This window comes from Rhodoferax sp. GW822-FHT04A08 (genome assembly GCF_058801025.1).
Map to the genome: position 1 here is coordinate 455,207 of NZ_JBXAMW010000001.1, position 57,671 is coordinate 512,877.

The 57,671-nt window shown below is 58.9% G+C and carries 48 protein-coding genes, 1 tRNA gene and 1 pseudogene (2 of these 50 running past the window's edge); 40 read left to right on the plus strand and 10 right to left on the minus strand.

Annotated features, from left to right (window positions below):
* The 5 genes in view from AC1RMF_RS02135 to moaD are tightly spaced (at most 31 nt apart) and all read left to right on the plus strand, a layout consistent with a single transcriptional unit that may run on beyond the window.
* Positions 1-811, plus strand: partial view of a pyridoxal phosphate-dependent aminotransferase gene (locus AC1RMF_RS02135; protein WP_493139171.1) — the 3' portion only. The gene continues 458 nt to the left of window position 1, outside the view; only the last 811 of its 1,269 coding nucleotides appear in the window; its start codon lies off the left edge, out of view; it ends in the stop codon at positions 809-811.
* 31 nt (positions 812-842) lie between these two features.
* A complete protein-coding gene (locus tag AC1RMF_RS02140) occupies positions 843-2,165 on the plus strand; it encodes a homoserine dehydrogenase (protein WP_342617808.1) in 1,323 nt (440 codons plus the stop codon).
* Positions 2,162-3,601 carry a threonine synthase gene (gene thrC / locus AC1RMF_RS02145; protein WP_493139174.1) on the plus strand — a complete coding sequence of 480 codons (1,440 nt, stop codon included), beginning with the start codon at positions 2,162-2,164 and terminating at the stop codon, positions 3,599-3,601. Before AC1RMF_RS02140 ends, thrC begins: the two co-directional genes overlap by 4 nt.
* A 13-nt stretch (positions 3,602-3,614) precedes the next feature.
* Positions 3,615-4,862, plus strand: coding sequence for a molybdopterin molybdotransferase MoeA (locus tag AC1RMF_RS02150; protein WP_493139917.1), 1,248 nt, complete (start codon positions 3,615-3,617; stop codon positions 4,860-4,862).
* Positions 4,859-5,110 carry a molybdopterin converting factor subunit 1 gene (gene moaD / locus AC1RMF_RS02155; RefSeq protein WP_342617806.1) on the plus strand — a complete coding sequence of 84 codons (252 nt, stop codon included), beginning with the start codon at positions 4,859-4,861 and terminating at the stop codon, positions 5,108-5,110. Before AC1RMF_RS02150 ends, moaD begins: the two co-directional genes overlap by 4 nt.
* Here moaD and dapA read toward each other — a convergent pair.
* The gene (gene dapA, locus AC1RMF_RS02160; RefSeq protein WP_493139176.1) at positions 5,107-6,006 is read right to left on the minus strand and encodes a 4-hydroxy-tetrahydrodipicolinate synthase; all 900 of its coding nucleotides are present in this window, start codon (positions 6,004-6,006) and stop codon (positions 5,107-5,109) included. The two genes, moaD and dapA, sit on opposite strands and share 4 nt — an antisense overlap.
* Positions 6,007-6,280: 274 nt before the next feature.
* Here dapA and AC1RMF_RS02165 point away from each other — a divergent pair, with 274 nt between their 5' ends.
* From AC1RMF_RS02165 to AC1RMF_RS02175, 3 genes are all read left to right on the plus strand, one after another.
* Entirely contained in the window at positions 6,281-6,766 is a 486-nt protein-coding gene (locus AC1RMF_RS02165) for a molybdenum cofactor biosynthesis protein MoaE (RefSeq protein ID WP_342617804.1), read from the plus strand.
* 259 nt (positions 6,767-7,025) lie between these two features.
* A complete protein-coding gene (gene clpB / locus AC1RMF_RS02170; protein ID WP_493139179.1) occupies positions 7,026-9,629 on the plus strand; it encodes an ATP-dependent chaperone ClpB in 2,604 nt (867 codons plus the stop codon).
* A gap of 83 nt (positions 9,630-9,712) precedes the next feature.
* Positions 9,713-10,939 (plus strand): MFS transporter, encoded by a 1,227-nt coding sequence (locus AC1RMF_RS02175; protein WP_493139181.1) that lies wholly within the window; start codon positions 9,713-9,715, stop codon positions 10,937-10,939.
* Between the two features lie 13 nt (positions 10,940-10,952).
* On the opposite strand, the gene AC1RMF_RS02180 is transcribed toward AC1RMF_RS02175, so the two are convergent.
* Positions 10,953-11,846 carry a DMT family transporter gene (locus AC1RMF_RS02180; protein ID WP_342617801.1) on the minus strand — a complete coding sequence of 298 codons (894 nt, stop codon included), beginning with the start codon at positions 11,844-11,846 and terminating at the stop codon, positions 10,953-10,955.
* A gap of 115 nt (positions 11,847-11,961) precedes the next feature.
* Between AC1RMF_RS02180 and AC1RMF_RS02185 the strand changes: the two genes are divergently transcribed.
* From AC1RMF_RS02185 to AC1RMF_RS02210, 6 genes are all read left to right on the plus strand, one after another.
* The gene (locus AC1RMF_RS02185; RefSeq protein ID WP_493139183.1) at positions 11,962-15,249 is read left to right on the plus strand and encodes a hybrid sensor histidine kinase/response regulator; all 3,288 of its coding nucleotides are present in this window, start codon (positions 11,962-11,964) and stop codon (positions 15,247-15,249) included.
* Between the two features lie 86 nt (positions 15,250-15,335).
* Entirely contained in the window at positions 15,336-17,138 is a 1,803-nt protein-coding gene (gene frdA / locus AC1RMF_RS02190; protein WP_493139184.1) for a fumarate reductase (quinol) flavoprotein subunit, read from the plus strand.
* Positions 17,131-17,886 carry a succinate dehydrogenase/fumarate reductase iron-sulfur subunit gene (locus AC1RMF_RS02195; RefSeq protein WP_493139185.1) on the plus strand — a complete coding sequence of 252 codons (756 nt, stop codon included), beginning with the start codon at positions 17,131-17,133 and terminating at the stop codon, positions 17,884-17,886. Before frdA ends, AC1RMF_RS02195 begins: the two co-directional genes overlap by 8 nt.
* Positions 17,883-18,308 (plus strand): fumarate reductase subunit C, encoded by a 426-nt coding sequence (locus tag AC1RMF_RS02200; RefSeq protein WP_493139187.1) that lies wholly within the window; start codon positions 17,883-17,885, stop codon positions 18,306-18,308. Before AC1RMF_RS02195 ends, AC1RMF_RS02200 begins: the two co-directional genes overlap by 4 nt.
* Complete coding sequence (gene frdD, locus AC1RMF_RS02205) at positions 18,305-18,661, plus strand: fumarate reductase subunit FrdD (protein WP_342617796.1); 357 nt, start codon at positions 18,305-18,307, stop codon at positions 18,659-18,661. Before AC1RMF_RS02200 ends, frdD begins: the two co-directional genes overlap by 4 nt.
* A gap of 106 nt (positions 18,662-18,767) precedes the next feature.
* Positions 18,768-20,444, plus strand: a complete 1,677-nt coding sequence (locus tag AC1RMF_RS02210) for a formate--tetrahydrofolate ligase (protein ID WP_493139190.1) — start codon at positions 18,768-18,770, stop codon at positions 20,442-20,444.
* 316 nt (positions 20,445-20,760) lie between these two features.
* On the opposite strand, the gene AC1RMF_RS02215 is transcribed toward AC1RMF_RS02210, so the two are convergent.
* The 6 genes from AC1RMF_RS02215 to AC1RMF_RS02240 all read right to left on the minus strand — a co-directional run bounded on the left by AC1RMF_RS02215 (position 20,761) and on the right by AC1RMF_RS02240 (position 26,938).
* The gene (locus tag AC1RMF_RS02215; protein ID WP_342617794.1) at positions 20,761-22,383 is read right to left on the minus strand and encodes an ABC transporter substrate-binding protein; all 1,623 of its coding nucleotides are present in this window, start codon (positions 22,381-22,383) and stop codon (positions 20,761-20,763) included.
* A 63-nt stretch (positions 22,384-22,446) separates the two neighbouring features.
* Positions 22,447-23,430: a peptide ABC transporter ATP-binding protein gene (locus tag AC1RMF_RS02220; protein WP_493139193.1), complete on the minus strand. Its 984-nt coding sequence runs from the start codon at positions 23,428-23,430 to the stop codon at positions 22,447-22,449.
* Positions 23,427-24,422, minus strand: coding sequence for an ABC transporter ATP-binding protein (locus AC1RMF_RS02225; protein ID WP_342617792.1), 996 nt, complete (start codon positions 24,420-24,422; stop codon positions 23,427-23,429). Before AC1RMF_RS02225 ends, AC1RMF_RS02220 begins: the two co-directional genes overlap by 4 nt.
* A gap of 44 nt (positions 24,423-24,466) precedes the next feature.
* Positions 24,467-25,360, minus strand: a complete 894-nt coding sequence (locus tag AC1RMF_RS02230; RefSeq protein WP_446737937.1) for an ABC transporter permease subunit — start codon at positions 25,358-25,360, stop codon at positions 24,467-24,469.
* A gap of 5 nt (positions 25,361-25,365) precedes the next feature.
* Positions 25,366-26,376, minus strand: coding sequence for an ABC transporter permease subunit (locus AC1RMF_RS02235; RefSeq protein WP_493139196.1), 1,011 nt, complete (start codon positions 26,374-26,376; stop codon positions 25,366-25,368).
* 106 nt (positions 26,377-26,482) lie between these two features.
* Positions 26,483-26,938, minus strand: a complete 456-nt coding sequence (locus AC1RMF_RS02240) for an SWIB/MDM2 domain-containing protein (RefSeq protein ID WP_342617789.1) — start codon at positions 26,936-26,938, stop codon at positions 26,483-26,485.
* Between the two features lie 176 nt (positions 26,939-27,114).
* On the opposite strand from AC1RMF_RS02240, the gene rraA reads away from it, so the two are divergent.
* The gene (gene rraA / locus AC1RMF_RS02245; RefSeq protein WP_342617788.1) at positions 27,115-27,633 is read left to right on the plus strand and encodes a ribonuclease E activity regulator RraA; all 519 of its coding nucleotides are present in this window, start codon (positions 27,115-27,117) and stop codon (positions 27,631-27,633) included.
* A gap of 7 nt (positions 27,634-27,640) precedes the next feature.
* Here rraA and AC1RMF_RS02250 read toward each other — a convergent pair whose 3' ends face one another.
* A complete protein-coding gene (locus AC1RMF_RS02250) occupies positions 27,641-28,591 on the minus strand; it encodes a DMT family transporter (protein WP_493139199.1) in 951 nt (316 codons plus the stop codon).
* A 125-nt stretch (positions 28,592-28,716) separates the two neighbouring features.
* Between AC1RMF_RS02250 and speB the strand changes: the two genes are divergently transcribed.
* Together speB and AC1RMF_RS02260 are read left to right on the plus strand one after the other, a co-directional pair.
* A complete protein-coding gene (speB, locus tag AC1RMF_RS02255; RefSeq protein WP_493139919.1) occupies positions 28,717-29,640 on the plus strand; it encodes an agmatinase in 924 nt (307 codons plus the stop codon).
* A 40-nt stretch (positions 29,641-29,680) separates the two neighbouring features.
* A complete protein-coding gene (locus AC1RMF_RS02260) occupies positions 29,681-30,982 on the plus strand; it encodes an NAD(P)/FAD-dependent oxidoreductase (RefSeq protein ID WP_493139201.1) in 1,302 nt (433 codons plus the stop codon).
* A gap of 15 nt (positions 30,983-30,997) precedes the next feature.
* On the opposite strand, the gene pdxR is transcribed toward AC1RMF_RS02260, so the two are convergent.
* Positions 30,998-32,470 (minus strand): MocR-like pyridoxine biosynthesis transcription factor PdxR, encoded by a 1,473-nt coding sequence (pdxR, locus tag AC1RMF_RS02265; protein WP_493139202.1) that lies wholly within the window; start codon positions 32,468-32,470, stop codon positions 30,998-31,000.
* Positions 32,471-32,582: 112 nt separating this feature from the next.
* Between pdxR and AC1RMF_RS02270 the strand changes: the two genes are divergently transcribed.
* The 23 genes and pseudogenes from AC1RMF_RS02270 to AC1RMF_RS02380 form a co-directional block, all read left to right on the plus strand.
* Complete coding sequence (locus AC1RMF_RS02270; RefSeq protein WP_493139204.1) at positions 32,583-33,356, plus strand: gamma-glutamyl-gamma-aminobutyrate hydrolase family protein; 774 nt, start codon at positions 32,583-32,585, stop codon at positions 33,354-33,356.
* Positions 33,357-33,395: 39 nt separating this feature from the next.
* A complete protein-coding gene (locus AC1RMF_RS02275) occupies positions 33,396-34,763 on the plus strand; it encodes a glutamine synthetase family protein (protein WP_342617784.1) in 1,368 nt (455 codons plus the stop codon).
* A 66-nt stretch (positions 34,764-34,829) separates the two neighbouring features.
* Positions 34,830-36,278, plus strand: a complete 1,449-nt coding sequence (locus AC1RMF_RS02280) for an aspartate aminotransferase family protein (RefSeq protein ID WP_493139205.1) — start codon at positions 34,830-34,832, stop codon at positions 36,276-36,278.
* 148 nt (positions 36,279-36,426) lie between these two features.
* A complete protein-coding gene (locus tag AC1RMF_RS02285) occupies positions 36,427-37,491 on the plus strand; it encodes a polyamine ABC transporter substrate-binding protein (RefSeq protein ID WP_342617782.1) in 1,065 nt (354 codons plus the stop codon).
* A gap of 41 nt (positions 37,492-37,532) precedes the next feature.
* Positions 37,533-38,687: an ABC transporter ATP-binding protein gene (locus AC1RMF_RS02290; protein ID WP_493139208.1), complete on the plus strand. Its 1,155-nt coding sequence runs from the start codon at positions 37,533-37,535 to the stop codon at positions 38,685-38,687.
* Between the two features lie 5 nt (positions 38,688-38,692).
* Entirely contained in the window at positions 38,693-39,619 is a 927-nt protein-coding gene (locus AC1RMF_RS02295; RefSeq protein WP_342617780.1) for an ABC transporter permease, read from the plus strand.
* Positions 39,616-40,458 (plus strand): ABC transporter permease, encoded by an 843-nt coding sequence (locus AC1RMF_RS02300; protein WP_342617779.1) that lies wholly within the window; start codon positions 39,616-39,618, stop codon positions 40,456-40,458. The genes AC1RMF_RS02295 and AC1RMF_RS02300 overlap by 4 nt, the downstream gene beginning before the upstream one ends.
* A 61-nt stretch (positions 40,459-40,519) precedes the next feature.
* Positions 40,520-41,845: a DUF3138 family protein gene (locus AC1RMF_RS02305; protein ID WP_342617778.1), complete on the plus strand. Its 1,326-nt coding sequence runs from the start codon at positions 40,520-40,522 to the stop codon at positions 41,843-41,845.
* A gap of 146 nt (positions 41,846-41,991) precedes the next feature.
* A complete protein-coding gene (locus tag AC1RMF_RS02310) occupies positions 41,992-43,479 on the plus strand; it encodes an aldehyde dehydrogenase (protein WP_342617777.1) in 1,488 nt (495 codons plus the stop codon).
* Positions 43,480-43,538: 59 nt separating this feature from the next.
* A complete protein-coding gene (gene gabT, locus AC1RMF_RS02315) occupies positions 43,539-44,843 on the plus strand; it encodes a 4-aminobutyrate--2-oxoglutarate transaminase (protein ID WP_342617776.1) in 1,305 nt (434 codons plus the stop codon).
* An 11-nt stretch (positions 44,844-44,854) separates the two neighbouring features.
* Positions 44,855-46,186, plus strand: a complete 1,332-nt coding sequence (gene glnT / locus AC1RMF_RS02320; RefSeq protein WP_493139212.1) for a type III glutamate--ammonia ligase — start codon at positions 44,855-44,857, stop codon at positions 46,184-46,186.
* A gap of 282 nt (positions 46,187-46,468) precedes the next feature.
* On the plus strand, positions 46,469-47,788 hold the full coding sequence (aceA, locus tag AC1RMF_RS02325) for an isocitrate lyase (RefSeq protein WP_342617773.1): 1,320 nt from the start codon (positions 46,469-46,471) through the stop codon (positions 47,786-47,788).
* Between the two features lie 104 nt (positions 47,789-47,892).
* Positions 47,893-48,513, plus strand: coding sequence for a 2'-5' RNA ligase family protein (locus AC1RMF_RS02330; protein ID WP_493139215.1), 621 nt, complete (start codon positions 47,893-47,895; stop codon positions 48,511-48,513).
* A gap of 279 nt (positions 48,514-48,792) precedes the next feature.
* Positions 48,793-50,706, plus strand: a complete 1,914-nt coding sequence (gene thrS, locus AC1RMF_RS02335; protein ID WP_493139920.1) for a threonine--tRNA ligase — start codon at positions 48,793-48,795, stop codon at positions 50,704-50,706.
* An 85-nt stretch (positions 50,707-50,791) separates the two neighbouring features.
* Entirely contained in the window at positions 50,792-51,382 is a 591-nt protein-coding gene (infC, locus tag AC1RMF_RS02340; protein WP_493139922.1) for a translation initiation factor IF-3, read from the plus strand.
* Between the two features lie 187 nt (positions 51,383-51,569).
* Positions 51,570-51,773 (plus strand): 50S ribosomal protein L35, encoded by a 204-nt coding sequence (rpmI, locus tag AC1RMF_RS02345; protein ID WP_094481090.1) that lies wholly within the window; start codon positions 51,570-51,572, stop codon positions 51,771-51,773.
* A 24-nt stretch (positions 51,774-51,797) separates the two neighbouring features.
* Positions 51,798-52,157: a 50S ribosomal protein L20 gene (gene rplT, locus AC1RMF_RS02350; protein WP_342617770.1), complete on the plus strand. Its 360-nt coding sequence runs from the start codon at positions 51,798-51,800 to the stop codon at positions 52,155-52,157.
* Positions 52,158-52,259: 102 nt separating this feature from the next.
* Positions 52,260-53,330: a phenylalanine--tRNA ligase subunit alpha gene (pheS, locus tag AC1RMF_RS02355; RefSeq protein ID WP_493139217.1), complete on the plus strand. Its 1,071-nt coding sequence runs from the start codon at positions 52,260-52,262 to the stop codon at positions 53,328-53,330.
* A gap of 31 nt (positions 53,331-53,361) precedes the next feature.
* On the plus strand, positions 53,362-55,797 hold the full coding sequence (pheT, locus tag AC1RMF_RS02360) for a phenylalanine--tRNA ligase subunit beta (RefSeq protein WP_493139219.1): 2,436 nt from the start codon (positions 53,362-53,364) through the stop codon (positions 55,795-55,797).
* 26 nt (positions 55,798-55,823) lie between these two features.
* A pseudogene (locus tag AC1RMF_RS02365) lies at positions 55,824-56,165 on the plus strand (integration host factor subunit alpha); the annotation flags it as partial.
* A 102-nt stretch (positions 56,166-56,267) separates the two neighbouring features.
* The gene (locus AC1RMF_RS02370; RefSeq protein ID WP_342617766.1) at positions 56,268-56,717 is read left to right on the plus strand and encodes a MerR family transcriptional regulator; all 450 of its coding nucleotides are present in this window, start codon (positions 56,268-56,270) and stop codon (positions 56,715-56,717) included.
* 38 nt (positions 56,718-56,755) lie between these two features.
* Positions 56,756-56,832 (plus strand) — tRNA-Pro (locus tag AC1RMF_RS02375).
* A gap of 126 nt (positions 56,833-56,958) precedes the next feature.
* Positions 56,959-57,671 carry the 5' portion of a sensor domain-containing diguanylate cyclase gene (locus tag AC1RMF_RS02380; RefSeq protein WP_493139221.1) on the plus strand. 310 nt of this gene lie beyond the right edge of the window, so 713 of the gene's 1,023 nt are visible here — the first part of the coding sequence; it begins with the start codon at positions 56,959-56,961; the stop codon falls past the right edge of the window.

Below are 57,671 nucleotides of genomic sequence, written 5' to 3' on the forward strand. Positions count from 1 at the left end.
CTGGATGCCCGATCTGGTCGATATCCGCGCCAAGATCACCTCGCGCATCAAGGGCATTGTGGTCATCAATCCCAACAACCCCACGGGCGTGTTGTACAGCGATGAACTGCTGCGTGGCATTGTTGCCATCGCCCGCGAATTCGGCCTGGTGATACTGGCCGATGAGGTATATGACAAGGTACTGTATGAAGGCGCCCGACACACGGCGATTGGCAGCCTGTCCACCGATGTATTGACCCTGACCTTCAATTCACTCTCCAAGGCCTACCGCTCTTGCGGATACCGTGCCGGCTGGATGGTCATTTCTGGCCCCAAGGAGCATGCCAGCGATTTCATTGAAGGGCTGAACATGCTGGCCAACCTGAAGCTGGGCTCCAACGTGCCCGGCCAGTATGCGATTCAGACGGCCTTGGGTGGTTACCAGAGCATCCAGGACCTGGTGAAGGAAGGCGGGCGTCTGCGGCGCCAGCGTGACCTGGCGTATGAGCTGATCACCGCCATCCCGGGAGTCACGTGCGTCAAGCCTGCAGCGGCGCTCTACATGTTTCCGCGGCTGGACCCGAAGATCTACCCCATTGAGGACGATCGCCAGTTCTTCATGGAAGTCCTGCGCGCAACCCGCGTGATGCTGGTGCAGGGCACGGGCTTCAACTGGCCGACGCCTGATCATTTCCGCATCGTGTTCCTGCCGCATGAGGACGATTTGCGTGAGGCTATCGGGCGACTGGCCCGTTTCCTGGAAACCTATCGCAAACGCATGGGGACCGACGGCTTGGTCACCAAGGCCAATACCGCTGCATCTGTCGCCTAACTCTTTCCCACTTTTTCACCAGCTAGATTCCATGAAACCCATCCAAGTAGGCCTTCTGGGCATAGGCGTTGTAGGCAGTGGCACGTTCAACGTGCTTAAACGCAATCAGCAGGAAATACAGCGCCGTGCTGGCCGCGGTATTGAGATCACCATGGTGGCCGACCTTGACGAGGCCCGCGCCCGTTCCGTCGTCGGTCCGGATGTGCAGGTGGTGAACGACGCACGCAAGGTCATCGCCAATCCGGACATCGACATCGTGATCGAGCTGATTGGCGGCTATGGCATCGCCAAGACGCTGGTGATGGAAGCCATCGCTGCGGGCAAGCATGTGGTTACTGCCAACAAGGCCTTGTTGGCAGTGCATGGCACGGAAATTTTTGCAGCTGCATCCGCCAAGGGCGTGATGGTGGCATTTGAGGCGGCAGTCGCTGGCGGTATCCCCATCATCAAGGCATTGCGCGAAGGTCTGACAGCCAACCGTATCCAGTGGATTGCCGGGATCATCAACGGCACCACCAATTTCATCCTGTCCGAAATGCGTGACAAGGGGCTGGACTTTGGCGTGGTGCTCAAGGAAGCCCAGCGCCTGGGCTATGCCGAGGCTGACCCCACGTTCGACATTGAAGGCATCGATGCCGCGCACAAGGCCACCATCATGTCGGCCATCGCGTTTGGTATTCCGGTGCAGTTTGACAAAGCTTATGTGGAGGGCATTACCAAGCTCTCTTCGCAGGACATCAAATACGCCGAACAACTGGGCTATCGCATCAAGTTGCTGGGCATAGCCAAGCGCCGCGCCGACGGTATTGAATTGCGTGTACACCCCAGTCTGGTTCCTGCCAAACGCCTGATCGCCAATGTGGAAGGCGCCATGAACGCCGTGGTGGTGCAGGGCGATGCAGTCGGTACCACGCTGTACTACGGCAAGGGTGCGGGTTCGGAGCCCACCGCGAGCGCCGTGATTGCTGATCTGGTGGACATCACACGCCTGCATACGGCCGATTCCGCGCATCGCGTGCCCCACCTGGCATTCCAACCGAATGCCATGAGCGACACGCCCATATTGCCCATGACCGAAGTGGTGACGAGTTACTACCTGCGCCTGCGCGTGGCCGATCAGGCCGGCGTGCTGGCCAAGGTGACCGGCATTCTGGCCGACTCCGGCATCAGCATTGACGCGGTGCTGCAGCGTGAGGCCGACGAAGTGGGGGGGGCGGACGCCACCCAGACCGATCTCATCATCCTCACACACGATTGCCAGGAGGCGCAGATGAACACTGCATTGGCCCGCATGCAGGCGCTGCCCACCGTGCTGGAGCCCATTACCCGCATTCGTAAGGAAGAGTTGGCATGAAATACCTCAGCACGCGCGCTCCGGCTTCGTCTACCGAGCGCAAGCGCTTTTGTGAAATCCTGCTGGAAGGCCTGGCGCCGGACGGTGGCCTGTACATGCCGGAACAGTATCCCCAAGTCAGCGACGCAACGCTCAGCCGTTGGCGTACCGTGTACCACAAGCAGGGATATGCAGAGCTGGCATTCGAAGTGCTGTCGCTGTACATCGACGACATCCCCGCTGCCGACTTGCGAGCCCTGTGCGCAAAGACCTACACCGCAGAAGTGTTTGGTACTGGCGAAATCGTGCCGTTGCGGCACGTGGAAGAAGGGCTCTGGATCGAGGCATTATCCAATGGCCCCACGCTGGCCTTCAAGGACATGGCCATGCAGTTGCTGGGCAACCTGTTCGAGTACGAACTGGCACGCCGTGGTGCGGAGCTCAACATCCTGGGCGCCACCAGCGGTGACACCGGCAGTGCCGCTGAATACGCCATGCGTGGCAAGAAGGGCGTGCGCGTCTTCATGACCAGCCCGCACGGACGCATGAGCCCGTTCCAGCAGGCGCAGATGTTCAGTCTGCAGGACGCCAACATCTACAACATCGCCATTGAAGGCGTGTTCGACGATTGCCAGGACATCGTCAAGGCGGTCAGCAACGACCTGGAGTTCAAGCGCAAGTACAAGATCGGCACCGTCAACTCCATCAACTGGGCGCGCTTGCTGGCGCAGGTGGTGTACTACTTTGCTGGCTACATCCAGGCTACCGAGAGCAACAGCGAGCGGGTTTCTTTCAGCGTGCCCAGCGGCAATTTCGGCAACGTCTGCGCCGGCCATGTGGCCCGCATGATGGGCCTGCCCATAGCCAAGCTGGTGGTCGCCACGAATGAGAACGACGTGCTCGACGAATTCTTCCGCACCGGGGTTTACCGCGTGCGGGGCAGCGCCGATACCTTCGAGACTTCCAGCCCCTCCATGGATATTTCCAAGGCCAGCAACTTCGAGCGCTTTGTGTTCGACCTGCTGGGGCGCGATGGGTCACGTATCAAGTCTTTGTTTGGCGACGCCGTCAACAGCCAGGGGCGTTTTGATCTGAGTGCGGATCCGCGTTTCGCAGAAGCCGCCACCCGTTTTGGTTTTGTCAGCGGCCGGAGCACGCATGCGGATCGGCTGCAAACCATCCGCGCAACGTGGGAGCAGCACGGTTTCATGATCGACCCCCATACCGCGGATGCACTCAAGGTGGCGCTGGAAAATCGCGCTACGTCCAAGACCATGGTGGTTCTGGAAACGGCATTGCCGATCAAGTTCTCATCCACGATTGTGGAAGCGCTGGGCCGCGAGCCGCAACGCCCTGCAGGCTTTGAAGGCATAGAGGCGCTGCCCAAGCGCGTGCAGGTCATGTCGGCCGACGCCAATGCGGTGAAGGCTCTGATCGCCCGCGAGTGTGGCTACTGATACGCAGGACAAGATGGCTACCGTGCAGCGTGTGCCATTGAAGTCACTAGACGAGGCGCTGGCGCAATTGCTGGCCTCGGTGACACCGATTACCCAGACCGAACGGGTCGCAACGCTGGAGGCCGATGGCCGCGTGCTGGCGCAGGATGTGGTGTCATCCCTCCATGTGCCCCCGCAGGACAACAGCTCCATGGACGGCTATGCGGTGCGGTGCCAGGACATTGCTGTGGCTGGAGTGGTGTTGCCGGTGTCCCAGCGCATCCCGGCAGGGGCCGCTGGATCGCCCTTGCAACCCGGGACCGTGGCACGCATATTTACGGGCGCTCCTGTGCCATTGAGCGCTGATTCCATCGTCATGCAGGAAGATTGCGCGGCAGTTGAGGGCATCGAAGGTTCGCCAGCGCAAGTGCAGGTGAATGCGATCCCAAAGGTGGGGCAGTGGATTCGGCGAGCGGGTGAAGACGTGACCCGTGGCGCCGTGGTTCTAGCCAAGGGACAGCGCCTGGGACCGGCGGCGCAGGGCATGGCCGCCAGCGTGGGCATGGACAGTCTTGCCGTGGTGCGCAAGCCGCGTGTGGCGCTGTTTTCCACGGGCGATGAACTGGTCATGCCTGGCGCGGTAGCGCCACAGGACATGAGGCCTGGTGCCATCTACAACTCCAACCGGTTTTTCCTGAGCAGCCTGCTGCGGCGTATGGGTTGCGAGGTGACGGACTTTGGCATCGTGCCTGACACATTGGAGGCAACCGTAGGCACTTTGCGCGAGGCCAGTGCCTCCCATGACTTGGTGCTGACCAGCGGTGGCGTGTCCACTGGAGAAGAGGACCACATCAAACCCGCGGTGCTGCAACTGGGTAGCCTGGATCTGATGCAGATCGCCATGAAGCCCGGCAAGCCATTTGCCCACGGAAGGGTGGCGCAAGCGCACTTTATCGGGCTGCCCGGCAATCCGGTGTCCAGCTTTGTGACGTTCCTGCTGCTGGTGCGGCCCTTTCTGCTACGTCTACAAGGGGTTGAGAGCGTGGCCCCCACGGTGGAACTGGTTCGGGCCGAATTCGACTGGCCACGTGCCGACAAACGCCGCGAATTCCTGCGTGTGCGGCGCAGTGCCCAAGGCAGTCTGGAATTGTTTCCCAACCAGAGTTCCGGCGTGCTGACCTCTGCGGTGTGGGGTGACGGCTTGCTGGACAACCCCGGCGCAAACGTTATTCAGAAAGGTGATGTGGTGCGTTTCCTGCCTTTTTCGGACCTGCTTGCATGAAGATCACTGTGCGCTATTTCGCCTCCATTCGAGAGGCTCTGGGTACCGGTGCTGAAGCGTGGGAGACGCAGGCTGACACGCTGGCACTGCTGCGCGACGAGCTGATTGCGCGCCCCGGTGCCTTTGCAGAAGTGCTTGCGCGCGGGCGTGCGGTGCGCATGGCGCTCAACCAGGTCATGAGCAGCGAATCCGCAGCCCTCAGCGAAGGCTGCGAAGTGGCCTTTTTCCCGCCCGTCACGGGCGGTTAAGCGGTCGCGAACTGCTTTTCCAATAACTCCATGGCAAAGGCCTGTCGGGCCGGCAACATGGGTTCGCGCAGGCTGTTGTCAATCAACCCCATTTGCGCCAGCGCACTCTTGATGCACGCCGGGTTGGGTTCGGCAAACAATGCGGAAACCAGCGGCACCAAGGGCTTCCAGTGCGCCCGTGCCTCTGCCAGGTCACCGCTACTGATCAGACGGATCACGGCCGCAAAATCCTCCGTGCGCACATGGCTGCTGGCGGCAATGGCACCGCGCCCACCGGCTGCCACCGTGCTGAAAATCTGGTGGTCCTCACCGGCCAGCACTTGCAGCTGGCCATCCGCAATCAGCTGCTGCGTCTTGGCGGCGCTGCCACCGCAGTCCTTGATACCCTGGATATTGGGATGTAGGGCCAAGTGTTGCAGCGTCTGTACGGACATCTCCACGCCTGTGCGGTAGGGAATGTCGTAGATCAGCACGGGCTGGCTGGCGGCGCTGGCAATGGTCTCAAACCAATGCAGCAGCCCATCCTGTGAGGGGCGGATGTAGTGGGGCGCTGCCACCAGCAGACCATGGAGTGGGTAGTCCGCCGCCTTGCGCACAAAGGCCAAGGCATCCTGCAGGTTGTAGCCGGAGTAGCCCAGAATGGCGGGGAGCCCATCGGCATGTTCCAGGACCGTCTCCAGCACCTCCCGTTGCTCCTGCTTGCTGAGCGCTGCCGCCTCACCCGTGCTGCCGCAGACCACATAGCCGGCAATACCTGTCTGGCGGTAGTGGGCCAGCAGCCGCTTGAGCGCCACATGGTCCACCGCCCGGGTATCGGCGGTGAAGGGGGTTATCAAAGGAATCCACAGGCCGGAAAAATCGGCTGTGGAGGGCGAGACTGTTTGCGCTGTCGGCATACCTTGTCCAATCAAAAAATGACCGCAAAAGCCGCCTGCAAAAAAGCGCTGAATCCGGGACCGGGCCCATACGGGCAACTGGTTTGGTTCCATCGCTCATCTGAGGACGGAACCAAAGCTCCGGTCAGATGAGCTTGGTCTTCTTGGATTTGCTGACGCAGGTGTTTCCGCACGCAACCGTCTGGATGGTGCGGGAGGCGGGAAGAACACATGCGAACAACATGGACTGAAGTGTAGCAGTGCAACCAACGGTGCCTGATGCCAAAATGCCGCCATGACACATGCACGCGTATCCATCCAGACCCAGGACTTTGATTTGTCGGAAGAAGTGGCGCGCCTGCGCGCTCTGGACAAGCGGGTCGGGGCGGTGTGCAGTTTTGTGGGCACGGTCAGGGATCGCAATGGTGATGCCGATCCATCGGTGCAGTCCATGGAGCTGGAGCATTACCCTGGGATGACGGAGAAATCGATCGAAGCCATGATCGACGAGGCGCACAAGCGTTTTGACATCTTCGGCGCACGGGTAGTGCACCGGGTCGGGCTGCTGCAGCCTCTGGATCAGATTGTTCTGGTGGCGGTCACCTCGGCGCACCGGGGCGAGAGCTTCAAGGCCTGTGAGTTCCTGATGGATTACCTGAAGACGCAGGCGCCGTTCTGGAAGAAGGAAACCACGCCCGACGGGGCCCATTGGGTGGATGCACGGGTCAGTGATGACGCGGCTTTGTTGCGTTGGGGGATCAGTGGGGGCAACGCGGCGTAGTTGCCTGGCTTTTGGTGGGTTGATGCGGGGTAGCGTAGGCCCCTCATGTGTCCCCTTGGGCCGCAAAATCGGGGCCTACGCTACCCCCGCATCAACCTGTCGGCGTCGTTGGTCCAGGCACGAAGGCACAACCCGCGCAAAAAACAGTTCTTTGACGCAAATCAGCCTTTGGCAGACCTAAGTGCCCCAACGCACTTGAAAAGCAAGCCGCTAGCCCCCAAGCTGTGAAGCAACCGACCTAACCGTCAAAGGAATTCACATGCGTACCGACAAACTCACGACTAAATTTCAGGAAGCCCTGGGTGATGCCCAGTCTCTGGCATTGGGCAATGACCATGCCTATATCGAACCCGTCCACGTGCTGGTGGCCATGCTGCGGCAGCAGGACGGCCCCAAGGCACTTTTGCAACGTGCAGGCGTCAATGTCAACAACCTGCTGGCAGCAGCTGAAGCCGCTGTCAAGAAGCTGCCCACAGTGCAGGGTCAAGAACAGGTGCAGGTGGGGCGTGACACTGTTACTTTGCTGCAGGCAGCTGAGAAGGAGTCCATCAAGCGGGGCGATCAGTTCGTTGCCAGCGAACTGTTTCTGCTGGCCATGGCCGACCACAAGGGGGATTTCGGCAACTTGGCACGCGCCAATGGCCTGACCCGCAAGAGCCTGGAAGCCGCCATTGATGCCGTGCGTGGTGGCCAGAACGTGGACAGCGCCGATGCAGAAGACCAACGCGAGTCGCTCAAGAAGTACTGCATCGACCTGACTGAACGCGCCCGTCAGGGCAAGCTGGACCCGGTGATCGGTCGCGATGACGAGATCCGCCGTGCCATCCAGGTGCTGCAGCGCCGTACCAAGAACAACCCGGTTCTGATTGGTGAGCCCGGCGTGGGCAAGACCGCCATCGTGGAAGGCCTGGCACAGCGTATCGTGGCCGGCGAAGTGCCGGACTCTCTGAAGGGCAAGCGCGTGCTGTCGCTGGACATGGCATCCCTGCTGGCGGGTGCCAAGTTCCGCGGTGAGTTTGAAGAGCGGTTGAAGAACGTACTCAAGGATCTGGCCAAGGATGGCGGCCAGACCATTGTGTTCATTGACGAACTGCACACCATGGTGGGCGCTGGCAAGGCTGAGGGCGCCATGGACGCGGGCAACATGCTCAAGCCCGCGCTGGCCCGCGGCGAGTTGCACTGCGTGGGTGCCACCACGCTGGACGAATACCGCAAATACATCGAGAAGGACGCTGCGCTGGAGCGCCGCTTCCAGAAAATCCTGGTGGGTGAACCCACGGTCGAGGCCACCATCGCCATCTTGCGTGGCCTCAAGGAGCGCTACGAGGTGCACCATGGAGTGGACATCACCGACCCGGCCATCGTGGCCGCCGCCGAGCTGTCCAATCGCTATATCACCGACCGTTTCCTGCCGGACAAGGCCATCGACCTGATCGACGAGGCAGCCTCCAAGATCAAGATCGAGCTGGACTCCAAGCCCGAGGTCATGGACAAGCTGGACCGTCGACTGATCCAGTTGCAGATCGAACGCGAAGCCGTGAAGAAGGAAAAGGACGAAGCGTCAATCCAGCGCCTCAAGCTGATCGATGAAGAGATCAAGAGCCTGCAAAAGGAAATCGCCGATCTGGAGGAAATCTGGAAGGCAGAGAAAGCCACGGCACAAGGCAGCGCCAATGTGCGGGAAGAAATTGACAAGCTGCGCCAGCAGATCGAAGCACTGACCCGCAAGGGCGATCTGGCCAAGGTGGCCGAGTTGCAATACGGCAAGCTTCCCGAGCTGGAAAAACGCCTGAAAGAAGCGCAGGAAAACGAATCCGGCAAGGCCAGAGCCAAAGGCAAGGAAGGCACCGGACCGCAATTGCTGCGTACCCAGGTGGGCGCCGAGGAAATTGCCGAGGTGGTGAGCCGTGCCACGGGCATTCCCGTTTCCAAGATGATGCAGGGCGAGAAGGACAAACTGCTGCAGATGGAAGACAAGCTGCACCAGCGCGTGGTGGGGCAGGAAGAGGCCATCTCGGCCATTGCCAACGCCATCCGCCGTTCGCGCTCGGGTCTGTCCGACCCGAACCGCCCCACCGGCTCTTTCCTGTTTCTGGGCCCCACCGGTGTGGGCAAGACCGAACTGTGCAAGGCGCTGGCGGGCTTCCTGTTTGACAGCGAAGACCATCTGATCCGCATCGACATGAGCGAGTTCATGGAGAAACACTCGGTCGCACGCTTGATCGGTGCGCCTCCGGGCTACGTGGGTTACGAAGAGGGCGGCTACCTGACGGAAGCCGTGCGTCGCAAACCCTATGCAGTGCTGCTGCTCGACGAAGTGGAGAAGGCCCATCCAGACGTGTTCAACGTGCTGTTGCAAGTGCTCGACGATGGCCGTCTGACCGATGGCCAGGGCCGTACCGTGGACTTCAAGAACACCATCATCGTGATGACCAGCAACATCGGCTCGCATCTGATCCAGAGCATGGTGGGCCAGGACAGCGAAGACATCAAGGAGGCAGTGACCGGCGAGCTGAAGAACCACTTCCGTCCCGAGTTCCTCAACCGCATTGATGAGACCGTGGTGTTCCATGCGCTGGATGCGCAGCACATCGCGTCGATCGCCAAGATCCAGTTGCAGGTGCTGATGGCACGTCTGTCCAAGATGGACCTGACGCTGGAAGTGTCGGACGCCGCTGTGGCCGAGCTGGCTAAGGTGGGTTTCGATCCGGTGTTCGGGGCTCGACCATTGAAGCGGGCTATCCAGCAGCGCATCGAGAACCCGCTGTCCAAGCTGCTGCTGGAAGGCCGCTTTGCGCCCAAGGCAACGATCAGCGTGGGGGTCGACCCGATTCAGTCACCGGGCCAGTTCAGCTTCAGCTGACGCCTGAACCGGTAGGGCGAGTCACTGTCCTGGCGGTGACTTAGCGGCGGACAGGGGAATGCGTGGGCGTCTAAGATGCGCGCATGACCTCTGCATCCGCCGCTTCCCTTTCCACTGCCGCGCCTCTGCGTCAGGACGCCACTGTCATCGGCCTGGTCGGTCTGGCGCACGCCAGCTCGCACTTCAGCCATCTGATCCTGCCGCTGATGTTTCCGGTCTTCATGAAAGAGTTCGGCCTCAACTTCTCGCAGGTCGGGTTGTTGATGACCGTGTTTTTCGTTGTCTCCGGTGTTGGCCAGGCCTGTGCCGGTTTTGTGGTGGACCGGCTGGGCGCCAGGCCACTGCTGTTTGCCGCGATGGTGATCTTTGTTCTCACCTGTCTGGCTGCGTCCATGGTCAACGGCTACGCCGGCTTGATTGCCGTTGCCACGCTGGCCGGTGCGGGCAATGCGACTTTCCATCCGGTGGACTTCACCATCCTGAACCAGCGGGTGTCGCAGCCGCGCCTGGGATATGCCTTCAGCGCCCATGGCCTTACCGGCAATCTGGGCTGGGCAGCCGCGCCCGTCTTCATGGCTGGCATCACGGCTGGATTCGGCTGGCGCAACGCCTACGTGGCGGCGGCGCTGATGTATGTGCTGATTCTGATTCTGCTCGTTCTGCAGCGCGACAAACTTAGCACCCAGGTGGTGCACAAGCCGCATGTGGCCGACCCGTCGGTCAAGACCGAACATGCCATGGCCTTCATGAAGCTGCCGGTGGTGTGGTGGTGTTTCGCCTTCTTCCTGCTCTCCACCATGACCCTGGCCGTTGTGCAGGGTTTTGCCGTGTCCATTCTCAAGGCCATGTACGGCGTTGATTTTGAGGCCGCCACCATGACCATTACTGCCTACATGTTGGCCGGTGCTGTGGGTGTCTTTGTGGGAGGCTTTGTGGCGGCGCGCAACGTCAACAGTGACCGTGTCGTTGCCTTGTGCATGGCCGTCGGGGCCATACTTCTGGCCTTGTGCGGCACCGGTTGGCTGGGCTCCCAGGCTGCCATGGTGATATTGGCGTCAACCGGTTTTGCCATCGGCATTGGCAACCCGTCGCGCGACATGATGATCAAGAAGGCAACGCCCAAAGGTGCGACGGGGCGCGTGTATGGCCTGGTCTATTCCGGCCTGGACACCGGATTCGCAATCTCACCGTTGCTCTTTGGCGCACTGATGGACCATGGTCACTACGGCGCCACATTGCTGGGGGCCGCTGTGGTTTTAATGCTCAGTGTGGTGGTGGCGCTGGGCGTGGGTCAACGCACGCAGCATTGAAAAAGCGCTCGCCTCAGAGCTTTTCCAGCAGCCCCTGCAGTCGCCATTGCAGGGGGTTGAGTCCCATGACCAGCAGGCAGGCCAGCAGGATGAGCGCACCACCCATGGCCATGGCAAGGCCGGTGGGCTCGCTCAGCAGCAGCACCGCCCACAGCACGCCAAAGCCGGTGCTCATGAAGGTGGAGCTGAGTGCTGCCATGGGAGGTACGTGGCGCATGATGCGCATGTACATCCAATAGGCCAGGCCGGAAGTCACGATACCGGTCACTGCCACTGCGGCCAGTGCGTGCCACTCAAAGTGGGCGCGGGGAAGGTCGTAGACCGCGCCAGGCACCATCAGCAGCACCGCAGTCGCATGCATGCCAGCAGTGATCTGCAGCGGCTCCATACGGGCAATGGCTCTTTTCAGAAACGGTGTGGATATGCCGGAAATGGCGGCTCCGGCCATGCAGGTAATCGCCGCCACAACCAGAGGCAGCGTGGGCTCCACCGGTCCCAAACGAACCAGTAGCGCAGCGCCTGCCAGGCCCAGCAGGCTTCCCAGAACCTTGGGCGCGGTGAGATGCTCCTCCTTCATCAGAGCCGACGCGAAGGCGCCGAACATGACGGAGGTGACGGTCAGCAATGAGCCATATCCCGCAGGCAGTTGCAGCGAAGAGCGCGCATACAAGGTGTGGGGGCCCGCAACGGCCAGCAGGCCCAGCAGGATCAGTTCCTTCCAGTGCCGCCAGGGCCAGGGCGTCTTGAGTTTCCACATGATCAGGCTGAGCATGACCGTTGCCAGCAGCATGCGCAGGGCCGCCGCCAGATTGGGGCCAAGCGCAGGTGCGGCAATGCGTGTCAGCATGAACGATGCCCCCCACAGCGCGGACAGGGCAACCAGCTGAAAAAAGTATTTGGCTTTCACTGACTCACATTCTGCTGCATGCCCGCAGTGCCTGACTATGCCGAAAGCGACACTTTGTACCCCGATTGGCAGGGCGAGGCATACGCAACGGCAATTGCTGCACCTAGAATCCCTCATGATCAAACATGGGCAATCGGGCAATACGCGCTGGCCGAAATGGCCGCTCCAGCGCGCCATTGCAGTGTTTGCACTGGTGGTGGGCGTCGTGATTTGTGTCCTGTTTGCCTACGGCCTTTGGCGTGATTACCCATCGGCGGTGGCACTTGCCGTTCCACCGGAAGAAGTCCTCAGCCACTGGCGCAAGCGTGCCCTTTACGAGTCCATGGCCGTGCTTGCGGTACTGCTGTTCCTGGCCGTGTGTACAACCGTGGTGCTGGCGCAATTGCGCAGACGCATGCAGGCGGAGTCCGCGTTGCAGCTCAGTGAAATCTCGGTGCTGAAGTCATCGCTTCCCACACTCTGGATTGGCTCGGATGGGCAGATTTTGCGGGTGAACCAGGCGACCTGTGACCTTCACGGTTATACCGAAGCCCAGATGTTGTCCATGACCGTGATGGACCTGAACCCCAGTATGCCCGCAGCGCACTGGCCGGGGCATTGGAAGCGCTTGCGCAAGGCCGGTCACATGCAGTTCGAGACGACCCACCGCACGGCAAGCGGCGCCGTGGTGCCCATAGAAGCCGAGTTGAATTTCATCGTGTTTGATGGCCGCGAATACAACTTCGCTTTCTTGCGGGACCTGACCGCACGCAAGCAGACCGAAGCGGAAATCCAGCGCAGTGGCGCGATGTTGCGCGGTGCGATGGACGCAGTGGACGAGGCCTTTGTCCTGTTCGACAGCGATGACACGCTGGTGTATTGCAATGACAAGTACACCCAGCTCTATCCCCAGTTGCGTGACGTGGTGGTGCCCGGCGCCAAGTTTGAGGACATGATTCGTGAAGGCACACGGCGCGGCCTGTACCGCGAATCGCAAGGGCGTGAAGAGGAGTGGATTGCCGAGCGCCTGAGGGCTCACCGCCAAGGTGACGAGACCCGCGTGCAAGTACGGGATGATGGCCGCGTCATGCGCGTAATAGACCGTCGTACGCCCGAAGGAAACATTGTGGGCATACGCATCGACATCACGGACATGGTGCGCGCTACCGAAGAAGCGCAGGAGGCCTCCCGCTACAAGAGCCAGTTCCTGGCCAATATGAGCCACGAGATCCGCACGCCCATGAATGCCATCCTGGGATTGCTGGCACTGCTGCAGAAGACCGAGCTGACTGCCACGCAGCGCGACTATGCCGAAAAGACGCTGGGCGCTGCCCGTTCATTGTTGGGACTGGTGAACGACATTCTGGATTTCTCCAAGGTCGAGGCCGGCAAGATGGAGCTGGATCTGCAGCCTTTGCTGCTGGAGCGCATGCTGGATGACATTGCGGTGATTGCCTCCTCCAGCGTTGGTACCAAGTCAGTCGAGGTGTTGTTCGACATCGCAGCCGATGTGCCGGCCGAAGTGGTGGCGGATGGGTTGCGGCTGCAACAGGTACTTCTCAATCTGCTGGGCAACGCCATCAAGTTCACGGAAGAAGGTCAGGTGGTCTTGCGCATCCGTGTCGTTCCCACGCAGTCGGCAGACGCGGGTCAGGGAGTCGAGTTTGCGGTGATGGACACCGGCATCGGCATTCCGCCGGACAAGCAGGAGCATGTATTTACCGGCTTTTCGCAGGCTGAATCCACCACGACCAGGCGCTTTGGCGGCACTGGCCTCGGTCTGGCTATTTGTCGGCGGCTGGTGGCGCTGATGGGCGCGGAATTGCGTCTTCAGAGCACACCGGGGCAGGGCAGCACATTCCGCTTCACGCTTCCCCTGTCGCGCACAGGGCGTGGCGACACGCTGGTGCTTGGGGCCCAGCTGTCCAAGCGGCCGCTGCGTGTGCTCATCGTGGATGACCACGCGGCGGCGCGCGATGTGATTGGCAACCTGACGCGTGCCTGGGGATGGCACACCGAATCGGTAGCTGGCGGGGAACAGGCGCTGCAGCGGCTGCAGAGCAATGCGCAAGGTGAGCCTTCGGGTTGGGATGTCATCCTGCTGGATTGGCAGATGCCCGGCATGGACGGCTGGGAAGCGGCAAGACGAATCCGGGCACTGCCCCAAACCGCCATGCAGCGCCCGCGCATCGTGATGCTGACGGCCAATTCCCGCGACACGCTCGCCGTGCGTCCGCAGCAGGAGCAGGCCCTGGTCGAGTGCCTGCTGTTCAAGCCTGTGACTCCCAGGGCATTGCAGGACGCTGCGCTGGGGCGTCTTCCCGCTGATACCCGCGTGCTGCAGACCCGCAACGGCAACTGCCCACTGGCGGGCATGCGTATCCTGGTCGTGGAGGACAACCTGATCAACCAACAGGTTGCTGAGGAGCTGCTGCACGCAGAGGGGGCATCGGTCTCGCTTGCTGCCAACGGTCAGCTGGGTGTGGATGCAGTACGGACGTCCGAGCCGGCGTTTGATGTCGTCCTGATGGATATCCAGATGCCCGTGCTCGACGGTTACGGTGCCACCCGCAAGATCCGTCAGGAGTTGGGCTTGACCGCACTACCTATCGTGGCGATGACCGCCAACGCCATGGCCAGCGACCGGGCTGCCTGTCTGGCGGCCGGCATGAACGAGCACGTGGGAAAGCCCTTTGATACGCAGCACCTGGTGACGGTGCTGCTGCAAGTGACCGGCAGGGCGTCGGCTGAATTCAATAGTGTGGTCGATAGCGAAGTGGAATTTTCCAGTCCCTACCTCGACGTGAAAACCGCCGTGGATCGGCTTTCCGGCATGCAGGACGTGTATCTCGGGCTGGTGCCGGAATTCGTGAAAGCGCTGGACCTGGTGGATGCGCATTATCGTCAGGCCGTGCTACAGCACGACATGCCGTCACTCGTGGCCCAGATGCATTCACTCAAAGGCGTAGCCGCCACGCTGGGGGCGCAGCCCTTGTCGGACCATGTGGCGGGCCTGGAAGCACGGTTCAAGCAATGCACGAAGGCAGACGAGGCGCTGGACCACCTGCCCGCGCTGGCGACCCTGGTGCAGGCCACCCGAATGGCCGCTGAACGGGTTCTGCAGCAGCTGGATGCCGCCGTTGTTTCGTCTGTAGCTTCGCCCGCACCTGCATCGCGTGCCCACCCGGCTGCGAGTGCGCAGCAGTGGGCTACTGCGCAAGTTTTCCTGCGCTCTCTGTGTGCCTTGATGGCCAGGAGCGACCTGGACGCATTGGAACAATTCGCCCAGCGTGGTGATGCCTTGGAGGCGCTGGACCCCGATGCAGTCGACGCCATCGGGCGCTCGCTTCAGCTGCTGGATTTCAGAACCGCCATGCAACTGTGTGCGGTGCAGAGCAGGGCGCTGCCGCAGGCGTCTAGTTGACTGGCTCTTGACTTAGGTCAGTCATTGAATAACGCACAGGCGTAGAGTTACCCCACAGTGCTAGCCGCACATCGAAGGGGAATCGAATGCAAGTAGTACAGGCAGACGTCGCCATCATTGGCGCAGGAGGTGGCGGGCTGAGAGCGGCCATTGCCGTGGCGGAAGCCGATCCCACACTGCGCGTGGCGCTGGTATCCAAGGTCTATCCCATGCGCAGCCACACAGTGGCTGCAGAAGGCGGTGCCGCAGCGGTCACGCAGGCGCATGACAGCCTGGAGGCGCACTTCCACGACACCGTGGCCGGGGGCGACTGGTTGTGCGAGCAGGACGTGGTCGAGTCCTTTGTGGCGCAGGCCCATGACGCCATGGTGCAGATGGAGCACTGGGGCTGCCCCTGGAGTCGGCGTCCGGATGGCCATGTGAACGTGCGCGCCTTTGGCGGCATGAAGATCGAGCGCACCTGGTTTGCCGCGGACAAGACCGGCTTTCATATGCTGCACACCTTGTTCCAGACTTCCATCAAGTACCCGTCCATCCAGCGTTTTGACGAATATTTCTGTGTGGATCTGGTGCAGGACGAAGGCCGTGTGCAGGGCGCGGTGGTCATCAACATCGCGACCGGCGAGTTCACCCTGATTCAAGCCAAGGCGGTCATCATCGCCACCGGCGGTGCGGGCCGCGTGTTCCGCGAGAACACCAACGGCGGCATCGTCACTGGCGACGGCATGGCACTGGCCTACCGCCACGGCGTGCCGTTGCGCGATATGGAGTTTGTCCAGTACCACCCCACCTGCATGCCCGGCACCGGCCTGCTGTTTACCGAAGCTTGCCGGGGCGAGGGCGGCTTTCTGCTCAACAAGGACGGCTACCGCTACCTGCAGGACTATGGCCTGGGACCGGCTACGCCGGAGCCGCGCAACAAGGCCATGGAGCTGGGCCCGCGCGACCGCCTGAGCCAGGCTTTCTGGCATGAGAAACAAAAGGGCCGCACGGTGACCACACGCCACGGTGAAGTGGTGCATCTGGACTTGCGCCATCTGGGCGAGAAGAAATTGCGTGAGCGCCTGCCGCAAATCTACGAACTGGCAGTCGAATACCTGGGCGTGGACCCGGCCAAGGAACCGATTCCCGTCCTGCCGGCCGTGCACTACACCATGGGCGGCATCATTGCCGACGGCAATACGGCGGCCACTTTGCCGGGGCTGTACTCGGTGGGTGAATGCTCCAGTGTGGGCATACACGGTGCCAACCGCCTGGGCTCCAACTCGCTGACCGAGCTGATCGTGTTCGGCAAGATTGCCGGCGAGCAGGCCGTGCGCTTTGCCAAGGAGCAGGGCAAGCAGGGCGCACCGGTTGCACGCTTGCTGGATCAGGCCAACGCCGCACAAGCCAGTGCCGAGGCACTGCGCACGCGCCGCACGGGGACTGAACGCGTGGCCACCATACGCCGTGAAATGGCGCAGACCATGGAAGACGGTTGCGGCATCTACCGCATGGAGTCCACCATGCAGCAGACCTGTGACAAGCTGGCCGAGCTGCGCCAGCGTTACAAGAACATCAAACTGGACGACACGTCCCAAGGCTGGAACACCGACTGGCTGCTGGCCATTGAACTGGGCTATCTGCTGGAGGTGGCTGAGGCCATGGCGCATTCGGCGCTCAATCGACGCGAGTCGCGCGGCTCGCACCAGCGGCTGGACGGTTTTGAGGTGCGGGACGACGTCAACTTCCTGCAGCATTCGCTGGCCTACTACCAGGGCGACGGACCGCCGCGCATAGCCTACGGTCCCGTCAAGATCACCAGCTCGCAACCCGGTACCCGTGCCTATGGTGCAGCCGGAGAAAAGGCCGATGCCGAGCAGCATGCCAAGGAGAAGTCAAATGGCTGAGCCCAGCAAAATCATAGAGATTCAGGTACTGCGCTACCGCCCCGAGCAGGAATCCGTTCCGGTGTGGCAGAGCTACCAGGTGCCGTTCACCGAAGACATGTCGGTGCTGCAGGGACTGCAGCACATCAAGGACGAGATTGACGGCACGGTGAGCTTTCGCTGGTCCTGCCGCATGGCGATCTGCGGCAGCTGCGGCATGATGATCAACTCCAAGCCCAGCCTGTCGTGCCAGACCTTCTTGCGCGATCTGCTGCCGGGGCCGGTGCGGGTGGAAGCACTGGCGCATCTGCCCATCGAGCGCGACCTGGTCGTGAGCGTAGAGCCTTTCGTGAAGAAGCTTGAAAGCATCAAGCCCTACATCATTCCCAAGGAAGAACGTACCCTGGCCCAGGGCGAGTATTTGCAGACACCTGCGCAACTGGAGAAGTTCGAGCAGTTCAGCTCTTGCATCAACTGCATGCTGTGCTATGCCGCCTGCCCGCAGTTCGGCTTGAACCCCGACTTCACCGGACCCGGTGTGTTGGCCCTGCTGCATCGCTACAACGCTGACTCGCGTGACGGCGGGCGCGCACAGCGCATGGAAATATTGAATGCGGAAGAAGGAGTCTGGAGTTGCACTGCGGTGGGCTACTGCTCCGAGGTTTGCCCCAAAGGCGTTGACCCTGCCAATGCCGTGAACCAGAACAAGGTGAACAGTGCCCTGGACTACTTCATCCGTTTCCTCCCCAAGAAAGGAGAACCTGCATGAAGCCCGAATCCAACAGCGGCGGCGTTCGCCGCAATCCGCCTTATGTGCGCCCCATGGAGGGCTGGTGGAGGCGCAATCCTTTCTTCGTGCGCTACATGGCGCGTGAGGTCACCGCAGTGGGCGTGTGGGTGTATGCGCTCATCTTGACCGTGGGGGTGGTCCGGCTGGCGCAAGGCGAGGCCGCTTGGAATGGCTGGTTGCTGGCCTTGCAGTCGCCCTTGTCCATCGTGCTGCATCTGGTGCTGCTGGTCTGCATGGTGCTGCATGCCTACAGTTGGTTTGAAATCATGCCCAAGACCATGGCGCCTATCGTGGTGGGTGGCGAGCGGGTCTCCGCAGAGCGCATCCAGCGCAGCGGCTGGACCGCTGCCGTGGTGGTGACGATTGTTGTGCTGCTGCTGGCAGTGTGGAGCCAATCATGAAGCGTTCCAATGCACCGTTTTTCTGGCTGATGTTTGGCGCAGGCGGCATGCTCTCGGCCTTGCTGGGCACGGCGCTGATCTTCATCACCGGTCTGGCCGCGCCACTGGGAGTCGGGTTGAAGACCGACTTCATGAGTTATTCGCGCACGCTGGCTTTTGCGCAGAACTTCGTCGGCAAGGGTTTTGTTTTTGTGGTCATCGTGCTGTTTGCCTGGCATGCCGCGCACCGCATCTTTCACAGCCTGCATGACGTTGGCATTCCGCATGGCACGCCTTCCAAATTGGTATGCTATGGCAGCGCATTGGTGATGACGCTGGTGGCTGCCTACAGCTTGCTGCATATCGGGTTTTAGGGAGCATGTGCCGGTCAGGTTTGTGTGCGCTGCAGACCACAGTGCCAGAGTTGCAAATCGGGAGCCTCCCCGTTATGGTTGATGACCCATAAAAACAGGAGACAACGTGGCACTTTCCGACATCGACATTGCGCAGGCTGCAAGCCTTGTTCCCGTCATGCAACTGGCCAGGGAGCGGCTTGGCATTCCGGCCGAAGCGCTGGAGCCCTATGGTCACTACAAGGCCAAGATTGATCTGGGCTGGCTGGACCGGCATCCCGGCCCCGACGGCAAACTCATTCTGGTGACGGCCATCAGCCCGACTCCCGCGGGCGAAGGCAAGACCACTACCACGGTCGGACTGGGCGACGCGCTCAACCGCATCGGCAAGAAGGCGGTCATCGCCTTGCGCGAACCTTCTCTGGGTCCGGTGTTTGGCATGAAGGGCGGTGCCGCGGGTGGCGGCTATGCGCAGGTGGTTCCCATGGAAGACATCAACCTGCACTTCACCGGTGATTTCAGTGCCATCGCACTGGCGCACAACCTGCTCGCCGCATTGCTCGACAACCACATCCACCACGGAAATGCGTTGGGGCTCGATGTGCGGCGCATCACCTGGCGCCGTGTGATGGACATGAACGACCGGGCCTTGCGCAACATCGTGGTGTCGCTGGGTGGTCCGGGCAACGGCTTTCCGCGCGAAGATGGTTTTGACATCGTGGTGGCGTCCGAGGTCATGGCCATCTTCTGCCTGGCCACCTCACGCCGGGACTTGAAGGAGCGGCTGGGCAACATCATCGTGGGTTACACGCGCGAACAGCTGCCAGTGCGCGCGCGCGATCTGCAGGCGCACGGCGCCATGGCGGCATTACTAAAGGATGCCATCAAGCCCAATCTGGTCCAAACCCTGGAGAACAATCCGGCCATCATCCATGGCGGCCCATTCGCCAACATCGCGCATGGTTGCAACACCATTACTGCCACACGCGCTGCCCTGAAGCTGGGTGACTATGTGGTGACCGAGGCGGGCTTTGGCGCCGATCTGGGGGCAGAGAAGTTCATCGACATCAAGTGCCGCAAGTCGGGCCTGCGCCCGGATGCGGTGGTGGTGGTCGCAACCGTGCGTGCGCTCAAGCACCATGGCGGCGTGGATGCCAAGAACCTGAATGTGCCCGATCTGGCAGCCTTGGAGCGAGGCATGGCCAATCTGGAGCGGCACGTGAGCAACGTGCGCAACCACTACGGCCTGCCATGTGTGGTGTCGGTCAATCACTTTACCTCGGACACGACCGAAGAACTCGATCTGCTGCGCTCCAGCATGGAGCGGTTGGGCGTGCCCATGGTGGTGGCCAGGCATTGGGCCAATGGCTCCAAGGGCGCCGAGGAATTGGCGCGCAAGGTGGTGAAGATCGCAGAGGCGGGCACAGCACGCATGAGCTATGTCTATGAGGACAGTGACTCCTTGTGGGACAAGATGAAAGCGATTGCCACCAAGGTGTATGGCGCTGCAGACATCAATGCCGATGCGGCCATACGCGCGCGTATCCAGAAGCTGCAGGATGACGGCTATGGTCACTATCCAGTGTGCGTGGCCAAGACCCAGTATTCGTTTTCCACCGCCCCCAAGCTACGCGCGGCGCCCAGCGGTCACATCGTGAATATCCGGGAAGTGCGGCTGGCGGCCGGAGCCGAGTTTGTGGTGATGATCTGCGGCGACATCATGACCATGCCGGGCTTGCCAAGGGAGCCGTCCTCCATGCGTATCGACGTGGACGACGATGGAAAGATTTCAGGGCTGTTCTGAGTCGAACGGGTCGAAGTCACCCAACAGGAGGGCGGGCCGTTGCAGCGTTCTGCAAAAGTCGGCCCAACTCTGCTCTGCAGACGTTTCCATGATCACGGACTGTGAGCCAATGCATGGAGAAGATGCAGCCTCGCTTGCAGCCGTTTCGCTGTTGCCAAGCGATCCGTCAGCATTCTGCGATGGAACAATCACGTTCACCAGGACTTCTCCAATTCAAGGGTGACTAGGGGCGATACATTTCGATCATATTATTGACCAAGCCGAACAAAAAAAGCCCGCTCTGTTGAAGCGGGCTTTTTCGTGGGCGAAGTAGAAGTTACTTCTTGATATCGACACCGTAGAAGGTGTGCTTGGAGAAGGGGCTCAACTTGAAGTCCACCACTTCCTTGCGCACCGGTGCAATCTGCACGGCGTGGGCGATGGTGAACCAGGGAGCTTGCTCCTTGAACACCACTTGGGCCTTTTCGTACAGCTTGGTGCGTTCGGCGGGGTTGGTCACCTGCTTGGCCTTGAGCACCAGATCGTCAAAGGGCTTGTAGCAGAACTTGGCCACATTGGAGCCATTGCTCTTGGCAGACGCGCAGCCCAGCAAGGTGTTCAGGAAGTTGTCTGGGTCTCCGTTGTCACCGGTCCAGCCCATCATGCCCATCTGGTGTTCACCGTTCTGCATGCGCTTGCGGTATTCGCCCCATTCAAAGCTCTTGATTTCGGCCTTCACGCCGATCTTGGCCAGGTCAGCCTGCATCAGCTCGGCAATGCGCTTGGCATTGGGGTTGTAGGGGCGTTGTACCGGCATGGCCCACAGGTCGGTGGTGAAGCCATCAGGGTAGCCTGCAGCAGCCAGCAACTTCTTGGCTTCAGCCGGGTTGTAGGCGTCGTCCTTGATCGCCTTGTTGTACGACCATTGGGTAGGAGGAATCGGGTTGGTTGCGGCCACACCGGTGCTCAGATACACGGCCGACACGATGGCCTTCTTGTCCATGGCCATGTTGAGTGCCTTGCGCACGCGCACGTCGTCAAAAGGCTTCTTGGTGGTGTTGTAGGCCAGGTAGCCGATGTTCAGGCCGGGTTGCTCCAGCACGGTGACATTGCTGTCTTTGCGCATGGCATCCAGGTCGGCGGGGTTGGGGTAGGGCAGCACATGGCATTCACCCTTTTGCAGCTTGGCCCAGCGCACCGAGGCGTCTGGTGTGATGGCGAAAATCAGGTCGTCAATCTTGGCCTTGCCGGCCCAGTACTGGGGGAACGCCTTGAAGCGGATGATGGCGTCCTTTTGGTATTGCACCAGCTGGAAGGGGCCGGTACCCAGTGGGTCCTGGTCGATCTTCTCGGGAGTGCCAGCCTTCAGCATGGCAATGGCATATTCCTTGGACTGCACGCCGGCGAACTGCATGGCAAGATTGGCCAGGAAGGGCGCCTCAGGAGCGTTGAGCGTGACCTTGATGGTGTATTCGTCAATCTTGTCCACCGACTTCAGCAGCGATGGCATACCCATGTCGCCAAAGTAGGAGTGGTTGGAACTGGTGACCTTGAAGTAAGGATCGTTCTCTTTCCACTGACGCTCAAACATGAACAATGCGTCGTCGGCATTGAAGTCGCGCGTTGGAGTGAAGTTCTTGTTGCTCTGCCACTTCACGCCCTTGCGCAGATTGAAGATGTATTCGGTGCCGTCTTTGGAGATAGACCATTTCTCAGCCAGTCCGGGAATCACCTTGGTGCCGCCGCGCTCGAAGTTGACCAGGTTGTCGTAGATCTGTTCGGTTACGTCAAACGAAGTGCCGGTGGTGTTGATACTGGGAGAGAAGTTTTCCGGACTGCCCTCAGAGCAGTAGACCAGGGTCTTTGCAGACGCGGCACCTACGGCCAGCAGTGCGGGCAAGGCGATGGCAGCCAGCATCGCAGTCTTGTGCATTTTGAAATGCGCCAGGGTACGTTTCATGGATTTCCTCCGAGAAAAAAATTGCATGTTACGTTACCCGTACGATGTTTTGTCAATCGCAGATCAGTTTGTCATCAATTTCTCAGCTTCAAAGCAGGCAACTTTGCGTCCGCTCAACTCCTGCAGCAATGGTCGCTCTGCATGGCACTGCTGCGTAGCGTGCGGGCAACGCGTCGAGAACACGCAACCCTTCGGTGGATTGAGTGGGGATGGCAACTCACCCGTCAACACAATGCGCTTGCGGGACTGGCCACTGCCGGCCAGACCGGGTGTGGAAGCCAGCAGTGCCAGGGTGTAGGGATGCAGCGGCTTGCTGAAGATGGCTTCTTTCTCGCCCTGTTCGACGACGCTGCCCAGGTACATCACCAGCACATCGTGGGCAATGTGGCGCACCACGCCCAGATCGTGCGAGATGAATAGATAAGCCAGTCCCAGTTCCTGCTGCAAGTCTGCCAGCAGATTCAATACCTGGGCCTGAATGGAGACGTCCAGTGCCGACACCGGCTCATCGGCCACCACCACCAGAGGGTTGAGCATCAATGCCCGCGCAATGGCAATGCGCTGGCGTTGCCCGCCGGAGAACATGTGCGGGTAGCGGTCGTAGTGTTCCGGACGCAGCCCCACCTTGGCCAGCATGGCATGGGCCTTCTGCGAGCGCATCTCCGCGGTGAGCTCGGTGTTGATCTCCAAGGGCGCTTCGAGAATCTGGCCTATGCGCTTACGTGGATTGAGCGAACCGTACGGGTTCTGGAAAACCAGTTGCACTTTCTGGCGCAGCGTCTTCTTGTCTTGCGCGGTGGCTTTGACAACATCCACGCCGCCTAGCTGAAGAGAGCCTTCCGATGGAGCTTCGATGAGTGAAACCATGCGGGCCAGCGTGGACTTGCCACAGCCCGATTCGCCCACCACAGCCAGCGTCTTACCCGCTCGCAGCGTGAAGGAAACTCCACTGACCGCTTGCAGTTGTGCAGGCGCGCGCAACGGTCCTCTGCTGATGGGGTACACCTGTTTGAGTTGGTCGGCAACGACCACTGCGTTGTCGCTCATACCGTGCCCTCCGCGATCAGCCCCTTTGCTGCTGCACTGCCCAGGGGAAAGTGGCAGCGTACTGCGCCTTGTGGAGTTTGCCGCAGGGCGGGCCGCTGCTCACATTCGGCACGGTGGTAGTTGCAGCGGGGCCCGAACAGGCAACCGGCTGGGCGGTCGTACAGACCAGGCACCATGCCGGGGATGGTAGTCAAACGGCTGCTGCCGTGGCTGCGCTCGGGCATGGAAGCCATCAGGGCTTCGGTATAGGGATGCATGGGTGTGGCAAACAGGTCTTGGGCGCTGCGCTGTTCCATCAATTGCCCGGCGTACATCACGGCTACCCGTTGCGCCATCTCACTGACCACGCCCATGTTGTGCGTGATCAGCACCAGGGCCATGCCGCGTTCCTTTTGCAGATTGCGCAGCAGGTCCAGGATTTGGGCCTGGATGGTGACGTCCAGCGCTGTGGTGGGCTCATCGGCAATCAGCAACTTGGGATTGCAGGCGATCGCCATGGCAATCATGACCCGTTGGCTCATGCCACCTGAGAATTGGTGGGGGTACAGATTGAGACGGCTCTCGGGCGCGGGAATACCAACCTGCTCCAGCAGTTCGATGGAACGAGTGCGTGCCTGCGCGCGTGTCATGCCCATGTGCAGTTTGAGTGTCTCTGCCAATTGGAATCCCACGGTAAAGCACGGGTTGAGGCTGGTGGTGGGGTCCTGGAAGATCATGGCCAGGTCCTTGCCCGTCATGCGCCGGCGCTCGCGGTCCGTGAGGGTCAACAGATCATGTCCATCAAAGCGCATGGCGTCGGCCTTGACGCGGCCCGGATAGCCCACCAGGCCCATCAGGGCCATCATGGTGACGCTTTTGCCCGAGCCGGACTCTCCGACAATGCCCAGGACCTCGCCGGGCTCGATACGGAAGCTCACGCCATCCACTGCGTGCATCACGCCGTTGTGTGACGGAAACTCCACCGTCAGGTTTTCAATTTCAAGCAGTGCCATGTTGTGGTTCTGTGTGGGTTGCAGCTTTGGATTTCACGAATGCATCAACGTTTGAGTTTGGGGTCCAGCGCATCACGCAAACCATCGCCCAGCAGGTTGAATGCCAGCACGGTGATCAGGATGGCCAGGCCGGGGAAGGTCACGACCCACCAAGCCCGCAGCACAAACTCGCGCGCGTCAGCCAGCATGGTGCCCCACTCCGGCGATGGCGGCTGCGCTCCCAGGCCCAGAAAGCCCAGCGCCGCGGCATCCAGAATGGCCGCAGAGATGCCCAGTGAAGCCTGCACGATCAGGGGTGCTGTGCAATTGGGCAGGATCTCGCTGAACATCAGACGCCAATGGCTTGCGCCGCTCATGCGGGCTGCGGTCACGTAGTCGCGCGAAGCCTCGGCAATCACCGCCGCACGCGTGATGCGCACATAGTGCGGCAGCACCACGATGGCCACTGCCAGCATCGCGTTGATCAGACCAGGTCCAAGAATGGCCACGATCACGATGGCCAGCAGCAGACTCGGCAGCGTCAGGATGATGTCCATCAAGCGCATGACGGCCACTTCGAAAACGCCGCGGATGTAACCTGCCAGCAGGCCCAGCACCGTGCCGGTAACGATGGAAATCACCACGACAGCCACACCGATCAGTAGCGACAGCCGTGCACCAAAAATCAGCCGCGAAAGAATGTCACGTCCAATCGCGTCGGTGCCCAGCAGGTGGGCAGAACTGCCACCCGTGCTCCAGGCCGGAGGAACCAGAAAGACCGAGTTGTCAGTCGTGTCAGGCGCGTAGGGCGCGATCTGGTTGGCCAGTGCGGCCATCAGAACCACCAGGCAGACAATCACCAAGCCGCCAACCGCACCCTTGTTGGCGGTGAATGAACGCCAGAAGTCACGCAGTGGACTGACGTGCTGCACGATGGCATCGGATTTTGTGGAGGTCATGCTGCTCATGATTGATGCCGGATACGTGGATTGATGATGCCGTAGGTCACGTCCACCAGCAGGTTGACGCCCATCACCACCATGCCCAGCAGCAGCATGCCGCCTTGCAACACGGGGTAGTCGCGGCGGCTGATGGCTTCGATCAGCCACTTGCCCACGCCAGGCCAGGAGAAGATGGTCTCGGTCAGGATGGCGCCGGTGAACAGAACGCCTACCTGCAAGCCGATCACCGTGATCACGGGAATCAGCGCATTGCGCAGGGCATGAACTGCCACTACGCGCAGGTTGGACAGGCCCTTGGCCCGTGCCGTGCGGATGTAGTCCTCGCCCAGCACTTCCAGCATGGCTGAGCGGGTCATGCGCGCGATCACGGCCAGCGGATTGGTACCCAGCACGATGGTGGGCAGGATCAGATGCGACACGGCAGATGCAAAGGCGCCGGTCTGGTCTGACAGCAGCGAGTCGATCAGTAGAAAGCCCGTCACAGGCTCAAAGTAGTATTCCACCGCAATCCGGCCCGATACCGGCGTGAGATCGAGCTGCACCGAAAACAGCAAAATGAGCAGCAATCCCCACCAGAAAATCGGCATGGAATAGCCCGCCAGCGAGACGCCCATCACACCCTGGTCCAGAAAGGAATTGCGTTTGACTGCGGCCAGAATCCCCGCAGGGATGCCGATGATGAGGGCAAACAGGATGGCACACAGCGCCAGTTCGATGGTTGCCGGAAACAGCGCAGCAAACTCACTGAGTACCGGCGCCTGGGTGATGATGGATTTGCCCAGATCGCCATGCAGCACCTTGCCGATATAGATGCCGTACTGGACTATCACAGGCTGGTCCAGACCGTACTCGGTCAGCAGCCGTGCGTGGCGTGCTGCGTCAATGCCGCGCTCGCCCGCAAGAGTTTCAATCGGGTCGCCCGGCACCAGGCGGATCAGAAAAAATGCCAGCAGCGTCATGCCGAAAAAAGTCGGAATGATCAGGCTCAGACGGGTTAGTGCAAAGCGCAACATGAATGGACTCTTCTAGTTGAAACAGGCGGCGAGCATACACAAATGGTCACAAACGAAAAAAGGCCGGCGTATGCCGACCTTTCCAATTTGGCGCAAGGCCTTCGCTTTACTTGAGGTGCTTGCCGATCAGACCAGCCAACTCAAACATCGTGACCTGGGCCTTGCCGAAAATGTCTTTCAGCTTGCTATCAGCGTTGATGTTGCGCTTGTTGACCTTGTCTTGCAAGCCATTCTTCTTGATGTAGGCCCACAGCTTGCTCACCACTTCTGTGCGGGGCAGTGCTGCAGAACCGACCACAGCGGCCAGAGCGGCGCTGGGAGTCATGGCCTTCATGAAGGCAGCGTTGACGGTGCGCTTCTTGGCGGGGGCCTTCTTTGCAGCGACTTTCTTCGCAGGAGCTGCTGCCTTCTTGGCGGGTGCAGCTTTCTTTGCAGGAGCAGCCTTCTTGGCTGGTGCAGCGGCCTTGGCTGCTACTTTCTTGGCTGGCGCCGCCTTTTTAGCGGGTGCAGCCTTCTTTGCGGGAGCGGCTTTTTTTGCAGCCGGTTTTTTTGCAGTTGCCATGATTGATTGTCCTTCTAGAAGTTGATTAATCACCAGTGAAAAACTGCTTCTTCACCGGTAGCCGCATGCTACTGGAGAAAAAGGCTGTTTCCAAGCGGAGAAATGCTTTTTTCACTCGAGGATGTTGTTTTTTTCATTGGAGAATGGAACTTTTAGGCAAAAAGGAGTGTCGCGGCATGAGTCAATCGTTTGCAACCTGTGATTTTTGTGATGTCCACAAGAGTGATTCCTCGGGCGCATTTCGCGTTCTTCCCCCTGTTTTTCGCGACTTTGGGCAGGTCACGCAGTTCTGCGGCCCTGTGGAAACAGTGAAATGCCACGAAGACAACACCCTCGTCAAGGCGGCAGTGGACGCGCAGGGCTGGATTGATACGGCACAGGGACGCATAGGCAAGGTGCTGGTTGTCGATGGCGGGGCCTCCTTGCGGCGAGCACTGCTGGGCGGCAATCTGGGTGCCGCGGCGGCGCGCAATGGTTGGGCCGGGGTGGTGATTGACGGCTGTGTGCGCGATAGCGCCGAGCTGGCGACCCAGGCTGTAGGCATACGGGCTTTGGCGCCTATTCCATTGCCAACCGAGAAGCGCAACGAAGGCCAAAGCAATGTACCCGTGCAGATTCAGGGCGTGTGGGTGAGGCCCGGCGACTGGTTGTATGCCGACGCTGACGGCATCGTGGTCAGCGACAAGGCCTTGTAGGCCCGGCTCAAAGGTGCGGTTCCACGGCCTCGGCCTGCCGTCCAGGCAGTGTGGCCAGCAGTACGCCCAGGAGTGCGATGGCAAAGGCCAGCACCTGCATGCCGCCCAAGGATTCGCCCAAAACTAGCACGCCCACCAGAGCTGCGGTGACAGGTAGCAGCACGGTGAACACGCCTGCGTGGGACGCGGGTACGTGCCTGGAGCCGGTCATCCACAGCCACACGGTCCATACGCTGGCGGCCAGCGCGTAGAAGACCAGCAGCAGCCAGGATGCGGGCTGCACCGCGGCAAAGTCAAATCGCAGCGCGGTGTAGATACCTAGCGGAGAAACCAGCAAAAAGCCGCAGAGGTTGATGATGGCGCTGATGCGCTTGGGGGACACCGACCCGGTGAGCTTCTTGCCGATCACGGCGTAAAAGGCTTCGCACAGTACCGCACCCAGCACCAGGGCATTGCCCAGCCATACGCGGGCGGAGTCGGACGGGCTGGTGCTGGGGCCCGGTGTGTGGCCGTGCTGGCTCCAGGCCAGCAAGCCAATCCCCAGTGCGCCACAAGCGATGGCGGCCCAGATGCGCAAGGCTATTTTTTCCTTCAGAAAGAGCCAGCTCATCAGCGCAACGACTGCGGGGATGGTTGCCATGATGACCCCTGCCGACACGGCGCTGGTCATGCTGACACCAAACAGCATGCAGATGGAAAACAGAAAGTTGCCGAAGAACGACTCCAGAAACAACAGTTGTTTGGTGCCGCGGGACAACGGCTTCTCGTCGGCTGGTTTGCGCAGCCAGCCGGCCATGGCGATGCCACCGATGCCAAAGCGCAGCCAGGCCAGCAGGAAAACAGGCAGGGCGGCGACCAAGGGCTTGGACAGCGCCACATAGCTGCCAGCCAACGCCATGCTCAGGGCCAGGTAGCCATAGGCGGCCAGACGTTGTGCGGGAGGTGACAGATGGGGCATGGCGGCCAAGCGTACCTCAAGCGGGTGCGCTCAGTGGTTTGTCAGCCCGCGCCGGAATTGGCCCCAGCCATGGCGGCGCCATGCGTTACCTTACCGGCCTGGTTCAATACATCACGGGGATATCCATGGCTATCGGAGAGTTTGCCTACGCCAATAACAGCAACCGTTTTCTTGCTGCGCCACCGTTGCAGCAACAGACCTATGCTGTCTGCGGTATTCCATTTGACGGAGCTGTCACCAACCGGCCGGGTGCGCGCTTCGGCCCTCAGGAAATCCGACGGGCATCCCTGATGCTGTGTGACGGCATCCATCCGCTGTTTGACGTAAGTCCCTTGGGGCATATTGGGGACGCAGGTGACATGCGTCTGCCCAATGCTTCGCCGCTGACGGAGGTGCGTAGTGCCATCGAGCAGCAGGCTGCCGTGCTGATGGGGGCACACCATTGCGCGTTTATCGGAGGTGACCATTCCGTCACCCTGCCGCTGTTGCGTGCCCTCAGGAAGCAGCACGGCCCCGTGGCGCTGATCCACTTTGACGCGCATTGCGACACCTGGGTGAACCATTTCGGCGAACCGTCCGGACATGGCACCTGGACCTACGAGGCCATCCAGGAAGGTCTGGTGGAGCGCAGCAAAGCGGTGCAGATCGGCATCCGCTCCAGCGGCGAACGTGCGGCACGTGAATACGTCAAGGACCAAGGCGGCATGATCTACAACGCGCGCGATCTGCGTGGCAAGGACGGTGCGCAGCTTGACACCCTCATCGAGGCCATCAAGGCGCGCATCGGAAACACGCCGTGCTACCTCACGCTGGATATCGACTGCCTAGACCCTGCTTTCGCGCCCGGCACCGGCACCCCCGAACCAGGCGGCATGACCAGTTCGCAGGTGATGACGTTTCTGGAAGAGCTGGCGCCGCTGAACTTTGTTGGTATGGACTGCGTGGAAGTGGCACCCGCCTACGACCATGCCGAGCTCACCAGCAACGCGGCAGCGCAGTTCATCTGGACCTATCTGTGCGGCCAGATAGCCAAGACTTCCCGGGCTTGAGCCCCTACCCAATTGTTCTCTTCACGCAAAGACACACACCATGCTGCTGGATTCCGACACCCAACTCAACCAGAAAAGCTACTACGAAGCCAGCGTGCAGCGAGAGCCGCTCGCGGAGCCGCTGAGTGGTGACTTGCAGGCTGACGTGCTGGTGGTAGGCGCTGGCTTTGCCGGACTGTCCGCAGCAATCGAACTGGCCGAGCGCGGCTACCAAGTCGTGGTGCTCGAAGCGGACCGCATCTGTAGCGGCGCGTCCGGGCGCAACGGTGGCCAAGCCATCGTGGGCTATGCCAGCGGCCAGGACCCTTTTGAAGCGCAACTCGGCAAGGCGGATGCACGGCGCATCTGGGACATGTCGGTGCAGGCACTGGACCTGATGGATGCACGTATTGCCAAGTTCCAGATCGAATGTGACCGGGTGTCGGGCTACCTCTATGTGGCCGACTCTCCACGCAAGGCGCGCGCGCTGGAAGAGGACATGCAGGCCATGGAGCGGGACTACGCGTTCAAGACGGACTTCGTCCGTGGAGCGGATGTGCAGCGCTACATCCAGAGCCCGCGCTACCATGCGGCTGCCTTCGAGCGTCAGTCCGGCCACCTGCATCCGCTGAAGTACGGACTGGGGTTGGCACGCGCGGCACGCAGCCTGGGTGTGCGCATTTTCGAGCGCTCTGCGGTAGTCGATATTCAACGTGGCGCCAAACTCAAGGCCAAGACCACCCGGGGCACGGTGACGGCTTCGTTTGGCGTGCTGGCAGGCAATTGCACGCTGGGCGAATACGGCCCCCGAGTGGCGCCCGAAATCACACCGCGCATCATGCCGGTCGGGACCTACATCATTGGTACGGCGCCGCTACCCGCAGGGCAATGTGAGCAACTGATTCCGGACAACGCAGCGGTCTGCGACAACAATTTCGTGCTGGACTACTTCCGCTTCAGTGCCGACCGGCGCATGCTGTTTGGCGGTCGCGTGAGCTACTCGGCCCGCACTCCCGCAAACCTGTCACATGTCATCGCCAAGCGCATGGGGCAGGTCTTTCCCCAGTTGCGCAATGTGCCGGTGGAATACGTCTGGGGCGGCTTTGTGGACATCAGCATGAACCGTGCGCCGGACTTCGGTCGCCTGGGGGACAACCTGTACTACCTGCAAGGCTTCAGCGGCCATGGCGTCACGCTCACGGGTCTGGCCGGCAAGCTGGTGGCCGACGCCGTGGCTGGGCAGGCTGAGCAATTTGATTTGTTTGCGCGGGTGCGGCACCAGAAATTTCCCGGTGGACCGCTGCTGCGCAAGCCCAGCTTGGTCCTGGGCATGGCGTATCACCAGATCAAGGATCTTTTCTAGAGCTGATCTTGCGCGTCAGGCAGTACGCTTCAGTTCTGCCTGGATTGCCTTGGCCAAAACCGGGCCGTATCGGTGAATGCTCGCCAGTGGCGCGTAGCCGTAGCCGATGACCAGACCTTTGGCGTCGGTGCGTTGCAGGCAATAGGCGCTCAGTGCCCGCACAGTCAGGCCCAGGCTGCCGATGCGCAGGGCCAGGGCCTTGTCGTCGACGCTATCAGGCAGACGCAGGCACAAATGCAGGCCCTGTTCGGCCCCAGTGATGCGGGCCCGTTCACCCAGGCAGGGCTGCAGCGCCTCCAGCAGACATTGGCGGCGCTCGGCATAACTGTGGCGGGCGCGGCGCAAGGCGCTGGCAAAGTGGCCCAGTTCGATGAACTCGGCTAGGGCCGCCTGCAGCGGCATTTGCCCGGGGCGATTCAGGTCGTAGTGCGCCTGCTTGAAGGCACCGACGAGCCGCTGCGGAACCACCAGATAGCCCAGCTTCAATCCCGGATAAAGCACCTTGGAAAACGAGCCCATGTAGAACACACGTTGGTCCTGGTCCAGCCCGGCTAGAGACGACAACGGCGGACCGCTGAAGCGGAACTCGCTGTCGTAGTCGTCCTCCAGAATCCAGGCGTTGTGTGCGGCGGCAATGGACAACAACTGCTGGCGGCGCGGCAGGCTCATCACAGCGCCAGTCGGATACTGGTGCGATGGGGTTGTATAGATCAGGCGGGGCGGGTGTTTTTCATCAGCAGGAGTGGGAGCCATGCCGTGCACATCCACTTTCACGGGATGGAGTTTGAGCCCCGTGGCCATGAAGGCCTTGATGGCACCCCAATAGGCGGGATCTTCCAGCCACACGGTGTCACCATGATCGCCCAGCAACTGCGCGCACAGCTCCAGGGACTGCTGGGTTCCGCTGGTGATGATGACTTGGTCCACATCCAGCGGCACGCTGCGAAACACGCGCAGGTAGTCCGCCACCGCGCGACGCAGTGGCGCGTGTCCACCGGTGTAGCTGTAGTCCAGCATTTCCGGGTAGGTCATACGCCAGTGCTTGTTCTGCAGGCGCTGCCAGAGTGCTACTGGAAACGCGCTGAAATCCGCAACTCCCGGCGTAAAGGGCTGAACCTCCAGCTGTGTGGCGCAGAAGGTGGTGGAAAGAGCCATTCCCCGCTTGGATAGTTGGGCTTGCCGTGTAGAGGTGCGGGCGTGGTTGGTGCGGCCCTGCGCCTTGGGAACGTTGTCGTTGATGAAGGTGCCGCTGCCGACGCGGCTGACCAGATAGCCTTCCACGCCGAGCTGGTTGAGTGCGGCCACCACCGTGTTGCGCGAGAGTTTCAGGTCTTGCGTGAGTTCACGGCTGGAGGGCAGGCGGTCACCCGCGGACAGCTTGCCGTCCAGGATGGCGCGGCGCATGGCCTCATACAACTGGCGATGCAGCGGCATGTTGTCCTGTTGGCTCAAACGCCCCATTTCGGTGAGTAGAAGTTCTGACAGCATGCTGCGTCTCAAGAGTGGAGTGGGTTTCAAATGGCACCATGGAGCCACTTTAAATGGCTCCGGATTGAGTCCAATTCTGCAACACAATTGCCACAAGAAAACGGAGACAACCATGAAAAAGCCATTACCACTGGTTTGGCTACCTGCTGATCATCGCCTGCTTGGCAATGACCAGCGCACCATGCCATTTCTGGTTCTGGGCGACAAGTACGCCAGGGCCGTCAAGTGCAATGCGGATGCACAGCCCGTATTGTTTCCGCTGGCCGATGCGGATCAGATCGATGCCCTGCTGGCATTGGTGGATGGCGTCATGCTGACCGGCTCCCCATCCAACGTACATCCGCAGCATTTTGGCAAGACGCTGTCCGACCCCAGCCTCATGCTGGACGAGCAACGCGACAGCTTGACCCTGGCATTGGTCAGGGCTTGTGTTGCGCAAGCGGTTCCGCTATTGGGCATTTGCCGGGGCTTTCAGGAAATCAATGTGGCGCTGGGCGGCACGCTGCACCAGAAGGTCCATGAATTGCCAAGCCATATGGACCACCGCGAGTCACCTGACGACAGCTACGAGTTGCAATACGCGCCCAGCCACCAAGTGCATTTCGAAGCGGGCTCCGCCTTTGCACAATGGGCGGGTTCTGACGTGGCTCAGGTGAATTCGGTACACGGGCAAGGCGTTGACCGTTTGGCACAAGGATTGCGTGCATTGGGTCGCGCGCCCGACGGTTTGGTGGAAGCATTTGAAGTGCAGGGCGCACCCGCCTTTGCCTATGCGGTGCAATGGCATCCGGAGTGGAAGACTTCAGACAATCCTTTTTACGCAGCAATATTCAAGGCCTTTGGCGAAGCGTGCCGTGCGCGGCAGGTGCAACGCCTGGGAGCCTGACAACGGTTCAGTACGCTGCCCTGCAGCAAGGAGTGAGTGATGAGTGATAACAAGACGATGAATTTCAATGATCTGGAACAGTGGCTCAATGAGCGCCGGGTGACGGAGGTCGAATGTCTGGTCCCCGACTTGACCGGTGTGGCGCGCGGGAAGATCCTGCCTCGCGCCAAGTTCACTGAAGACCGCGGCATGCGTCTGCCGCAAGCCATTGTGGCCATGGGCGTTACCGGAGAATTCCCCGAAAGCGGACCATACTACGACGTCATCGACCCCACCGACAAGGACATGCAACTGCGTCCGGATCCGTCCACAGTGCGCATCGTGCCCTGGGCCGTCGACCCCACGGCGCAAGTGATTCACGATTGCTTTGACCATGCCGGCAATCTGGTGCCCTTTGCTCCGCGCAGCGTGCTGCGTCGGGTGTGCGATCTGTTTGCCGCTGAAGGTCTGCAACCCATCGTGGCGCCCGAGCTGGAGTTCTATCTGACTGCGCGCAATACGGATCCCAACACGTTGTTGAAGCCGCCCATTGGTCGTAGCGGCCGTGCGGAAACATCACGTCAGGCATACAGCATTGACGCGGTGAACGAGTTCGATCCGCTGTTTGAAGAAATCTACGATTACAGCGACAAGATGGAACTCAACGTGGATACGTTGATTCACGAAGTCGGTGCAGGACAGATGGAAATCAACTTCTTCCATGCACAACCATTGGGCCTGGCTGATGAGGTCTTCCTGTTCAAGCGCACGGTGCGTGAGGCTGCGCTGCGTCACGACATGTATGCCACTTTCATGGCCAAACCCATTGAAGGCGAGCCGGGCAGCGCGATGCACGTGCACCAGAGCCTGGTGGACGTTGCCAGCGGCAAGAATGTATTTAGCAACTCCGACGGCACACCGTCGGAAACCTTCATGCATTACATCGGTGGCTTGCAGCGTTACATTCCCGCAGCCATGGTGCTGGTCGCACCCTATGTGAACAGCTATCGCCGCCTTTCACGCAACACGGCCGCACCGATCAACATCGAGTGGGGTTACGACAACCGCACCGTGGGCATCCGCTCACCCATCTCTTCGCCTGCAGCGCGGCGTGTGGAGAACCGTGTGATCGGCGCCGATGCCAATCCGTATGTGGCCATGGCCATGACGCTGGCCTGCGGCTACCTGGGTATCAAGAACAAGATCAAGCCCAAGGCCGAGATGCGTGGAGATGCCTATTTGTCGGCGTACTCGTTGCCACGCAGCCTGGGTGAAGCACTGGACTGGCTACGTAAGGAAACCGACCTGCATGAAGTGCTGGGCAAGGAGTTCGTGACGGTCTACACCGAAATCAAGGAACTTGAATTCGATGAATTCATGAAGGTGATTTCTCCGTGGGAGCGTGAACACCTGTTGTTGCACGTCTAATCCCGCACCCTGTATTCATACCCAACCCGTACCAGCTCGCTGGTCGCGCTATCGAGAGGATTTTTTATGAGCAAGAACGCGTTTGCGCCGGTGATTGCACCCCCGGCCATTGTCAGCAAGGCACAGGCGGTGGACACCAAGGCCATTCAGGCTTTGGATAGTGCCCACTACATTCACTCGTTTACGGACCATGGCGATCTGGCCACGCGCGGTTCGCGCGTCATGACCCATGCAGACGGAATTTATGTCTGGGATTCCGAGGGCAAAAAAGTACTCGATGGCATGAGCGGTCTGTGGTGCGTCAATGCGGGCTACGGCCGCAAGGAATTGGCCGATGCGGCCTATCAGCAGATGATGACGCTGCCTTACTACAACAGCTTCTTCCAGACCACCAACGTGCCCGCTACCAAGCTGGCCGCCAAGCTGGCCTCATTGGCTCCGGATGTGGGAGATCGCAGCTTCAACCATGTGTTCTATTCGAGCAGCGGCAGTGAAAGCAATGACACCAACGTGCGCATGGTGCGTCGTTACTGGGATCTGATGGGACAGCCGCAGCGCAAGGTCATTATCGGACGCCACAACGGTTACCACGGCAGCACGATGGCGGGCGCATCGCTGGGCGGCATGAGTGGCATGCATGCGCAGGGCGATTTGCCAATCCCCAACATCACCCATATCGAGCAACCGTACTATCTCGAAAACGCTTTGCCGGACGAGAGTGAGGCTGATTTCGGTGTGCGTGCTGCGGGTTGGCTGGAAGCCAAGATTCTTGAAATCGGTGCGGACAAGGTCGCCGCGTTTATTGGTGAACCGGTGCAAGGTGCTGGCGGCGTCATCATTCCTCCCGCCACCTACTGGCCCGAGATTCAACGCATCGTCGACAAATACGGAATCCTGCTGATCAGCGACGAGGTGATTTGCGCATTTGGTCGTCTGGGTCACTGGTTTGCCTACGAAAAATTTGGCTACAAACCCGACCTGGTAACTTTCGCCAAGGGCGTGACCAGCGGCTACATCCCGTTGGGCGGTGTGATGGTCGGCAACCGTGTTGCCTCTGTGTTGATAGAGAAGGGCGGGGAGTTCAACCACGGCTATACCTACAGCGGCCATCCGGTGGCCTGTGCAGTGGCTCTGGCCAATCTGGAGCTGATGGAGCGCGAGAACCTGGTGGGTCGTGTGAAAGACGACATCGGCCCGTACCTGGCCAAGCGCTTTACAGAACTTAACAATCACCCGCTGGTGGGGCGTGCGGAAACCTGCGGATTTACGGCGGGTTTGTTGCTGGTCAAGAACAAGAAAACCATGGAGCGTTTCAACGGTGACTTAAGCGTTGGCATGGTGTGCCGCGGACACTGTTTCTCCAATGGATTGATCATGCGCGCCGTTGGAGACCGCATGATCATTGCCCCTCCGTTGACCATGACCCACGCTCAGATTGATGAACTGATCGATTTGATAGTGAAGTGCCTTGATTTGACTTATGCCGACGTACAGAAAAATGGTTGGTTGGCATAGGGATTGCATGTAGCATTTTGGTGCCTCTACAGTATTAATATCGTTTAGCGTTTCACACTCTATAAACCCCAGGAGCTTCAAATTGATTAAATTTTCCAGCACGAAATTGGTTAGCAAACTTCTTGGAGGACTGGCAGTGGCGGGCCTCATGACCTTCGCAGCCGGGTCTGCCATGGCAGATGAGGAAAAGGTTCTAAACATCTACAACTGGTCGGACTACATCGCTGACGACACCATCGCCAACTTTGAAAAAGAGACTGGCATCAAGGTTCGCTACGACACCTATGACAACAACGAAATCCTGCACGCCAAGCTGGTGGCAGGCAAGACGGGATACGACATCGTTGTGCCTTCTTCCACCTTTGCTCCTCTGCAAATCGGTGGAGGATTGCTGGCTAAGCTCGACAAGAGCCTTTTGCCCAACCTGAAGAACTATGACCCCGCTGTGCAGGCACAGATTGCCACCATCGATCCGGGCAATGAACACCTGGTGAACTGGCTATGGGGTTACACCACCATCGGCATCAACACCGCCAAGGTGAAGGCCGCATTGGGTGCTGAACCCATGCCCGACAATGTGTGGGAACTGTTCTTCAATCCCAAGTACATCAGCAAGCTCAAGAGCTGTGGCGTGTCCGTTCTGGATGCAGGCAGCGAAGTGCTGCCCGCTGCGCTGCATTACCTGCACAAGGACCCCTTCAGCAAGAACCCCGCTGATTACCAGGAAGCGTCCGCTTTGCTCAAGGCAGTGCGTCCCTATGTGACCCTGTTCAGTTCGTCGGGTTACATCAACGACATGGCCAGTGGCTCCATTTGCATGTCCTTGGGCTGGAACGGCGATATCAACATCGCCCGCGCCCGTGCGATTGAAGGCAAGACCGGCCAGGACATCAAGGCACTGGTGCCCAAGGATGGTGCAATCTTGTTCTTCGACATGATGGCCATTCCCGCGGATGCAGCACATCCCAAGAATGCGCACCTTTTTATGAACTACATCATGCGTCCGGACGTGCAGGCAGCCATCACCAACAAGGTGAAGTACGCCAACATCAACCTGGCGTCCAAGAAACTGATCAATCCCGATATTGCCAACAATCCGTCGTCCTATCCGACCGCGGCTGAAATGGCAACCATGATCCCTCCCAAGGCTTTGACCAATGACATTCGCCGCCTTGAAAGCCGTGCCCACACGGCCTTCAAGACCGGTCTGTAATCCGAGTCTTGTATAGAAAAATAACTAATTAGGAAACATCTGTGGCGACCAATTCGAATCCAACTCCTAGCGCGGCGAAGACCGGCGGGAAGCCATTTCTGCAAATCAATCGCATCGTCAAGAAATTTGACGACGTGTTTGCTGTGGATGAAGTCTCATTGGATATCCAGCAGGGTGAAATCTTTGCGCTGCTGGGTTCTTCCGGTTGCGGCAAGTCCACGCTTTTGCGGATGCTGGCGGGATTCGAAACCCCCACTTCCGGCCAGATTCTGCTGGCCGGTCAGGACATCGTGGGGTTGGCACCTTACGAGCGTCCAATCAACATGATGTTCCAAAGTTATGCCCTGTTTCCGCACTTGACGGTATGGGACAACATTGCCTTTGGCCTGCACCGCGACGGCATGCCCAAGGATCAGATTGCAGAGCGGGTCGGACAGATGCTGGATCTGGTGCAGCTCAAGCAGTACGCCAAACGCAAGCCGCATCAGTTGTCCGGTGGACAGCAGCAACGTGTTGCCTTGGCACGCAGTCTGGCCAAACGACCCAAACTCCTGTTGCTGGATGAGCCGTTGGGCGCGTTGGATGCCAAGCTGCGCCAGCGCACGCAACTTGAACTCGTGGACATCATTGAGCAAGTGGGGGTGACCTGTGTCATGGTGACCCATGACCAGGAAGAAGCCATGACCATGGCCACCCGCATTGGCGTCATGAGTGAGGGCAAGATCCTGCAGATTGGCGCGCCGGCCGATATCTACGAAACACCCAATTGCCTGTTTGTTGCCGACTTCATCGGAAGTGTCAACATCTTCAAGGGCTCGGTGGAGGCAGATGCGCCAGACCACGTGATCGTGGCCTCACCCGAATGCAAGCATTACGTGAGCCACGGTATCACCGGGACAGAAGGCATGGAGGTCAGCATTGCTGTGCGGCCCGAAAAGATGTCCATTCAATCGACTCCGCCAGAAGACAGCGCACGCGAATCGCTGGCCGAAGTCGGCTACAACGTGGTGCAAGGAGTAATTGACGACTTGGCCTATCTAGGTAGTTTGACGACGTACCACGTCAAGCTGGAGAACGGCGCCATAGTGAAAGTAACACACACCAACGCGGCCCGCCATGGTGAAACACAGCTCACCTGGGGTGACAAGGTGTATGTGTGGTGGTGTGGCAGTGATGTCGTGGTCTTGACGCAGTAATTCCCATGGCCACCGCTGCACTCAAAAACCATTCTCTGCACGCCAAGCTGACTGGCGCCTGGGGGCGTACCGCCGTAATCGGCGTGCCCATGGTGTTTCTGCTTGTCGTCTTCCTGCTGCCGTTTCTGGTGGTGTTCAAGATCAGCCTGTCCGAAATGGACGCGGTGTTCTTCAAGGAAATTCTCACTTGGCGTGATGATGTGATCGTGCTTTCAATCAAGTACGGGAACTACATCAGCCTGACGCAGGACTCGCTGTATTTCAATGCCTACTTCAGCTCGCTGAAAATTGCAGCCATCACCACGGTGATCTGCCTGTTCATCGCCTATCCGTTTGCCTATTTCATGGCGCGTAGCCCGGCAGACAGAAGGCCTGCGCTGCTCATGCTGGTGATGTTGCCGTTCTGGACGTCCTTTCTGTTGCGCGTATATGCGTGGAAGATGCTGCTGGCTGACTCGGGTGTTTTCAACAACATGGCTATGGCGCTGGGGTTGATTTCCGAACCGGTCAAGATGATGAACACGCCGTTCTCCCTGGTGCTGGGCATGGTCTACACCTATGTACCGTTCATGATCCTGCCCTTGTATGCCAATCTGGTGAAGATGGACTTGCGTCTGCTGGAAGCTGCGCTGGATCTGGGTGCCACGCCTTGGCAAGCTTTCTGGCGCATCACGGTGCCCCTGTCCAAGAGCGGCATCATTGCCGGCTCCATGCTGGTGTTCATCCCCTGCGTCGGTGAGTTTGTGATTCCGGAATTGCTGGGTGGACCGGAGACCCTGATGATTGGTCATGTGCTGTGGGATGAATTCTTCAGCAACAACGACTGGCCCATGGCGGCGAGTGTAGCTGTGGTCATGGTAGGGCTGATCATCATTCCGTTGGCCTTGTTCAACAAATACCAGGCTGAAAGCACTTCGGGAGGTCGCGCATGAAATTCAATGCCGGAAAGCTGACCTCCAATATATGGATGGTGGCAGTCTTTGTGTTCCTGTACATGCCCATCCTCACGCTGATCGTCTTCAGCTTCAATGCCAGCCCCATGGTGACCAACTGGGGCGGATTCTCACTGCGCTGGTATTCGGCGCTGGTGGAAGATCGAGAGATCATCGATGGCTTCAAGCTGTCGTTGCGGATTGCCTTTTCCACTGGCTGTTCGTCTGTGATCCTAGGTACGCTGGCTGCGCTTACCTTGCACCGCTTCAAGCGTTTCCCTGGACGTACCTTGTTCGCTGGCATGGTGAATTCACCGCTGGTGATGCCGGAAGTGATCATCGGTTTGTCCTTGCTGCTCATGCTGGTGTCGGTGCAGCGCATCTTCGGTTTTCCCGAGCGCGGATTCAGCACCATCTGGCTGGGGCATACCTTGCTAGGCATGGCCTATGCGACCGTGATCGTTCTGTCCCGCTTGCAGGAGATGAGCCCGTCGCTGGAAGAAGCTGCGCAAGACCTGGGTGCAAGGCCTTTGCAGGTATTCTTCCTGGTGACCTTGCCTCTGATCTCGCAAGCGATTGCATCAGCATGGTTGCTGACCTTCACCTTGTCACTGGATGATGTGGTGATCTCGGCATTCCTGAACGGGCCCGGGTCCACCACCATGCCTATTACCATTTTCAGTCGAGCCCGCCTGGGCCTGAGTCCAAGTGTCAATACGGTAGCAACCCTGACGGTAGCAGTGGTAAGCATTGGGGTGTTCGCGGCAAGTATCCTTATGTCCAGAGCAGAGAAGAAGCGCGCACTGGAAATGGCTGCCGCCTACCGCAAGGTGGATTGATAGGTAGTCGGTTTCGGTGTGTATTTGTATATAAATGTCGAGTTCAAAACAGGAGTAAGAAATGAGCTTTCAAAGAAAACTGATAGTGGTTGCCTTGGCCAGTGCCATGCCTTGGATGAGTGCCCACGCACAATCCTCCGCAGACTTGATTAAGGAAATCGAGGCGCTGAAGGCTCAGCTGCAAGCCCTGACACAGAAGGTTGAGGCCATGAGTGCGCAGCCTGACACCACTGCGTTGGTGCAACAGGTCAATCGCATCGAGCAGAAGCAGGACTTGGCGGCCGATGATCAGGAGAAGTCTGGCTTCAAAGGTTTGAAGGTCAATGGGACGATTGAAGCTGCGTATAAATACGATGACCTCGGCAAGAACCACTCTTTCGGATCCTCAGCGGGGTATGGTGATGAATATGGCATGCTGCAGATTACCAAGGAGTCCCAGGATGGCGAGGGCGTGGATTGGACATTGCGTTTGCTGCCTGGCTCCACCTCTTACAACCAAGTTCATGAGGCATCCATCTCCATTCCTCTGACCAAAGAGCATCGCATCATTGGTGGCTTGATCCCTGACTTTCAGGGGTATGAGTTCTCCTTTGCCAATGCCAACGCCACACTGGGCAACCAGCTGATTACGCACAATGCCCTGTTCGACTTGGCAGGCGCTACCTCCTATACCGGCTTGGGTATGTCGCACACCTTTGTGAACGGTACCTATGCGTTGAAATGGGTCGTGGGTAATATCGATAGCAATCTAGACCCCCATAAAGATTCGAGCGGCAATGTGGTCGTTGCAACAAGTTCCTCCGCCAGTAGCAACGATACGAAGTCCGTCGGCTTTGCCGCGCGAGGAGACTGGTTCATTGACGAGTTCTCGTACATCGGTCTGTCAGTGGCACACGGTTCCAACAACCGCAACTTTGACATCGTGGCGATCGACGGTGGCTACACGCACGGCGACTGGATGTTCAATGGCCAATTGAGCACAGGTCAGCAACGTAATGCGGCAGCCAATGGTGATGACGCTACATGGACCGGTGTTTCTGCCTTGGTCGGTTACAAACTGACGCCCCGTCTGAATTTGCTGGCTCGGGCCGACTACTTTGATAACCGCAAGAATGGTGGTGGCACGTACGTTTACAACGGAGCTGGTGGTAGTGGATCTGTTGGCCTTGGCCCAGAGCTTGACTCCTCTGGTGCCATCATCGATCCCAACGTTGGTGCGAACCTCACGCGTGTTTCCCTCGGTACCAACTACCAAATCAATGCCAACACGCAGTGGAAGGTTGAATACCGTTTGGATCAATCCTCCGGATACAACTTCACCGATGTGGATGGCAATGTCAAGCAGACAAAGAATTTCTTTGGAACATCGTTCGTGGTGTCCTTCTAAGACTGCCCTGTTTACCTAACCCACCCAGACGGGGTCGCAGCAATGCGGCCCCGTTTGCATTTGTGGCTTCCATTGGTGCCACTTTTTGAACATTTGAAGAATCCAGTTTGGCAGCGAGACAAGCCGCAAAGCAAGAGAGCAACTCCATGACTAACCCCCAAGCAATCATCCCCAAGACATTCGATGGCCGTGCCCTGATCAATGGCAAGCGCACCAACGCCGTGGACGGCCAGTTGTTCGACTGTATTTCTCCTGTTGATGGACGGATATTGACGCAGGTTGCGCGTTGCGGCGCGGCCGATATCGATGCCGCGGTAGGTGCGGCGCGTGCAGCCTTTGAAGATCGGCGCTGGAGTGGCATGGCCCCTGCCCAGCGTAAACGGGTGATGATCCGTTTTGCCGAACTGATCCAGCAGCATGGCGATGAGTTGGCCATTACTGAAACCTTGGACATGGGCAAGCCGGTGAAGTACGCCCGCGCTGTGGATGTCAACAGCGCTGCCAATTGCATTCGCTGGTATGGCGAAGCAGTGGACAAGATTTATGACGAGATTGCCCCCACGCCTGCCACTGCGCTGGCCCTCATCACACGGGAGCCCGTGGGCGTAGTGGGCGTCATCGTTCCGTGGAACTACCCCATGATCATGACGGCGTGGAAGATTGCTCCTGCGCTGGCCAGTGGCAATTCGGTGGTTCTCAAGCCCAGCGAGAAGTCACCCTTGACTGCTCTGCGCCTGGCGGAGCTGGCACTCGAAGCCGGGATCCCGGACGGGGTCTTCAATGTGGTCACCGGTTACGGACCGGAAGCCGGTTCGCCATTGGCTCTGCATATGGACGTGGATTGCATTGCGTTTACCGGCTCCACCCGCGTGGGCAAGCAAATCCATGTGATGGCGGGGCAGAGCAACCTCAAGCGCGCGTGGACCGAGCTGGGCGGCAAGTCGCCCAATATCGTGTTTGCCGATTGCCCCGATCTGGACCGCGCAGTAGCCGCGGCGGTTGGCAGCATCTTTTTCAACCAGGGCGAAAGCTGTAATGCGCCTTCGCGCTTGTTTGTGGAGGCCAGTATCAAGGAGCGGTTTCTGGAAAAGGCTCTCGCCCTGGTGCCGGGCTACGCGCCCGCCAATCCGACACTGCCAGGCACCGTTATGGGCGCCGTAGTGGACCAGCTGCAGATGAAGACGGTTCTGGGATACATCGAAAGCGGGAAAGCCGAAGGCGCCAAGCTCATTGCCGGTGGCGAGCAGGCATTGGCGGAGACGGGTGGCTGCTACGTGCAGCCCACCATATTTGACGGCGTGAAGCCTGAAATGAAGATTGCCCGTGAGGAAATCTTCGGGCCGGTGCTTTCCGTGCTGTCGTTCACCGATGCGGCCGATGTGGTGCGCCAGGCCAACGACAGCGTGTACGGCCTGCAAGCGGGTGTTTGGACTCGTGACATCAACAAGGCGCACGGCGTGGCGCGTGCTCTGCGTGCCGGTACCGTGCACGTGAACCAGTACGATGAAGACGATATCACTGTTCCCTTTGGGGGCTTCAAGCAGAGCGGGGTAGGGCGCGACAAATCGCTGCACGCCTTTGACAAATACACCGAAACCAAGACCACATGGATCCGCATCGATAGCCCGGTTTGACCGCGCGGCGATTGCACCTCACACTTACCTGTTACAGCATTTTCTCAAGGAGATTTCACATGAATGCAGCACTCAAACCTTCCGCTTTGGCTAGCGCCACTGCGGCCGGCACCAACGCCGAATGGCATGCCCGTCGTCTGGCTGCCACACCTCGCGGTGTGGCCGTGATGGGTGACTTCTTTATCGACCACGCCAAGAACGCCGAGTTCTGGGACATCGAAGGTCGTCGTTATATCGACTTTGCTGGCGGCATTGCAGTTCTCAACACCGGCCATGTGCATCCCAAGGTGCAAGCCGCCATTGCTGCACAACTGCAACGCTTTACCCACAGCTGCTACCAGGTTGTGCCGTATTCCGAATACGTGACTCTGGCAGAGCGCATCAACGCCATCGTTCCCATTGCCGGCGACCGCAAGACTGCGTTTTTCTCTACTGGCGCAGAAGCCGTGGAAAACGCGATCAAGATTGCACGGTCCTATACCAAGCGCAGCGGCGTGATTGCCTTTGGCGGTGCTTTCCACGGACGCAGCATGTTTGCGGTGGCCTTGACCGGCAAGGTCCAGCCCTACAAAGCCGGCTTTGGTCCCTTTGCCCCCGAGATTTACCACGCACCGTTCCCGGCTGAAGGTGCCAATCTGGAAGACACCAAGTACGCGGTGGAGCAGCTCTTCAAGTGCGACATCGATCCTGCGCGCGTTGCAGCCATCATCTTTGAACCAGTGCAAGGCGAGGGCGGCTTCAACCCGATCCAGGCCGAGGCCGTCAAATGGCTGCGCGAGCTGTGCGATCAGCATGGCATTTTGATGATTGCCGACGAAGTGCAAACCGGCTTTGCCCGTACCGGCAAGATGTTTGCCATGGAGCACTTCGGCGTATCTCCCGACATCATGACCATGGCCAAGAGCATGGCCGGTGGCACGACCTTGTCCGCCGTGGTGGGCCGGGCCGAAGTGATGGATGCGCCCAACCCTGGCGGTCTGGGCGGCACCTACGCAGGTCATCCGCTCGCGATTGCTGCGTCCCACGCTGTGCTGGACGTGATGGCCGAAGAGAAGTTGCCCGAGCGCGCCAACAAACTGGGTGCACAACTCAAGGTGCGCCTGCAAGCAGCCAAGGCCAAGAACCCATGCATGGGCGATATCCGCGCACTGGGCGCCATGGTGGCCTGCGAGTTTGTGAATCCGCAGACCGGAGCACCGGATGCAGACCTCACCAAGAAGCTGCAGCAGGCAGCGCTGAAAAAGGGCCTGTTGTTGCTCACCTGCGGTGTGTACGGCAACGTGATCCGCTTCCTGTTTCCGCTCACCATTGAAGACAGCGTGTTTGAAGAGGCGCTGCAGATCCTCGACCAAGTATTTGCCTGATTGGAAAGCCTATGAATCCGTATCAGCCGGTTATTGACAGCCTCAAGTCACAAGGCATCCATTCCATTCTCACCCAGTTTTGTGACATCCATGGGGTCGCCAAAGGCAAGCTGGTACCACTGGACAACCTGAAGGAGTGGGTCGAGCAGGGCGCGGGCTTTGCAGGCCCCAGCATTTGGGGTACGGGGCTGCCGCGCTTTGGCGCACGTAGCGAGTACTACGGCCGCGTGAACCTGGGGTCATTGCAGGCTCTACCCTTTATGCCTGGAGTGGCGCGGGCCGTTTGTGACGGATTCGCCGGGGGCGAACCGTTGGAAACCTGCTCACGTCAAATGCTTCAGTCCGTGTTGCAGCGCATAAGGGATCGAGGCTGGACCCTGTGGGTCGGCATCGAGCCGGAGTTCTTTCTGCTCAGGCGAGGAGCGGACGGACATTGGCAGGTGGCCGACGGACAGGACCAGCTAGACAAACCATCCTACGACCTCAAGGCGATTCATCGCAACGCAGGCTTTCTGGAAGACATGCGCAGCACCCTGGTGCAGCTGGGTTTTGAGCTGCAGCAGATCGACCATGAGGACGCGTGCGGCCAGTACGAGATCAATTACCGCTTTGACGACGCGTTGGCGGCTGCAGATCGCTACATGCTCTTCAAGATGACGGCGCATGCGGTGGCGCAAAAGCACGGCATGGTCTTCAGCAGCATGCCCAAACCCCTTGCAATGGCTCCTGGCAGCGGATTGCATTTCCATCTAAGCATTACCGATGCGCAAGGCAAGGCGATATTCACCGATGTGCGAGGTGCCGGTGGCCTGAGCGCGCAGGGACAACAATTTGCTGCCGGTTTGCTTCACCATGCCGATGCGCTCAGCGCACTTTGCGCACCCACAGTCAACAGTTACAAACGATTGGCCAGTAGCAGCAGTGCATCTGGCACGACATGGTCACCGGTCTGGAAGGCCTGGGGTGACAACAACCGTACCTGCGTGGTTCGCACCGTGGCCGGGCGGATCGAGTGGCGGCTGCCGGACCCCTCGTGCAATGTCTACGCGGCCATCGCCGCTACCTTGGCTGCTGGCGTAGATGGCATTGACCGCAATCTGCAGGCGCCGGCTCCGTGCGACGAAGATCTGTATGAGCGCCGCGCTAGCGGAAAGGACATGCCACCGCGTTTGCCGAGAAACCTGGAAGAGGCCATTACCTCACTGGATGCGGACAAGGCCTTGCGAGCCTTGGTGGGTGAAGCCTTTTGCCAGCAGTTCATCCAGCTCAAACGTGCCGAGTGGGATGCCTACAGTCAGCATGTGAGTGACTGGGAATTGGGGCGTTACGCAGACGCTTTCTAGCAGGGCTGAGCCTGGAAGCATCCAGGCTTTTATGTTGTGTTGCAACATTTTACATAATGAAATATTGGTTGATGTTTGTGTCAATCAATATTTTGTATTGTGGAAAATGCTTTCTACTCAATAAAACAAAGTGCCTAAGTAGTTGATTTAAAACGGAAAAATTTAAGTCTTATATAAGACATAAGATTGGTTTTAAGTCTTGTATAAGACTTAGAATTTGCCCATGGACAGCGAAAAATTCGCGAACAGTTCCACCGATTTAATCAACCTAGGAGTGTTTACATGCCTCAATCCCTGACAGAACAACTCAGCCGCGAACAACAGATTGCCGCCCTGGAAAAAGACTGGGCTACCAACCCCCGTTGGAAAGGCATCAAGCGCGGATACACCGCAGCCGACGTAGTGCGTCTGCGCGGATCATTCCAGGTCGAGCACACCCTGGCTCGCCGTGGCGCAGAAAAGCTGTGGAACTTGGTGAACAACGAGCCCTACGTCAACTGCCTGGGCGCACTGACGGGTGGCCAAGCCATGCAGCAAGTCAAGGCCGGTATCAAGGCCATCTACCTGTCTGGCTGGCAGGTTGCTGCAGACAACAACGAATATTCCGCCATGTACCCCGACCAGTCCCTGTACCCAGTGGACTCGGTGCCAAAGGTTGTGGAGCGGATCAACAACTCCTTCACCCGCGCCGACGAAATCCAGTGGTCCAAGGGTGTGAACCCCGGCGACGCGGGCTACATCGATTACCACGCGCCCATCGTGGCCGATGCCGAAGCCGGTTTTGGTGGCGTGCTCAACGCCTACGAACTGATGAAGGCCATGATCCGCGCCGGTGCCGGTGGCGTTCACTTTGAGGACCAGTTGGCTTCCGTGAAGAAGTGCGGTCACATGGGTGGCAAGGTGCTGGTTCCCACGACGGAGGCCGTGCAGAAGCTGATCGCTGCCCGTATGGCTGCCGACGTCTACGGCGTGCCCACGCTGGTGATTGCCCGTACCGACGCAGAAGCCGCAGACCTGCTGACCAGCGACTACGATGCCAATGACAAGCCTTTCCTGACCGGTGAGCGTACGGCTGAAGGCTTTTACAAGACCCGCAAGGGCCTGGACCAGGCGATCTCCCGCGCCGTGGCCTATGCAGACTATGCTGACCTAGTGTGGTGCGAAACCGGCACGCCTGATCTGGAATTTGCCAAGAAATTTGCGGACGCGGTGCATGCCAAGCACCCAGGCAAGATGCTGGCCTACAACTGCTCGCCGTCCTTCAACTGGAAGAAGAATCTGGACGACGCCACCATTGCCAAGTTCCAGAAGGAGCTGGGTGCCATGGGCTACAAGTACCAGTTCATTACGCTGGCCGGTATCCACAATATGTGGTACCACATGTTCGATTTGGCACAAGACTACGTCAAGCGCGGCATGTCCGCCTACGTGGAGAAGGTGCAAGAGCCGGAGTTCGCAGCACGTGATCGCGGCTACAGCTTCGTGTCGCACCAGCAGGAAGTGGGCACCGGTTATTTCGACGAGATCACCACCGTGATCCAGGGCGGCAAGTCCAGCGTGACTGCGCTGACAGGCTCCACCGAAGAAGAACAGTTCCACTGACCCTGGCAGTCGCCATCAAGGCCGGACCCCGCAAGGGGCTCCGGCTTTTTTTATTTCGTTTCGGGCTGAAATGGCCACAATTACAGGCGTGTGAAAGGACCAATATGTCCGAGCAACTGTCTTTGCCTGGTTTTGAGCCCGTGACCTCAAACTTCATCCGTCCGACCAATGTGCTGCGGCGTGTATGGCCGCGGCATAACGTATTTTTTGCATTGCTGCCCAGTGCCGAGGCGGGTGTTGAAATTGCGCGTGTAGCTGCGCAGTTGTCTCAGTCGCTCGGAATAGGAGGCAAGGCGGTATCGGTCGACCGTTTGCATATCTCCTTAAGGGGTGTTGGTGGCTACTTGGATGTGCCACCACCTGAAGTGGTACGGACGGCAAGGTTCATTGGTGATGCTGTGGCCGCATCGGCGGACGCATTCGATATTGTCTTTGATCACGTCATGAGCTTTCGCAATGCGGCGGCCTTTGTGCTTTGTGTGGGTGAGGGGCTGGAGGAGGTCAAAGCACTTCGCTTCCGATTGGGACTGGCAATTGCCAATGCTGGCGGACCGAACAAGGCAAACGCATTCTCTCCTCACATGACTTTGTCGTACCGGGGAAAGGTGGCGCAAACGCACGCTATCGCACCTATTCGTTGGACGGCAAGCACGCTTGCGCTCATTGACAGCCACGTTGGCGAATCGCACTACGAGGTGATGGGAAGTTGGTCTCTGAGGCGTTGAATCTCTGTGTGCGGATTCAATGATGGGGAATCTTCCTGGGTTTGCGTTCCTGGCGGAGTCATTCGAGCAGGGCAAGCGACTGCGGTTAAAATGGGCGACCCCAATTTATGTAAGAGCGAGAAAGGCACCTTGGTTATGACACCGCGAACTACACCGGCAGCCGATACCAGCATCTAAGGCCGTAGTCCGTGCGCCTTGGGCGCAGTCAGCTACCAACTTTCAGTCAAGCGCGGATTCCACCGCGCTTTTCTTTTTGCCCTCTCAACGCATTGCTTTTTTATGATTCAAATTACGCTCCCAGACGGTTCTCAACGTGAATTTTCAGGCCCAGTAACGGTGGCTGAGGTTGCTGCATCTATTGGAGCTGGACTGGCCAAGGCGGCGCTGGCTGGCAAAGTGGACGGCAAGGTTGTCGACACCAGCTTTCAGATGCAGTCCGACAGCAAGCTCTCCATCGTCACGGCCAAGGACGTTGACGGTCTGGAAGTCATTCGCCATAGCACGGCCCACTTGCTGGCGTATGCGGTCAAGGAGTTGTTCCCTGACGCGCAGGTCACCATTGGTCCCGTCATCGAAAATGGATTCTTCTACGACTTTTCGTACAAGCGCCCGTTCACCCCGGAAGACCTAGTCCTGATCGAGAAGAAGATGCTCGAACTGGCGAACAAGGATGAACCGGTGGTGCGTCGGGTGTTGCCGCGTGATGAAGCTGTGGCCTACTTCAAGAGCCTGCGTGAAAACTACAAGGCTGAGATCATTGCCAGCATTCCTAGCAATGAAGAGGTTTCCCTCTACCGTGAAGGCTCATTTGAGGATCTGTGCCGCGGCCCCCACGTACCTAGCACTGGCAAGCTCAAGCACTTCAAGCTCATGAAGTTGGCGGGAGCCTATTGGCGCGGGGACCACAAGAACGAGATGCTGCAGCGCATTTATGGCACCGCATGGGCTACTAAAGAGGAGCTTCAGCAATATCTGACCATGCTGGAGGAGGCGGAAAAGCGCGACCACCGCAAGCTGGGGCGCGAGCTGGATCTGTTCCATATTGACGACCATGCCCCCGGACTGGTGTTCTGGCATCCCAAGGGTTGGACTTTGTGGCAGCAGGTCGAGCAGTACATGCGTCAGGTCTACCGAGATAACGGGTACCAGGAAGTCAAGGGCCCTCAGCTTTTGGATAAGGGGCTGTGGGAGAAGACGGGTCACTGGGATAAGTACCGCGAGAATATGTTCATTACCGAGTCGGAAAAGCGCGAGTACGCGCTCAAGCCGATGAATTGCCCCGGGCATATCCTGATCTTCAAGCAGGGAATCAAGAGTTACCGCGATTTGCCTCTGCGCTACGGGGAGTTCGGCAACTGCCACCGTAACGAGCCGTCCGGAGGATTGCACGGCATCATGCGTGTGCGCGGTTTTACCCAGGACGATGGTCACATTTTCTGTACAGAGGACCAGATTCTTTCGGAGTGTGTGGCTTATACGACCCTGCTGCAAAAGGTGTACGCCGACTTTGGTTTCTCCAACATCATTTACAAGGTCGCGACGCGACCCGAAAAGCGTATCGGCTCCGATGAGAGTTGGGACAAGGCCGAGCATGCACTGATTGAGAGTCTGCGGGCCTCTGGCTGCGAATATGAGATCAGTGCTGGCGATGGCGCTTTCTATGGCCCCAAGATTGAATACACACTGAAAGATGCGTTAGGGCGCCAATGGCAGTGCGGCACCATGCAGGTAGATTTCTTCATGACCGAGCGTCTGGATGCGGAGTATGTGGCGGAAGATGGGGCCCGCCATCGTCCGGTCATGCTGCACCGCGCCATCGTCGGCAGCCTAGAGCGATTCATCGGAATTTTGATCGAAGAGAGCGCTGGTGCCTTGCCTGCCTGGCTGGCTCCGGTACAGGTTGCGGTGCTCAATATCACCGATTCTCAGGCGGAATATTGCAAAAACGTCGCAAAAACGTTGCAAAATCAAGGGCTTAGGGTCAAATTAGACCTGCGCAACGAGAAAATTACGCTTAAAATACGCGAGCATTCGATGCAAAAGCTGCCGTATCTGCTTGTTATTGGTGACAAAGAGATGGCAGCAGGCGCTGTTGCAGTGCGCGCCCGGGGTGGACAAGACCTCGGAGCAATGTCCCTTGATGCCTTTGTGCAAAAAATCCAGGCTGACATTGCGAGCAAGTCCTCGGTCTAAGGTCGTTTCCAAAGATGTCGGTTTGCCCGTGTGTGCTGTGCGGCATTCGCCACGTGTTGTGGCAAAAATAGTAAAGGATTGAGCCATCGCTACTGAATTTCGTGACCGCCGTCAGCGTGAAGAACGTAAACACCGTTTGAACCGGGAAATCATGGCCCCTGAGGTTCGCCTCACGGGCGTTGACAATGAGCCACTCGGTGTGGTCAGCCTGATGGAAGCCCTGCGCATGGCAGGCGAGCTTGATGTTGATCTGGTTGAAATTGCTGCCACGGCGAATCCGCCGGTCTGTCGATTGATGGATTACGGCAAGTTCAAATACCAGGAACAGAAAAAGGCTGCGGAAGCGAAGTCCAAGCAAAAGGTGATCGAGGTCAAGGAAATCAAGTTCCGGCCTGGCACCGACGATGGCGACTACAACATCAAATTGCGCAATATCCGGCGCTTTTTGGATGATGGTGACAAGTGCAAGATTACCTTGCGCTTCCGGGGTCGCGAGATCACGCACCAGGAAATTGGATTGGCTTTGTTGCAGCGTATGCGTGACGAGCTGGGTGACTCGATCATCGTGGAGCAGTTCCCCAAGCTGGAAGGGCGACAGATGATCATGATGATTGCACCGGGTCGCAAGAAGCCGGGTGGCGGTGCACCCAAGCCTGTAGTGGAAACTACAGCGTAATTTTTTCAACCGGTCTGGTCACCGGTTGAAACAAGTAGTGATGGGTCAAGGCCCGTTGCGAAAGTGGTGAGGTAATTCTCACCACACAAGTGGCGAAATCAAACTCGCCACAAAAGTGGCTCGGGGCCAACAAGGCTGGAAGTCGTTTCCAGACGCCTCACGAGCACAAGATAGAAGGAGCATAACAATGCCCAAAATGAAGACCAAGAGCGCGGCGAAGAAACGCTTTCGCGTTCGTCCCGGTGGAACCGTCAAACGCGGTCAAGCCTTCAAGCGTCACATTCTGACCAAGAAGACCACCAAGAATAAACGCCACCTGCGCGGATCCACTGGAGTTCATGAGACCAATATGGGTCACATGGCACAGATGCTTCCTGGCCGTGGTATTTAATTAACGACGAACAAGGAGTAACTCATGCCTCGCGTCAAACGTGGTGTAACGGCTCGCGCCCGCCACAAAAAAGTTCTGGCCCTTGCAAAAGGTTTTCGCGGTCGCCGCGGTAATGTCTTCCGCATCGCCAAAGAAGCGGTGATGAAGGCTGGGCAATATGCCTACCGTGACCGTCGTACCAAGAAGCGTGTCTTCCGTCAGTTGTGGATTGCCCGTATCAATGCTGCTGCGCGTCAGTGTGGCCTGACGTACAGCCAATTTGCCAACGGTCTGAAGAAGGCCAATATCGAGATCGACCGCAAGGTTCTGTCCGATATCGCTATTCATGACATGGCTGCATTTGCAAGCATCGTGGAGCAGGTCAAGGCCAAGCTGGCTGCTTGATTCACGAGTAGGGCGCATACAGTGCCTTGCGTACGAAGTAAGGGCTAGAGCTTTCACGGCACTAGCCCTTTTTCATTTGAACCGAATTCATCCCAAAATCGTATGACTACCGAGTTGAACGCCATCGTCGAATCCGCACAGTCCGCATTTGCGCTCGCTGCAACGCCTGCTGACCTGGAGAATGCCAAAGCCCAGTTTCTGGGTAAATCCGGCAAGATTACCGAGCTGATGAAAGGTATGGCGGCACTCAGTGTCGACGAAAAGAAAGCGCGCGGCGCAGCCATCAATGTGGCCAAACAGGCAATCGAAGCCGCTTTGACTGCACGGCGGCAGGCACTTGCCGACGCCGAGCTACAAGCGCAATTGCAGGCCGAAGCCCTGGATGTAACGCTGCCAGGACGCCAGCGCGGGCAGGGTGGACTGCACCCTGTATCACTGACTCTGGAGCGCATTGAAGCAATCTTCGGCTCCATGGGGTTCGATGTGGCCCAAGGCCCCGAGATCGAGTCGGATTGGTTTAACTTCACCGCGCTCAACACACCGGAAGACCATCCGGCGCGCTCCATGCACGACACCTTCTATGTGGAAGGTGGCTCGGAGTCTGCGCCCAATCTGCTGCGCACCCATACCAGTCCCATGCAAATCCGCTATGCGGTGCAGCACGTCAAGAAACACCGTGCGTCCGTGGGGGCAACGCAGGGCCTGTACTCCGGTGACATGCCGGAAATCCGTGTCATTGCACCAGGACGTACTTACCGTGTGGACAGCGATGCCACCCATTCCCCCATGTTCCATCAGTGCGAAGGGCTGTGGGTGGGTGAAAACGTGAGCTTTAAGGATTTGAAGTTCGTGTTTACCGATTTCTGCCGTACCTTCTTCGAGAGCGATGACCTGGTGCTGCGTTTCCGCCCCAGTTTCTTCCCGTTCACCGAACCCAGCGCGGAAATCGACATCCAGTTTCAGAGCGGGCCCTTGGCGGGTCGGTGGCTGGAAGTGGCCGGGTCCGGCCAGGTGCATCCCAACGTCATTCGCAACATGGGTCTGGACCCCGAGAAATTCATCGGCTTTGCCTTTGGCATGGGGTCGGATCGCCTGACCATGCTGCGTTATGGCGTGAACGACTTGCGCCTGTTTTTTGATGGTGATGTGCGCTTCCTGTCGCAATTCCAATAAGAGCCGTTAAGTACACCCGTTTGAGCTGAACATGCAATTCCCTGAATCCTGGCTACGCACTTTTTGTAATCCCGCCATCGGTACTGCCGAATTGGCCGAGACCCTGACCATGGCCGGACTGGAGGTCGAAGAACTCCAGCCCGTAGCACCCCCGTTCACCAAGATCGTGGTGGGCGAAATAAAGGAAGCCGAGCAGCACCCCAATGCAGACCGCTTGCGCGTTTGCAAGGTGGACGTGGGGCAGGGCGAACTGCTGAATATTGTGTGCGGTGCGCCCAATGCCCGCGTGGGTATTCGCGTTCCGTGCGCACTCGTTGGGGCCGAATTGCCGCCTGGCGAAGACGGCAAGCCTTTCCTGATCAAGGTAGGCAAGTTGCGCGGCGTCGAGAGCCAGGGCATGTTGTGCTCAGCGCGGGAATTGAAGCTGTCCGAGGACCATGGTGGTTTGCTGGAATTGGCTGAGGATGCACCACTCGGTCAGAACATTCGCGAATACCTGAATTTGGATGACACGTTGTTCACCCTCAAGCTGACGCCGAATCTGGCGCACTGTCTGAGTGTGTACGGCGTCGCACGCGAAGTCTCGGCCCTGACCGGCTCGCCACTTATCGCTCCCGGATTTCCGGCAGTTGCCATTGGAAACAGCGATCGCCTGCCGGTCAAGATCAGCGCGCACGATCTGTGCGGTCGCTTTTCGGGTCGTGTGGTCCGCAACGTCAACACCAAGGCCAAGACCCCCCAATGGATGGTGGACCGTCTGGCGCGCTGTGGCCAACGCAGCGTCACCGCGCTGGTAGATATTTCCAACTACGTGATGTTCGAGTTGGGGCGACCCTCTCACATCTTTGACCTGGACAAGATCCAGGGTGGTCTGGACGTGCGCTGGGGCAAGCCTGGCGAGCAAATCAAGCTGCTCAATGGCAACACCGTCACCGTTGACGACAAGGTGGGCGTGATTGCAGACGATGCGCAGGTCGAGTCACTTGCCGGCATCATGGGCGGTGACGCCACTGCGGTATCGGACGACACACGCAATGTGTATGTGGAAGCAGCCTTCTGGTGGCCAAAGGCCATTGCAGGCCGTTCGCGCCGCTTCAACTTTTCCACGGATGCTGGTCATCGGTTTGAGCGCGGTGTGGATCCTGAATTGACGGTGGAGCATATTGAGCGCATCACGCAGTTGATCGTTGAAATATGCGGCACGGCGGACACATCTTGTGGCCCCATGGATGATCAAAAGCCGGCGATGCCCCCCTCCAAACCGGTGAGTTTGCGCGTGGCCCGTGCGTCCAAGATCATTGGCATGCCCTTGTCGCAGCAGCAGTGCGCGGACGCGCTGAGTCGTCTGGGTCTGTCGCTGACGCAAACCGAAGGCCTCATTACCGTGACGCCACCGTCCTATCGCTTCGACTTGCAGATTGAAGAGGATCTGATTGAAGAAGTCGCGCGCATGGTGGGCTACAACAACTTGCCGCATACGCCGCCGCTGGCGCCAACTACGGCACGTATCCGTGCGGAGGCGCAGCGCAGTGCATTCGCTGTGCGCCGTGCATTGGCAGCGCTGGGCTACCAGGAAACCATCAACTTCAGTTTCGTGGAAGAACGCTGGGAGCACGAGCTGGCGGGTAACCCCAACCCTATCAAGTTGCTCAACCCGATTGCCAGCCAGATGAGCGTGATGCGCTCCTCGCTGCTTGGTTCACTGCTGCAGGTTCTCAAGTTCAACCAGGCGCGCAAAGCCGCACGCGTACGTGTCTTTGAAGTGGGTCGTGTCTTCCTGCGCGATGCATCCGTGAAAAGCACTGACGCCACGGTGGAAGGATTCAATCAACCCATGCGCATTGCCGGACTGGCCAGCGGTAGCGCCGATCCGTTGCAATGGAGCGTGGCCGACGCGCCGGTTGATTTCTTCGGCGTCAAGGGAGACGTCGAGAATCTTTTGGCGCCTCTGGTTGCCATATTCAAACCAGCCACACACCCCGCCATGCATCCAGGACGTTGTGCTTCGGTGTGGCTGAACGAAAAGTGTATTGGTTATGTGGGCGAGTTGCACCCCAAATGGCGCCAGTCCTACGAGCTGCCCACGGCGCCCGTACTGTTTGAACTTGACCTGGAGCCTGTACTGGCACGTCGCGTGCCCCTGTTCAATCCGGTTGCCAAGATTCAGGCGGTCCAGCGTGATGTGGCTGTGGTGGTGAAAGACGCGGTGACCTATGCCGAACTGATGCGAGTCATCTGGTCGGCACCTACCGCAGGCTTGTTGCGCGACGCCCAGCTGTTCGATGTGTATCGCCCCAAGTTGCCCAAGGATGCGGTTGCTGCCGAGGGCGCTACCGACAGGAGTCTGGCCGTACGCCTGACGCTCAACAGCGACGAGGCCAGCCTGACCGAGGAGCAAATTGAGGCGGCTGTGAAAGCCATTGTGGATCAGTTGATTTCCGCGTTGGGCGCCCGCCAGCGGGCCTAAACTACACGCAACATAAAGACGAGCGACACACTATGGAATTTTCTGTCGAAAGCCTGGAGACGCCTGCGCTGACCAAAGCGCAGCTGGCCGATTTGCTGTTTGAACAAATCGGTTTGAACAAACGTGAATCCAAGGACATGATTGACGCATTCTTTGACCTGATATCCGCCAGCCTGGTGGAGGGTACGGACGTCAAGATCTCCGGCTTCGGCAATTTCCAGATCCGCACCAAGGCGCCGCGCCCGGGACGCAATCCGCGCACCGGGGAGGCCATTCCCATCAAGGCACGGCGCGTAGTGACCTTCCACGCAAGCCATAAACTCAAAGAGCAAATCCAGGAAGAGGGCAAGCCGGCGGCTTCGGTTTAAACAGTTCGGCACAATTATTTGCTGCTGGCTGGCGAGTTGCTCTTTGCGTGGGGACAAACTTAGAGTAACCTCTGCGCTTTAGTCCGTACAGCATTGATTTCAATGGAGAAAACTCTCCCCCCTATTCCCGCTAAACGCTACTTCACCATCGGTGAAGTGGGCGACTTGTGTGGCGTCAAACCTCATGTGCTACGGTATTGGGAGCAGGAATTCACGCAACTGCGCCCCATGAAGCGCAGAGGTAATCGACGCTATTACCAACACCACGAAGTGCTGATGATTCGACGCATCCGTGACTTGCTTTACGACCAGGGCTTCACCATCAGCGGTGCACGCAACAAGATGCAGGAATTGCTGCAAAGCGAGCGGGACAAGAAGCGCAATGGCGAGGTCATGCTCGATGGCGTGGACGATCTGGATGTTGATGGCGGCGATTTGGATGACCTGGATTCCGTGATTGCGGTGGAGTCTTCTGAAGATGCGGGCGTGCCGTTGTTCCAATTGCGCCGCGAACTGTTTGAAATACGTGAACTACTCGCAGTCGTGGACTGAAAAAGGCGAATCTTTCGGGCTATAATGCTAGGCTTGATCGGTGTGTGGCGCAGCCTGGTAGCGCACTTGCATGGGGTGCAAGGGGTCGAAGGTTCGAATCCTTTCACACCGACCATTCAATAGTTTGAAAGCCTCCTGGTAGCAATATCAGGAGGCTTTTTTCATTGGGAAGTGGACGGCAATGTAGATTCCCTGCGCGATCTGGCCGATACTGGTGCCAAGGTGGTCAAGGAGTGGATCATTGAAAGCGCCCGACATTCCGGTTGATGAAGTGCATCGAATGGCTGCCTTGCGTTCGACGGGGACACTTTTTTCGCCGTCGGAAGAGCGCTTTGACCGGATTACCCGATTGACGTCGCAATTGCTGGGTATTCCCATGGCGGTCATCAGCTTGGTTGCTGATCAGACCCAGTGGCACAAGTCGTTCACGGGTCCTGTGACAGACGAAATTCCCAGGCGAATCTCCTTTTGCGCCCATGCAATTCTTTCCAGCAAGGCATTTGTGGTGGAGGACGCCAGGCTGGATCCCAGGTTTGCTGACAATCCGCTGGTAACGGGTGAACCCTCCATCCGCTTTTATGCCGGGTACCCGCTGGAAATGCCGGATGGAAGTCGCGTAGGCACGCTGTGCGTCATGGATACCCAGCCACGCAAGTTGACGCGACAGCAGCTTCAGGGGTTGCGGGATCTCGCCGCCATTGCGGAGTCTGAGTTGCAGCGCGGCCAACTCAATGCATCCCAGCGTGAACTGATTCGTGAAAGAGACGAGTTGAAGCTCAAGGCCTCGGTAGACGGCCTCACCCGCGTCTGGAACCGCTCGGCGATCACCGAGCTGGTGGCCGCAGAAATTGCCAGGGCCAAGCGTGGTGCCCCCTTGTGTGTGGCCATGGTCGACGTGGATCACTTCAAGAGGGTAAATGACACCTACGGACATCAGACTGGTGACATCGTTTT

Bases quoted from the DNA above. Each gene is read 5' to 3' on its own strand.
- dapA (WP_493139176.1), bottom strand. From the start codon at position 6,006: ATGCCGACAGCGCAAACAGTCTCGCCCTCCACAGCCGATTTTTCCGGC.
- frdD (WP_342617796.1), top strand. From the start codon at position 18,305: ATGAAGCGTTCCAATGCACCGTTTTTCTGGCTGATGTTTGGCGCAGGC.
- speB (WP_493139919.1), top strand. From the start codon at position 28,717: ATGGCTATCGGAGAGTTTGCCTACGCCAATAACAGCAACCGTTTTCTT.
- AC1RMF_RS02230 (WP_446737937.1), bottom strand. From the start codon at position 25,360: ATGACCTCCACAAAATCCGATGCCATCGTGCAGCACGTCAGTCCACTG.
- moaD (WP_342617806.1), top strand. From the start codon at position 4,859: ATGAAGATCACTGTGCGCTATTTCGCCTCCATTCGAGAGGCTCTGGGT.
- rpmI (WP_094481090.1), top strand. From the start codon at position 51,570: ATGCCCAAAATGAAGACCAAGAGCGCGGCGAAGAAACGCTTTCGCGTT.
- AC1RMF_RS02175 (WP_493139181.1), top strand. From the start codon at position 9,713: ATGACCTCTGCATCCGCCGCTTCCCTTTCCACTGCCGCGCCTCTGCGT.
- AC1RMF_RS02285 (WP_342617782.1), top strand. From the start codon at position 36,427: ATGACCTTCGCAGCCGGGTCTGCCATGGCAGATGAGGAAAAGGTTCTA.
- thrS (WP_493139920.1), top strand. From the start codon at position 48,793: ATGATTCAAATTACGCTCCCAGACGGTTCTCAACGTGAATTTTCAGGC.
- AC1RMF_RS02250 (WP_493139199.1), bottom strand. From the start codon at position 28,591: ATGCCCCATCTGTCACCTCCCGCACAACGTCTGGCCGCCTATGGCTAC.
- aceA (WP_342617773.1), top strand. From the start codon at position 46,469: ATGCCTCAATCCCTGACAGAACAACTCAGCCGCGAACAACAGATTGCC.
- clpB (WP_493139179.1), top strand. From the start codon at position 7,026: ATGCGTACCGACAAACTCACGACTAAATTTCAGGAAGCCCTGGGTGAT.
- AC1RMF_RS02195 (WP_493139185.1), top strand. From the start codon at position 17,131: ATGGCTGAGCCCAGCAAAATCATAGAGATTCAGGTACTGCGCTACCGC.
- frdA (WP_493139184.1), top strand. From the start codon at position 15,336: ATGCAAGTAGTACAGGCAGACGTCGCCATCATTGGCGCAGGAGGTGGC.
- AC1RMF_RS02215 (WP_342617794.1), bottom strand. From the start codon at position 22,383: ATGAAACGTACCCTGGCGCATTTCAAAATGCACAAGACTGCGATGCTG.
- glnT (WP_493139212.1), top strand. From the start codon at position 44,855: ATGAATCCGTATCAGCCGGTTATTGACAGCCTCAAGTCACAAGGCATC.
- AC1RMF_RS02225 (WP_342617792.1), bottom strand. From the start codon at position 24,422: ATGGCACTGCTTGAAATTGAAAACCTGACGGTGGAGTTTCCGTCACAC.
- AC1RMF_RS02280 (WP_493139205.1), top strand. From the start codon at position 34,830: ATGAGCAAGAACGCGTTTGCGCCGGTGATTGCACCCCCGGCCATTGTC.
- rraA (WP_342617788.1), top strand. From the start codon at position 27,115: ATGAGTCAATCGTTTGCAACCTGTGATTTTTGTGATGTCCACAAGAGT.
- rplT (WP_342617770.1), top strand. From the start codon at position 51,798: ATGCCTCGCGTCAAACGTGGTGTAACGGCTCGCGCCCGCCACAAAAAA.
- AC1RMF_RS02240 (WP_342617789.1), bottom strand. From the start codon at position 26,938: ATGGCAACTGCAAAAAAACCGGCTGCAAAAAAAGCCGCTCCCGCAAAG.
- AC1RMF_RS02270 (WP_493139204.1), top strand. From the start codon at position 32,583: ATGAAAAAGCCATTACCACTGGTTTGGCTACCTGCTGATCATCGCCTG.
- gabT (WP_342617776.1), top strand. From the start codon at position 43,539: ATGAATGCAGCACTCAAACCTTCCGCTTTGGCTAGCGCCACTGCGGCC.
- AC1RMF_RS02310 (WP_342617777.1), top strand. From the start codon at position 41,992: ATGACTAACCCCCAAGCAATCATCCCCAAGACATTCGATGGCCGTGCC.
- AC1RMF_RS02260 (WP_493139201.1), top strand. From the start codon at position 29,681: ATGCTGCTGGATTCCGACACCCAACTCAACCAGAAAAGCTACTACGAA.
- AC1RMF_RS02370 (WP_342617766.1), top strand. From the start codon at position 56,268: ATGGAGAAAACTCTCCCCCCTATTCCCGCTAAACGCTACTTCACCATC.
- pdxR (WP_493139202.1), bottom strand. From the start codon at position 32,470: ATGCTGTCAGAACTTCTACTCACCGAAATGGGGCGTTTGAGCCAACAG.
- AC1RMF_RS02235 (WP_493139196.1), bottom strand. From the start codon at position 26,376: ATGTTGCGCTTTGCACTAACCCGTCTGAGCCTGATCATTCCGACTTTT.
- AC1RMF_RS02275 (WP_342617784.1), top strand. From the start codon at position 33,396: ATGAGTGATAACAAGACGATGAATTTCAATGATCTGGAACAGTGGCTC.
- AC1RMF_RS02200 (WP_493139187.1), top strand. From the start codon at position 17,883: ATGAAGCCCGAATCCAACAGCGGCGGCGTTCGCCGCAATCCGCCTTAT.
- thrC (WP_493139174.1), top strand. From the start codon at position 2,162: ATGAAATACCTCAGCACGCGCGCTCCGGCTTCGTCTACCGAGCGCAAG.
- AC1RMF_RS02305 (WP_342617778.1), top strand. From the start codon at position 40,520: ATGAGCTTTCAAAGAAAACTGATAGTGGTTGCCTTGGCCAGTGCCATG.
- AC1RMF_RS02150 (WP_493139917.1), top strand. From the start codon at position 3,615: ATGGCTACCGTGCAGCGTGTGCCATTGAAGTCACTAGACGAGGCGCTG.
- pheT (WP_493139219.1), top strand. From the start codon at position 53,362: ATGCAATTCCCTGAATCCTGGCTACGCACTTTTTGTAATCCCGCCATC.
- AC1RMF_RS02300 (WP_342617779.1), top strand. From the start codon at position 39,616: ATGAAATTCAATGCCGGAAAGCTGACCTCCAATATATGGATGGTGGCA.
- AC1RMF_RS02165 (WP_342617804.1), top strand. From the start codon at position 6,281: ATGACACATGCACGCGTATCCATCCAGACCCAGGACTTTGATTTGTCG.
- AC1RMF_RS02185 (WP_493139183.1), top strand. From the start codon at position 11,962: ATGATCAAACATGGGCAATCGGGCAATACGCGCTGGCCGAAATGGCCG.
- AC1RMF_RS02140 (WP_342617808.1), top strand. From the start codon at position 843: ATGAAACCCATCCAAGTAGGCCTTCTGGGCATAGGCGTTGTAGGCAGT.
- pheS (WP_493139217.1), top strand. From the start codon at position 52,260: ATGACTACCGAGTTGAACGCCATCGTCGAATCCGCACAGTCCGCATTT.
- AC1RMF_RS02220 (WP_493139193.1), bottom strand. From the start codon at position 23,430: ATGAGCGACAACGCAGTGGTCGTTGCCGACCAACTCAAACAGGTGTAC.
- AC1RMF_RS02295 (WP_342617780.1), top strand. From the start codon at position 38,693: ATGGCCACCGCTGCACTCAAAAACCATTCTCTGCACGCCAAGCTGACT.
- AC1RMF_RS02330 (WP_493139215.1), top strand. From the start codon at position 47,893: ATGTCCGAGCAACTGTCTTTGCCTGGTTTTGAGCCCGTGACCTCAAAC.